This window comes from Alphaproteobacteria bacterium (genome assembly GCA_041396705.1).
Taxonomy (GTDB): domain Bacteria; phylum Pseudomonadota; class Alphaproteobacteria; order CALKHQ01; family CALKHQ01; genus CALKHQ01.
In genome coordinates this window covers 113,668-169,102 of the sequence record JAWKYB010000014.1, presented here as the reverse complement: position 1 = coordinate 169,102, position 55,435 = coordinate 113,668, and the positions used below count along the sequence as shown (strand labels likewise).

The window sequence follows — 55,435 nt, the reverse complement described above, 5'->3', positions numbered from 1 at the left end:
CAAGGTGGCGCTGGTCACCGGCGGTTCGCGCGGTATCGGCCGCGCGATCGCGCTGGCGCTTGCGGCCGCCGGCGCGAAGGTCGCGCTGACCTATCAGACGGACCCCGACGCCGCGGCCGAGGCGGTCGCCGCAATCGAGGGGGCTGGCGGCAGCGCCGCCGGCTTCCAGCTCGACGTGCGCGATCGCGGCCGCGCCGGTGCCGTGCTCAACGAGGTTGCCGAGACGCATGGCGGCCTGCACGTGCTGGTCAACAACGCCGGCATCAACAAGCCGACCGATTTCGATCAAGTCAGCGATGCCGACTGGGACGAGATCCTGGCCGTCAACCTGCGCGGGCCGTTCGTGCTTTCTCAGCTGGCGCTGCCGCTGCTGGAGCGGTCGGGCGGCGGCTCGATCGTGATGATCGGTTCGGTCAGCGGCCAGTATGGCGGGCCGCGCACGGCGCACTATGCCGCCTCCAAGGCCGGCCTGATCTCGCTGGGCCAGGTCATCGCGCGCTTCGGCGCGGCCCGCAACATCCGCTGCAACACGGTCGCGGCCGGGCTGATCGCGTCCGACATGGCCGCCAGCGGCATGGCCAACCCCGCGGTGGCGAAGGCGGCCGCGACGATCCCGCTGGGCCGGCTCGGCACGGCCGGCGAGGTGGCCGCTGCCGTCGTCTGGCTCGCCTCGGACGCCAGCAGCTATGTCACCGCGCAGACGGTGAACGTGAACGGGGGGCTCTACTTTTGACCCCGACCATCCTTTTCGTCGGCGGCGGAACCGAGATCGTTCCCGCGGTGAAGCGGGCGATGGACCTGGGCTGCCGCGTTCTGGTCGCCGACCGCGACCCGAACGCGCCGGGCTGCCGCGTGGCCGACGGCGTGCTGAAGGCCAGCGCCTATCATCCCGATGAGGTGCGCCGCGCCGCGCTGGCGCATGTTGCCGCCGGCAATGCCATCGACGCGGTGCTGGCGCTGGCGACCGACTGTCCCAACAGCGTGGCGGCGGTGGCCGAGGCGCTGGAACTGCCGGGGCCGAGCGTGGCCGTGGGCGAGCGGGCGGTCGACAAGCTGGCGATGAAGAACAAGTTCGCCGCCGACGGCGTCGCCCAGCCGTGGTTCATCGAGATCCGCGACCTGTTCGCGCTGCGCCGGCACGTGGCGGCGATGGGCTTTCCGGTGGTGCTGAAGCCGGCGGATTCGCGCGGCGCGCGCGGCGTACTGCGGCTGACCGGCGGCGAGGATCTGGCCTGGGCGTTCCGGTTCGCGATGGGCTTCTCGCCCAGCCGGCGCCTGGTGCTGGAGCGGTTCGTCGACGGGCCGCAGATCAGCACCGAGAGCCTGGTCGTCGACGGCGTCGCCCATACGCCCGGCTTCTCCGACCGCAACTACGAGCTGATCGAGGCCTATGCGCCGCACATCATCGAGAATGGCGGCGACCTGCCGAGCTTCCTGCCGGCCCCGATCCAGGACAAGGTCCGCACCCTGGTCGACCGGGCGGCCGCCAGCCTCGGCGTGCGCAACGGCGTGGTGAAGGGCGACATCGTGGTGCGCGAAGGCGAGCCGATGGTGATCGAGATGGCCGCGCGCCTGTCCGGCGGCTATTTCTGTTCGCACGAGATTCCGCTGAACACCGGCGTCGACTTCGTCGGCGCGGCGATCCGCCAGGCGCTCGGCGAGACCATCGACCCGGCGGAGCTCGCGCCCCGCTTCCAGCGCCACGTCTCCCAGCGCTATCTGTTCCCGCATCCCGGCCAGATCCTCGCCATCGACGGCGCGCGCGGCATCCCCGCATTGCCCGGCGTGTCGTTCTTCTCGCTGCGCTGCAAGGTCGGCGACGTGATCGGGCCGATCGATTGCCACCCCGCCCGCGGCGGCGTGGTGATCGCGACCGGGGCGGACCGCGAGACCGCGCAGGCCAACGCCCGGCGCGCCATCGACGCCGTGGAGATCACCACCACCGCCGTCGTCGCCGCGGAGTAGCCCTCCGGGCACCATGTCGGCACTCGAGACCTATCGCCGGATCGGCTCCGATCGCATCGCGAGCGGCGACATCGCCGGTGCGCTGGCGCCGCTGCGCATCGCCCGGCGGCTGGCGCCGACGGACGCGGCCGTCGGCCAGGTGCTGGGCCAGCTACTGTTCGTGCTGGGCGAGCAGGAGCGCGGCGCCGGCCGCCTGGAATCGGCGCGCAACTACTTCGCCGAGGGTGTCGGCCATGCGCCGGACGATGCCGCTCTGTGGAACGGGCTCGGCCAGTGCTGCGTGGCGGTCGGCGACGTGGCGGAGGGCGTCGAGTGCTATCGACGCGCCCGCCGGCTGCGCCCCGACGCGGCGATCATCCACAGCAATCTGGGTAATGCGCTGGTGCGGCTGAACCGGGACGAGGCGGCGGACGAGGCCTATGCGCGCGCGTCGCTGCTGCTGCCCGACGACCCGGAGATCCGCCACAACCGCGCGCTGCACATGCTGCGCCGTGGCCGGCTGGCGGAGGGCTGGGACGAATACCGGGCGCGCCTGCTGCGCCCGGGCTGCCGGCCGCCGCTCGACGGCCCGGAGTGGGACGGCGGCGATCCGGCCGGCCGCACCATCGCCGTATGGAGCGAGCAGGGGATCGGCGACGAGCTGATGTTCGGCACCTGCGTTCCCGATCTTGCCGCGCAGGCGGGCCATGTGGTCTGGGAATGCGCGCCCAAGCTGGCCGGCCTCCTGCAGCGGTCCCTGCCGCAGGTCAGCGTCGTCGCGCGCCCGGCGGCCGCGGCCGAGGCGCAAACGGCTGAGGAACGGTTCCCGTGGCGGCCGCAGGTGCCGGCGATCGACGGCTGGATCGGCGTAGCCGGCCTGGCGGCCGTCTACCGCCGGTCGATCGCGAATTTTCCGTCGGCCGCCGGCTTCGCCTGCGCCGACCCGAAACGGCGGGCCGATGCGGCCGCCTGGCTCGCGGCACTGCCGCAGCCGCGGGTCGGCCTGTGCTGGCGCGGGGGCGTGGTCACCCAGACCCGCAGCCTGGTCTACGCTGGCGTGACGGAGATGGCGCGGCTGGTGCGCGAGACCGGAATCACGCCGGTGTTGCTGCAGTATCGCGCCGACGACACCGAACGCGCCGCCTTGAGCGGCCTCGGTATCGACGTGCACGCGATGCCGGGCCTGGATCTGTTCGACGACATCGAGGGCGCGGCGGCGCTGATCGCGGAACTGGACCTCGTCGTCGCGGCCGGCACCTCGGTGGCAGAACTCGCCGGCGCACTCGGCGTGCCGGTCTGGCGCTTCGGGCCGCAATCGGATTTCACGCTGCTCGGCAGCGGCAGTCGGCCCTGGTTTCCGTCGATGCGGGTCTTCACCAAGCCGGATGCGGAGCGCGACTGGTCCGCGCTGTTCGAACGGATGGCGTCCGAATTAAGACTGCGTTCAGCGGGCCGGCCCTAGTCTGCGTTCAGGCGGTCTCGTCGACCAGGTTGGCCCTGGGCGGCAGGCCCTGCTTCCGTGCCCGCTCCAGCAGGTTCTCCGGCGGGATGCGGTCCATGACCTCGCCCGTGCGCGGGTTGATGATCTCGATGATGGTACGCCCCGACTTCTTGTCGAACACCATGTTGAGATTGCGACCGCGCCGCTCTTCGGCCGGGTCTTCGGGCACGCGGACGGGCCGCTTCGGCTTGTCGTCCACGGTGTTGTCGTTCTGGGCAGCACCCCGCGTCGCCCCATTGCCGCCGCGTTCGCGCGCGACGGCACCCCCGCCGCCGCCGCGGTCGCCCGGCTCGATCGGCCGGATCTGCTGCGGCGTGACGGCAAGGCTGAGGGCGCCCGGCTTCTGGCTCTCGGAGCCGACCGGGGAGACCTGCGACACTGCCAATGTCGATTCAGCTAACATGGTTCGCACCTATGGCACACGCATGCATCGAACCATGCAGCGAAGTCAATGTCAAAGACGAATATTTCGAATTTTATCTATCTATTTAGGATTTACCATGTTTCGGATTCGTCGGTTGTTCAACAATTTCAAAGAAATCGCTGGAAATCGTAGTTAATACTTTCTGAACCAGCTCCGACGCCGGCGTGTGGCGCGACGCGGCGTGGGTGGTCGTGTTGGGGTGCCAAGGGCGCCGGCCCTGCTGGCCGAGCATGGACCAGTCCACCCCGCGCACGACCCTGACAGTCGGCCGGCCGAGCGCGCCGGCGATCTCGCAGACCGACGTCGCCGCACTCACGACCGTGTCGAGCGCGGCCACCAGGGCCGCAACGTCGTCCAGCGCGTCCATCAGGTCGAGTCCCGGCGGCTGGTGCACCGGTGTGCCGAGAGCATCGGCATGAGACACCAGCGCCGGCCCGCCCGCCCCGTATTGCAGATTGACCACGGCGAAGGCCGGATCGGTGAGCAGCGGTGCCCAGTCTGCCAGCGGGACCACCAGCGAATCGCGATGGCCGCCGCCGATGCCGCTGCGCCAGCACAGGCCGACGCTGCGCGCCCGCCCGCCGTCGGTGATGCCGTCGAGCCAGTTGCGCCAATGCGCGACCCGCCCGGGATCGGCCGTGAGATAGCCGGCTTCGCGCGGGAAGTCCGCCGGGCTGCTGCGGAACCACAGCGGCAGCGTGCCGGCCGGGACGAAGGCGTCGATCGCGGTGTGGGTCAGCCAGTCGCGCCGGTTGGCGCGCCGGCGGTCAGCGGTCAGCTGGTACGGCCGGATCTCGCAGCCGGGCAGCGAGCGGGCGAACAGCGCGCCCAGGCGCGGATCGCACTCGACCACCAGCGTGGTGCGCGGCTGGGCCGCCTGGAGGTCCGAAAGGCAGGAGGCGAACATCAGCTCGTCGCCCAGCCCCTGCTCGGCGCAGACCAGCAGCCGGCCGCACGGATCGCCCGGCCCGGTCCACTCGCGTATCCCGTGCGGCGCGGCGAAGCCGTGACGCACCTGGCGCCGCGCCTCGAGCAGGCGCCACCCCTCGCTGAGGTCGCCCCGGTTCAGCAGCAGCTGGCCCAGATTGACGGCGGCCTCGGCGTTGTTCGGGTCGGCGGCGACGGCGCGTTGCAGCACCTCGATCGCCGCGTCGAGCCGCTCGTCGCTCCACAACGCGGTGCCGAGGTTGTTGAGGGCGGGTGCGAAGTGCGGGTCGATGGCGATCGCGCTGTGCCACGCCGCACAGGCGCCGTCGGGGTCGTCGATGTCCTGCAGCGCCAGGCCGAGGTTGTTCAATGCGGGCACCAGCGTCGGGTCGATCGCCAGCGCGGCGCGATAGGCGAAGACGGCACCCTGCGGGTCGCCGCATGCCGCCCGCGCCGTGCCCAGTGCGGCATGGGCCGCAGCGTCGCGCGGGTTCAGGGTGATGGCACGCGCAAGATGCTCGGCCGCCTTGGCGTGGTCGCCGGCGGCAGTGCGCAGCTCGGCCATGTTGCGATGGAACATCGCCGCGGCCGGGTTCAGCGCGATGGCGCGTTCGATGAAGGCGATTCCCGTGCTGGTGCGACCCATCTGGTGGGCGAGCACGCCGGTCAGGTGCAGCGCGTCGGCGTTGTCCGGTTCGGTCGCCAACAGGTCCTGGTAGGCGGTCAGCGCGGCGGCGTACTGGCCGGCGCGATGCAGCGCGATTGCGCGCGCGAGCGGCGCCGTCATGGCCGTGCCAGCGCGTTGCGCGCGGCGGCGACGGCTGGTGCCATCGCGGCCGGGCCGTACCACTCGCGGGCCAGCTGCACCGTGTCCATGCTGCGGCTGTAGGGGCTGTGCGTGCGGCCCAGCATCGACCAGTCGTTGCCGCGCAGCAGGCGCACGGTCGGACGGCCGATGGCCCCGGCCAGGCAGGCGACGGCGGTCGGGGCGGCGACGACGAGGTCCAGGCCGGCCATCAGCGCGGCGACGCCGTCGAGATCGTCGAACTGGTCGAGGCCCGGCGGCGCGCTCACGGTCGCGCCGGTCCCGGCCAAAGCGGGCGCCCAGCATGTGCCGCGCGGGTCGTCATATTGCAGGTTGACGAACTGCGCGTCGGGGAAGGTCTCGAACAGCGCGCGCCAGGCCTCGATCGGCGGCACGCGGCCCGCACGCTGGGCGTTGTCGATGCTGCTGCGCGCATTGATGCCGATCTTCGGGCCGCTGCCCAGACCGTCGAGCCACCGGCGCCAGTGCGCGGCCTTGGCGGCGTCGGCGACGAGATAGGGCCGGCCGTCCAGCCGGTCGAGGCGGTGGCGCGGCAGGTCCGACATCGCGGCGACCGCATCGATCGGCTCATGGGCCGAGATCCAGCCGTAGCTGGCGCGCACCATGCCCGCGGCGCCGTCCGCCACAGTATTCCGCGCCGGTTCGATGATGGCCGCAGGCCAGGCGCGGGCGAACAGGGGGGCGAGCTTGGCCGCGCATTCGACGATCAGCGCGCCGTCCGGCCCGATCTCGCGCAGCAGCGGCGGGATGCCGGCGGCGAAGATCAACTGGTCGCCGACGCCCTGCTCGGCGCACAGCAGCACACGCTTGCCGGCGCAGGCTTGACCGGCCCAGGCGCGTCGGCTGAGCGGCGCGGGCGGCAGCTCGCCGTTGACGCGCCACCGCGCTCCATAAGCCGCCCAGCCTTCGTCGAGTCGGCCGCTGCCCAGCAGAGCGAGCGCGCGCTCGGTCTCCACCGCGGCATCGGCGACGCCGGCAGCCACGGCGTCGCCGAACGCGGCGGCGGCGGTGGCGAAGCGGCCGTTCTCGAGAGCGGCCGCGCCGTGCTTGACCGCTAGGTCGCCGCGCCGGGGGGCGAGGGCGCGCGCGTGCGCGAATACCTGCTCGGCGCGCAGGAAGCGGCCGGCACGCAGGCTGGCGACCCCCAGCAGGTCGAGCAGGTCGGGCTGGCCGGGCAGGGTCGCGGCGGCCCGTTCCAGGCCGTCGGCGGCGCGGGCGGGCTCGTTCATGGCCAGCAGCAGTTCCGCCCGCGCCATCCGGGCCGTCGCCAACTGCGGTGCCGAGGCGATCGCCGCGTCGTAAGCGGCCAGCGCGGCCGGGTTGTCGCCGAGGGTGCGGCAGACGTCGCCGAGAGCGCAGTGGATGTCGGCCCGTGCCGGCGCTGAGCCTCGGGCCCGCTCCAGCTTGGCGCGGGCGGCCGCATGCCAGCCGCCGGCGCGGTCGATCGCGGCGAGCATGGTCAGCGCATTGGGTTCGTCGGGGTCGGCGGCCAGCGTCAGGCGATACAGCGCGGCGGCCGCGTCGGTGCGGCCTTCGCGGTGGTGCGCGACGGCACGGTCGAGCAGCGCACTGGCGTCCATCTGCAGGCGTGCCTCGCAGCGGAAGGTCAAAGGCCGAGATCGGCCTTGACGATCCTGGCCAGGCCGGCGATCTGCTCGGCGTGGTTCTCCTCGCGGTTCAGCTTGAACGCGCGCACGCAGGGGAACCAGGGATAGCGCTCGCAGCCGAGGGTCGACCAGTCCGCACCGACGGACACGCGCCATGCCGGCGTGCCGACGGCGCCCGCCAGCTGCGCGACGGCGGTCGGTGCCGACACAACCAGGTCGAGCGCCGCGATCAGGTTTGCGGTGCGGTCGAGATCGTTGGTCATGTCGAGATCGTCGAAGCGGTGCAGCCGAAGGCCGTGGGCCGCCTCGAGCGCGATCCGCTCGGTCGAGCTGTCGTCGTACTGCAGGTCGATAAAGGTCGCGCCGGGCAGCGACAGCAACGGGGTGTACGACATCAGCGAGGCATAGAGCCACTTGCGCTGCTCGTTGCGCACGCTGCTGCGCCAGCACAGGCCGATCTTGGGGCCGTCGCCCAGCCTGGCCAGGCGGCGGCGCCAGCCGGCGACGCTGCGGCCGTCGGAGCGGACCAGCGGCTCGTCGCGGCCCAGGGCCGCCGGCGCCTTGTGCAGCATCAGCGGCAAAGAGCCGGACGGGCAGAACACGCTCGGCTGCTGGTGATCGGGCAGTTCGTCGAGCCAGCTGTAGCTGTGCCGGCGGAAGCCCTCGTCGTCGCGCCAGGTGATGGCCGCCTCCACTGTCGCGGTCGGGAAGGCGCGACGGAACAGCGGCACCAGCTTGGGAGCGCATTCGATGACCACGTGCGCGGCCTTCGCGATCACGTCCGGGATGCAGGCGGCGAACATCAGCTCGTCGCCGATGCCCTGTTCGCAGGCGATCAGCAGGGACTGGCCGGTCAGGCTGCTGCCGTCCCACTGCGGGATCTGCAGCTGCTCGTGGATGCAGTCGAGGCCGGGCGCGCTGCGCATCCACCGGTTCTCGTACATCGGCAAGCCGTTGCGCAGATCGCCGAGGCCGAGATTGGTCAGGGCCAGGTTCCAGCCGGCATCGCCGTAATTGGGGTCCAGTTCCAGCGCGCGGCCGAGCGTGGTGGCCGCCTGCGGCAGGCGGTCGGTCTCCATCAGCAGCACGCCGAGGTTATAGAAGGTGCCGGCATTCTCCGGATCCAGGCTCAGCGCGCGATAATAGGCGCTTTCCGCCTCGTCGTTGCGGCCGAGGCGGTGCAATGTGTTGCCCAGGTTGATCAGGGCCGACGGCCATGCCGGCTGACGGTCCAGCGCCTCGCGGTAGTTGGCGACCGCGGTGGTGTATTCGCGCTGGCCGACCAGGGCATTGGCCAGGTTGTAGTAGATGGTGGGGTCGTTCGGCGACAGGTTCAGGGCCGCGCGATAGGCGACGCAGGCTTCCTCGTAGGCGCCGAGCCGGGCGAGGCAGACGCCGAGGTTGTAGTGGCTGGCGGCATGGGTCGGCTCGATCGCCAGCGCACGCCGGTAGGCGCCGAGCGCCTGCGGCTCGAACCCGCCGGCCTGCAGGGCGTTGCCGTGATAGAAGTGGAACAGCGCATTGTCGGGCCGCGAGCGGGCGGCGACGGAAAGATGGCGGATCGCAGCACCGGCTTCGCCGTTGCCGAGTTCGACCATGCCGAGCAGGAAGCGGGCGCTGGCGTTCGACAGATCCTCGGCCAGGATCGCCTTGCAGATATGCGCGGCTTCCGCCAGCCGTCCGGCGTTGAACAGCTCCAGGGCATGGCTGAGCGCGGTCTCGCTGCGCGCCGGCATTGTCTGGGTCGTGGGCATCGCCTCTGTGCCTCTTGCTCGTCGGTCCCGCGTCTACGGGCCGGTCAGATGAAATTGGCCAGCGACAGGCGCTGGACCCGCGACAGCGTCGTGTAGGACGCCTGCAGCTGCACCTCGGCGGCGTTCAGCTCGGCGATCACCTCGGCGGTGTCGATGTTCTCGATGTCGCCGATGATATTCTTGGTGAAATTGATGAACGATTCCTGGCGATCGCGGGTGTCTTCCAGCCGCTTGCTGTTCAGCGCCAGGTCGTTCTCGACCAGCTTGACCTCGTCCACCGCGGTGTTCAGCAGGCCCTGGGTGTCTTCCAGCACCTGCCGCTCGGCCGCGGTCACCGGATCGGAGAAGGTCAGGTTGGCCAGGGTGTCGAGCGCGCGGATGATCTTTTCGAAGCCGGCGTCGTCGGCGGTCACGCCGTAGCTGATCGACACGTTGGTATCGACGCGGATCTCCTGCACGACCGCATCGCCCTCGTACCAGCTGGTGTCGGCCGTCGTCGGCATCGGCGGTGCCGAGGGCGCGCTGTAGGTCCCGTTGTCGAGCTGCACCGGGCGGACGTCGATCCGGCCGCCGGCGAACAGATAGCGGGAATCGTCGCGGGTGTTCAGCAGATCGACGACCAGGTCGCGCATGTTCTCGGCCTGCCGCGGGATGGCGAGGTCGTTCTCGTAGAAACTCTTGCTGTCGCCGCTGCGCTGCGACAGCAGGCCGCGCATGTCGCGGGCGACCTCGCTGATCTGCTCGACGACCGTGTTCATAAGGGTGATGCGCTTGTCGAGCACGTCGATGTTGCGCATGTACTGCTCTGCGCGGGACAGCTGGGTTTCCACGGTCACCAGCCGGCGGGTGTCGCTGGCGATCGGCTGATAGCCGCGGCTGACCTTGCCGGTCGACAGCTGGTCCTGGCGGTCGTAGAGCGTCGCCTGGGTCTTCAGCGTCTGGGACAGGATCAGGGAGTGCTGGGCGTAGTTGCCGACGCGGATGGCCATGGCGGTTGTTCCCGGCTGGAGGGCTAGCGGCCGATGTTGGACAGAAGCTCGAGCATGTCGGAGGCGGCCTGCAGCACGCGTGCCGAGGCCTGATAGGCGTTCTCGAGCAGGATCATGTTCGACAGTTCCTCGTCGAGATTGACGCCGCTGGCCGAGGCGGCGCGCGTCACCAGCGTCTCCTGGTAGGACAGGCTGAAGGTCAGCTCGCGCTCGTTGTTGGCCGACAGGCTGACGGTGTAGGCCAGGATCGAGGCCGAATACTGCTCGAACGACATGTTGCTGGCGGGCAGGCCGCCGGCGGCGTCGAAGCTGTTGGTGCCGGCCAGCGTCTCGGCCAGCGCGGTCATCGCCGACCCGTCGCCGAGTGCGACCGCGACCGCGCCGACCGCCGCGCTCGCGCTGGTGGTCGCGCTGGCGACCAGGTTCGGGTCGGCGGCGATGTCGGAACGCACCGCGATCGAGCCCGCGACGGTCGCCGTCGAGGTCGGGCTCTTGGTGAAGAAGTCGTTCAGCCCGAAATAGTGCGAGGCGCCCCAGGTGGTGCCGCCGGAGTCGACGATGGCCGACGTGCCCTCGTTGATCGCGACCAGGTTGGAGCCGGCGGCGCTTACGGTCAGGTGGCCGTCGCTGTCGATCGCCATGGTGGCCGTCGCCGGGCTCAACGCAGTGTTGAAGGCGGAGACCATGGCCGTGACGTTGGCGTAGGTGCTGAGGTCGGCGCTGGTCCAGCTGCCGGCGACCGTGCCGGTGGAATCGACGATCTTGACGGTGAAGGTGCCGCTGGCGGAGGCGCCCAGCGTGTCGGTGCCGGCCACGGTGCGCGTGCCGGTCAGGCTGCTCGGCGGCGGCATGGCGGTGCCGGCGTTGTGCGCCGCGTTGACGGCGAAGAAGAACTCGGAGGCCAGTTCCTCGAGCTGGTTGTGGGTGTTGACCAGCGTGGTGTCGCGCAGCCGGATCAGCGCGCCGATCTTGCCGCCGGTGATCTCGCCGGTGATGTCGTTGGCTGCGATCTCCGAGCCGACATAGATGCCGTCGATGGTGCCGTTACCGGCGCTCGAGCCGCCGGATGCGTAGCTGATCGACGCCGTCATCGCGGTGACGCTGTCGTGGGTGACGCTGCGGGCGGGTCCGTCCAGCAGCGTGCGTCCGCCGGCGGTCAGGATCACCAACTCGCCGGAGCTGCGCGTGAAGGTGCGCACGTCCATCAGCTCGGCGATCTGGTCGACATAGCGGTCGCGCTCGTCGGACAGCTCGGCGCTGGAGCTGCCGAGCACGTTGTCCTTGGCGATCTGGCTGTTGAGCGACGAGACCTGCTGCAGCAGGTCGTTGAGCTGGTCGATGGCGTCGGCGATCTCGGTGTCGGCCTGCAGCCTGGCGTCCTGCACCGCGTCGTGGACGGTCTGGAAGTCGGCGGCGACGGCGCTCGCCTCGTTGACCAGGCCATAGCGCAGGTCGGCGCTTTCCGGCGACGCCGCCAGCGCCTCGGTCGCGTCGGCGAAGCGGCCGAGCGCATGGGCCAGCGAGTTGTCGTCGATCAGCGAACCGAAGCGGACCTCGATCTGCTGCAGATAGCGCTTGGTCGTCTCCAGGTCGCCGACCGTGGTGTTCTGGTCGCGCAGCTGGCTCTGGATCAGCGTGTCGACGCGCCGCTTGATGTCGGTGACATTCACGCCGACGCCGAGCCCGGCGACGGCGACCGAAGTCTGCTCGACATACTTGCGCGAATAGCCGGGTGTGTTGACGTTGGCGACGTTGTTCGACGTCACCTGCAGCCCGGCCTGGGCGGCGCCGAGGCCGGTCAGCGAGGTGCGCAACGCCAGGTAGATCGAGGACATGGCGGTCTCTCCGGTTCCTCGGCGGCCTAGAGCTGGCGATCCAGCGCGAGCGACAGGGCGCCGTTGCCGGCGGCGAACCCGCGCGTGCCATAGGCGTGGGACGCGGTGCGCTGCTCGCGCGCGGCATCGACGATGGCGGCGAGCACGCGCTCGTTGACCTGCCGGACCGCGCGGAGCGCCCGCTCGTTCTCGCTCGACGCATCGACCAGCCGCTTGCCCACCTTTTGCAGTGCCGCCCGCTCGCGGCCGGCCAGCGCGACGAACGCGGCGCCTTCGCCGGCGCTCAGTTCGCGCACGCATTTCTCGTAGGTTTCGGCCAGGGTCGCCTTCTCCACCTGCACCTCGGCGGCGCCCTTCAGGTTCATCTGCCGCAGGAAATCGGTCTCGCGCTGCAGGACGTCGGCCAGCCTCTCGGTGGTGTCGACCAACGTACCGACCAGCCCGGCGCGCATCGCGGGGGCCTGTGCGGGGGCGGCAGCCTGCCGCGACTGTACCATGGCGTTCATCGGGCATTCTCCTGGGCACGAAGTAATTCTGCGGTGACGGCGTCGGCGATGCCGAAGCCGCCGGATTCAGCGATCTGGTTGGCGTATTCGCGGCGCAGCAGCGACTGGAACATGCGCCCGCCGGTGCCGCCGCCGAACATCGGGTCCTCGTCGATCCCCTGGAACATGGTCTCGACGAACTCGCCGACGACGAAGGCCTCGAATTCCTGGGCGGACTTGCGGGCCGCCTCGACGTCGCCCGACGGCGCCTGCGGCCTCGGCGGTGCCGGCTGCAGGTTGACGAAGGACGTGGACCCGAGCGTGTCGATCATCGTTGCCTCCCTCAGCGGACCGTCAGGTCGGCCTGCAGCGCGCCGGCCGACTTGATCGCCTGCAGGATCGAGATCAGGTCGCGCGGGCCGACGCCCAGCGCGTTCAGCGAGTTGACCAGCTCCTGCAGCGACACGCCCTCGCCCAGCAGGGCCAGGCGGCGGTCGGCCCCGGTGTCGACGGCGATGTTCGTGCGCGGCACGACGACGGTCGTGCCCTCCTCGGCCAAGGGAGCCGGCTGGCTGACCTGCGGGTCCTCGGTGACGCGGATGGTCAGGTTGCCCTGCGCGATCGCCACGGTGCTGATGCGGACGTCCTGGCCGATGACGATGATGCCGGTCGCCTCGTCGACCACCACGCGCGCGGCCATGTCCGGCTCGATCAGCAGCTGCTCGATGTCGCCGATGAAGGAAACGATGTCGCCGCTGTAGCGGCCGGGCACGTCGGCGACGACGGTGCCGGGGTCGACCGCTGCGGCCAGGCCGTTGCCGGCGAAGGCGTTGATGGCGTCGGCGATGCGCAGCGCGGTGGTGAAATCCGGGTTGCGCAGCGCCATCCGCACCTCGAACACCTCGTTCATCGCGAACGCGACCTCGCGCTCGACGATGGCGCCGTTGGGGATGGCGCCGGAGGTGGGCACGCCCTGCACGATGGTTTCCGCCTGGCCGGCTGCGGCGAAGCCGCTGACCTGGATCGAACCCTGGCCGACGGCATAGACCTCGCCGTCGGCGCCCAGCAGCGGGGTGACCAGCAGCGCGCCGCCGCGCAGGCTGGAGGCATCGCCCAGAGAGCTGATCGACACGTCGATGCGGCTGCCCTGGCGGGCGAACGGCGGCAGGGTGGCGGTGACCATGACCGCCGCGATGTTGCGCGTGCGCAGATTCTCGCCGCGGACGTTGACGCCCAGCCGCTCCAGCATGCCGACCAGCGACTGCTCGGTGAAGGGCGAGTTCTGCAGCGTGTCGCCGGTGCCGTCCAGGCCGACCACGATGCCGTAGCCCACCAGCATGTTGTCGCGGACGCCCTCGAACGAGACGATGTCCTTGATCCGCACGGCGGCATGGGCGTGGTTGATGGCGGCGGCGAGGCCGGCGGCGATCAGCGTGGCCCAGGCGAGGAGGCGAATGGCTGCGAGCGGATGGAAGCGGCCGAGGGTGTGGAATAGTCTGCGTGTCATGACTGCCTGCGATTGAGCGCGTTCTGCGTGCCCGGATCGCCAGCGAACCGCGTGCCAGAGCGGAGCCTGGCGAAAAATTTCATCAAATCAGTAGGATAGGACTTTCGGCCGGTGGCGGCGGGCGCGGCGGTGGGCAAGCTTTGCCGGCCCGGTCCGGCAGGCTTTGCCGCATTAACCTCGGATAAACCATGGCCGGTGCAACTATTGCCGATGGAGAGCGTGTGAGCATGCGGGTCGAACGGACGGAAGCGCGGCGCGGCGTATCGGCGCCGAAGCGGGCCGCGGCGGCCGGCAGCGGTGCCGGCGGCGCCTTCGCCGCGGCGATCGGCCGTGCCGGCGCTTCGAGCGCGGCGGAGAGCGCGGCCGCCGTGTCGAACGTGGGCGCGCTCACCGGCATCGACGCGATGGTGGCGCTGCAGGCGGTGGACGGCGACCGTTCCGCCCGCCGGCGCGCCGTCGCCCGCGGCGAATCGATTCTCGACGAACTCGACGCCCTGCGCATCGCCCTGCTGACCGGTCAGCTGACGCTGGGCCAGATCCAGCGGCTGGTCTCGACCATCGCCGAGCAGCGCTCGCAGACCGACGATCCGCGGCTCAACGCCGTGCTCGACGAGATCGACCTGCGCGCGCAGGTCGAGCTGGCGAAGTACGATCGCAGGCCCTAGCGGCCGCCGCCTTCACGGGCAACCGATCGAGGCTTATCGAAAAAATGCCTCTAGATCAATGACCTGCCCCAGATCACCAACGTTTCCATGTGCTTGCGCCTGCCCCGACGCGTTGGTATATAGCGCGCCGTCGTCGTAGGCAGGGCGGTGAGGGAGTTGCGTCGGACATGGGCGATCGGATTCTACTCGACAGCCACTATCGTCCGTCCGAGGACGAGGACTTCATGAATGAGCGGCAGCTCGAGTATTTCCGGCAGAAGCTCCTGAAGTGGCGCCAAGAACTGCTGGAAGAATCGACCGAGACCATCCGTAGCCTGCAGCATGAGAGCCTCGCCGAGGCCGACCTGACCGACCGCGCCTCCAAGGAAACCGACCGCGCGCTCGAGCTGCGCACCCGCGACCGCCAGCGCAAGCTGATCGCCAAGATCGACGCCGCGCTGCGCCGGATCGACGACGGCAGCTACGGCTATTGCGAGATGACGCACGAGCCGATCGCGCTGCGGCGGCTGGAGGCCAGGCCGATCGCGACCATGAGCCTCGAGGCGCAGGAACTGCACGAGCGCCAGGAGCGGCTGCGCCGCGACGACTGAAAGGCGGCCAGCCCGCCTCAGTAGCCTTCCTTGCCGACCAACTCGTCGAACGGGATGCAGATGCGCGCCCGGTAGGCCGGCCGGTCGCACAGCCGCCGGTACCAGGCTTCCAGATGCGGCATCGGCGGGCGATCGATCGCCATCGCGAACCAGCGATAGAGCGTCATCCCGGCCGGAATGTCGCCCACGGTCAGGGCGTCGCCGGCGACGAAGGGGCGGTGCGCCAGGTGCCGGTCCAGCATCTCCATCCGCTCCGCCGTGGCCGCGCGCAGCCGCTCGATCAGCGCGTTGTCGCGTTTCGCCGGCGGCGTCCGCACCAGCCGCCAGAACAGCGCGATCCAGTCCGGATAGAGGCGGGCGGCGGTCCAGGCCATCCACTGGTCGGCGGCCGCCCGCGCCGCGGGGTCCTGCGGCCATAGCGTACCGGCGCCGTAGCGCGCGGCCAGGTAGCGCACGATCGCCTCGCTCTCCCATACCACCGTAGCGCCGTCGCGCAGCGTCGGGATCCTGCCGTGCGGGTTCATCGCCAGATAGGCCGGGTCGTCCAGCCCGCCGAAATCGCCGCCCGCATCGATTCGGCGATAGCACAGGCCGAGCTCTTCGAGGGCCCATATCGCCTTCTGCACGTTGCACGACGATGCGCGCCCCCACAGCACGATGGGTGGGTTGCGCGCGCCCGCCGCGGCTTCCGCCGCTTCTCGCATCGTCGTCATGGCGCCCATGATAGAGACCGGCGAGCCGGCCGGCCAGCCGATGCGGGCCGGCGCGATCCGCAGCGCGGCCGGTCGCCGGCAATGGGCCGCGACCATAGGAAAGTCGCATTGGGCGTGGTCTAATCCACGGGCATTGCGATGGACGACGGACGAGGGGAATTGGAATGAAACACATTGCCTGTTGGACGGCCGCCTGCGGCATCGTCTCCGCCGCCTCTGCGGCCCATGCCCTGACGCCGCAGGAGGTTGCACCCCTGCTGCAGCAGATTCCGCCGGAATTTCTCACCTTCGACAGCCAGACGATCGACGCGCAGGGAAGGCTGGTGCTGACCGGCATCCGCCTCAGCGTCCCCGAATTCGGCACGATCTCGGCCGACAGCCTGACGGTTGCCGACATCGACATCGACGGGCTGATGGGCGGCGAGCCGCTGGCAGTCGATATTGCCGTCGCCGGGCTGACGCTGTCGCGCAACAGCTACATCGCCGATTTCCCGTGGCCCTTCGCCGACGACGTCGTCACCGGCGACGTCGCGTTCGCCTACCGTGTCGACGACGGGCGGCCCGGTACGATCGCCGGGTCCGGTTCGATCGATTTCGGCGCCAACGGCAGCATCGTCGTCACCGTCGACCTCGCCGAGCCGGACTGGTATCCCGACCCGACCGGCGATCGCCGGCTGCCGGAGGTGGGCCAGCGCGTGCTGCCGCGCTCGGTGTCCCTGTCGGTCCGGGATTTCGTCTACCGCGGCAGCGTGTTGACGGCGCTGAGCGAGGGCCTGTGGCAGGCCGGCGACATGACGCTCGATCTCGACGCATCGTTCACGGTATCGCCCACCGACGGCGCGCTCAGGCTGGGGGTGGACCTGCAGTCGAATCTGGCGCAGGCGACGCTCGCCGCCGCAGGCGCTTTCGGCACCGAGCTGCGCGAGGCGTTCGGCCCGGACATGCGCAGCGGCGAAAGCTTCTTCGACTTCATCGAATGGTCGGCGGCATCGCTGAGCTATCGGGACGCCGGTCTTGCCGACGCCGTGCTGGCGATCGCGATGGGGCAGGCGCGCGTGCCGACCTTCGAGCTGCTGGCCGACGGGCTGGCCGAGATGGGCGATGCGGCACGCACGGTCGGCGGCAACGGCACCGCGGCCGACGCGATCGCGCAGATCCGGCGGATGATGCTCAATTTCGGCCGCTATGATGGCGACCGGGTGAGCGTTTCCGTGCAGCCCGTAGTGCCGGTGTCGTTCGCGACCCTGGGCGATGTCCGGGTCGATCCCGAGCACGGCCTGCATCCCGACGACATGATGGCCCTGCTGCGCGCCCGGCTGATCTACAGCCCGCAGTGACGCGCGGCCGAAACGAGAAGGCCCGGCGCATCGGTGCCGGGCCTCTCGCGTCGACTGTGGAACGGCGGCTCAGAAGGGCATGATGATGTCGAACAGCTGCTCGCCGTAGCGCGGCTGCTGGACGTCGGTGATCTGGCCGCGGCCGCCGTAGGAGATGCGCGCCTCGGCGATCTGGTCGTACTTGACCGTGTTGTCGGCGCGGATGTCCTCCGGCCGGATCACGCCGCTCATGATCAGCTCGCGCAGCTCGAAGTTGACCCGGACCTCCTGCCGGCCCTGGATCACCAGCGTGCCGTTGGGCAGCACCTGTGTCACCAGCGCGGCGACACGCAGCGAGATCTGCTCGCCGCGGTCCACCGTGCCGCTGCCGCTGGTGCCCGATGTCGACCCGAAGCGCGCCAGGTCGCTGGCGTCGACCGTCTCCGGGAACACGTCGTTGAGGTCGGCCTCGTAGCCGAACAGGGCGTCGAGCGTCGCGTCCTCGGCGCTGGTGCGGCTGCGCGAGCTCGAGTTGTTGATCGCCGCACTGTCGTCGATCTCGATCAGCACGGTCAGGATATCGCCGACGCGTCCGGCGCGCTGGTCGCGGAAGAAGGCGCGCGAACCGGGCCGCCACAGCGACGCCGCCTGCCGCTCGACCGGCTCCGGCGCCGGCATCGGCAGCGCCACCGGCTGGTAGCCCGGCTCCAGGGTCGGGCTGGTGATCGGCGTCATCTCGGGCGCCTGGCCGATCTCGGAGATGCGGGTGGCGGCGCCGCAACCGGCCAGCATCAGCACCAGGCCGGCGGCGCCGGCCATGCGCAGAAGGGTGCGTGCGGGGAGGTTATCGAACATGGATTTCTTTCCTTCGGGTGAGCTTTTGCGCACGGTCTGCACGCGGGGTTAGCCGTTGCTGGCCTGGATGACGGTGGCGGCGGACGGCGCCTGGACGCGCACGACGCCGGGTGCCTCGACCGTCGCATCGACGGTGCGGGACGACTGGGTGTTGACGACACGGATGGCCTCGCCGACCACGCCGTCCTCGAGCGCGCGGGCCTGTGCGGTCAGCGTCAGCGAGCCGGTTTCCAGCACCATGGTCACGATCTCGCCGCGGCGCACCGCGACCGGCGGCGTGACGTCGGCCTCGGTGATCGGCTGGTTGGGCGACAGCGCCCGGCGGGCGGTCTGCCCGACCAGACGCTCGGCATCGAGCAGCACGTTGGACGGCATCCGGTCGGCGTCGACCTCCATCCACTGCACGTCGGCGGCGCCGATGACGTCGTTGCGGGCGAGCGGTCGCACCAGCACCGGCGCCAGCACCACCGAGCGCAGCCGGCCGCTGGCCCGCAGGCTGGTCGCGTATGCGGTGCCAGGCGCGATATCGACGATCGCGCTGAAACGCTGGCTGCGCGGATCGTAGGCGACGTCGCGCGCATTCAGCTCCAGGGTGACGTCGACAGGCAGGTAGCGGGTGGCGATGCCGGAATCGAACGCGATCTGCGTGTGATCCGGGTTGAACTGCGGTCCGACCCGCGTGGCGAGCGCGGACAGCAGCACCGGCTCCAGCACGTCGAGGCCGACCGCCTGGGCGGCGCGTCGCACGATGATCCGGTCCAGGCCGTTGCCCGGCGCCCAGTCCAGGTCGAAGCCAAGCGCAACCCGATGCAGGAAGTTGGGCCCGATCTCGACCGCACGGCCCGGCTCGGGCGCATAGAACACGGCCTCGCCGGCGGCATCGCCGGCATCGATGAACAGGTCGCCGACCGTGACGATCGCGCCGGTCACCTCGACCTGGCTGCGCGGCTCGGCGGCAAGGGCCTCTGCGCCGGCGGCGGCCAGGGCGAGGGCGGCGAAGGCGAGAATGGCGCGCATGGTCATCACCGCAGCCTGTTCACGGTCGACAGCATCTCGTCCGACGCCTGGATCACCTTGGAATTCATCTCGTAGGCGCGCTGGGCGTTGATCAGGTTGGTGATCTCCTGGACCACGTTGACGTTGGAGGTCTCGAGGAAGCCCTGCACGATGGTGCCGAACCCGGCCGAGCCCGGCGACGAGGTGGTGGCGGCGCCGGATGCCGGCGTCTCGCGGAAGAAGTTGCTGCCTATCGATTCGAGCCCGGCCTCGTTGGCGAAGCGCGCCAGCTGGATCTGGCCCACATTCTGTGGGTCGACCTGGCCGTCCAGGTTGACCAGCACCTCGCCGCTGGTGTTGATCGCGATCGCGGTGGCGTCCGCCGGGATCACGATCGACGGCGACAGGCGATAGCCGTCGGCGGTGACGATCTCGCCGTCGGCGCTGAGCTGGAACGAGCCGGCGCGACTGTAGGCGGTGTCGCCGCTGGGCAGCTCGATCTGGAAATAGCCGTCGCCGGAGATCGCCAGGTCGAGCGGATTGTCGGTCACCGCCATGTTGCCCTGCTCGGAGATCCGGTAGACCGCCGCGGTGCGCACGCCGAGGCCGACCTGGACGCCGGCCGGCACGATCGTGCCGATGTCCGACGAGGTCGAGCCGACCGGCCGGTTGTTCTGGTACAACAGGTCCTGGAACTCCGCCCGGCGCTTCTTGAAGCCGGTGGTGTTCATGTTGGCGATGTTGTTCGAGATCACCTCGACGTTGAGCTGCTGGGCCAGCATGCCCGTCGCCGCGATGCTGAGGGAACGCATGATCGGGCTCTCCTTTAGGCGGACTTCGCCAGGGTGGTGATCGCCTTCTGCTGGCGCTGATGCTCGTTGTCGAGCGCCTGGGCGAGCATCTGGTAGGCGCGCGAGACCTCGATCATCGTGGACATCTCGAGGATCGGCGACACGTTGGATTCCTCGACCGTGCCCTGCGCCACCTGCGGGCTGGTCACCGGAACCGGCTGCGCGGTGGTGGCGGTGTAGAGGCCGTTGCCGGCGCGATCCATCGTCATCGGGTCTTCGAAGCGCACCACCTGCAGGCGCGCGACCACGCCGTCCGGCGTGCTGATCGTGCCGTCGCCGGCGATCGAGATGGCGCTGGCGTCGGCGATCTGGATCGGGCCGCCGCCGCTGCCGAGCACCGGCATGCCGTTGCTGGTGACCAGCGTGCCGTTGGGATCCAGCCCGAAGCGGCCGTTGCGGGTATAGGCGACGCCGTCGGCGGTCTGCACCGCGAACAGGCCTTCGCCATTGATGCCGACGTCGAGCGGGTTGCCGGTCGGGGTCAGCGTGCCGGCCGAGAAATCCACATAGGACGCATAGGGCTGCACGAACGACATCGGCCCCATGTCGTCGACCGACTGGTCGGGCACGTTCTCGACCATCTCGGTGAACACCAGGCGCTCGGCCTTGTAGCCGACGGTGTTCATGTTGGCGATGTTGTTGGCCAGGATGTCCATCTGATGGCGCAGCGCCATCTGTCCGGACAGGGCAACGAATGACGGATTCTCCATCGCGGCTTCTGCTCCTAGGGATCGGTTCGGCGCGGCCTGCCGGGCCCACGCTTCGTGCTGGCCACAGACGGTGCAGTGGGCGTGCCAGAGCAGTGAATTGCGCAATTTCAATAACTTAGACGAAAAATCGCGCGGTCGGCGGGCGGCGCGGACGGCCCACTGGGCAATGGTTGCCGGGTGATTTCTTCCGGCCCGGTCCGCGGCCGGCGCTTCAACAGGATGTTAACCCTAGCGGTCGTAGCGTCCGGCCAGGCGGCCAAGGGCCGCGCACGCAATTCCAGGAAAGTTGGCGATGGCTGAACAGACCGTGGACCAGGCCGAAGGCGCAGACGCGCCGGCCAAGAAGAAGAAGCTCAGCGGCAAGAAGATCGTGATGTTCGCAGGCCCGGTGGTGCTGCTTGTCGGCCTCTACATGTCGGGCATGCTCGATTCCGTTCTCGGCGGCGGCGAGGAGGAAGCCGGTCACGGCGAGGGCGAGGCGGCGGTCGAGGAGCACGGGCCCGAGATCTCGGGCGAGCACGGCGCCGAGATGTTCTATCTCGAGATGCCGGAGATGACGGTCAACCTGCGTTCGAACAACCAGCGCCCGACCTATCTCATGCTCGAGATCACGCTGGAGCTGTCGTCGGAAGAGGCGATCGCCGAGGTCGAGCACGTGCTGCCGCGGGTCATCGACCAGTTCCAGACCCATCTGCGCGAGCTGCACGCGGCCGACCTGGAAGGCTCTGCCGCGGTGTTCCGGCTGCGCGAGGAACTGCTGTTCCGCGTCAACGAGGCGATCGCGCCGGCGCGCGTCCACGACATCCTGTTTGAATCGATGCTGGTACAAGGCTGATCGATGGCGCCCGAAGACGAGATGACCGATGATGCCGATGCCCTCGCCGCCGAATGGGAGGCGATGGCAGGCGGTGACGACGAAGAAGACGCATTCGACGCTGCCGGAGACCCCGGCGACGAGGAATTGGCCGCCGGCGGGTCCGAACGCGTCCTCGATCAGGACGAGATCGACAGCCTGCTCGGCTTCGGCGACGAGGCCGGCAGCTCGGAGAGCTCCGGCGTCCGCGCGATCATCAACTCGGCGCTGGTCTCGTACGAGCGCTTGCCGATGCTGGAGGTGGTGTTCGACCGGCTGGTCCGGATGATGACCACCACCATGCGCAATTTCACGTCGGACAACGTCGAGGTTTCGCTGGACAACATCACCTCGATCCGGTTCGGCGACTATCTGAATTCGATCCCGCTTCCGGCGATGCTGACGGTGTTCAAGGCCGACGAGTGGGACAACTACGGCCTGCTGGTCGTCGATTCCTCGCTGATCTATTCGATCGTCGACGTGCTGCTCGGCGGCCGTCGCGGCACCGCGGCGATGGCGATCGAGGGCCGGCCCTACACCACGATCGAGCGGCGGCTGGTCGAGCGGATGGTCAATGTCGTCCTGCGCGACATGGAGGCGGCGTTCGAGCCGCTGAGCCCGGTCAAGTTCCTGTTTGACCGGCTGGAGACCAACCCGCGCTTTGCCACCATCGCGCGGCCCGCCAATGCAGCGGTGCTCGCCCGCCTGCGCGTCGACATGGAGGACCGCGGCGGCCGCATGGAGATGCTGCTGCCCTATGCCACGCTGGAGCCGGTGCGCGAGCTGCTGCTGCAGATGTTCATGGGCGAGAAGTTCGGCCGTGACTCGATCTGGGAGACGCACCTGGCCACCGAGCTGTGGCACACCGACGTCAACGTGATGGCCGTGCTCGACGAGCAGATCCTGAACCTGTCCGACGTGCTGAAGTGGCAGGTCGGCAGCCAGCTGACGCTGAACGCGTCGCCGTCCAGCGACGTCGAGCTGCGCTTCGGCGAGATCTCCATGTTCAACGGCAAGATGGGCCGTAAGGGCCGCAACATCGCGGTCAAGATCGACGAACGCATCCAGAAGGCGAGCTGAGCGATGACACTGGACCTGATCGTCAATGGCGTCGTGGCCATGCTGCTGGTCGTCACCATCGGCGTGGCGACGCTGCTCTATGTCCGGCTCGGACGGATCCGCAAGACCCGGTCCGAGATGGAGGCGCTGATCGCTCAGCTCGGTGCGGCGGGCGCCGCGGCCGAGAACAGCCTGCGCGGCTTTCGCGAGCTGGCCGACGGCGCGGGCCGCGACCTGGAGCAGCAGGTGCGCAGCGGCGTTTCCCTGCGCGAGGAACTGGCTTTCCTCATCGACCGCGCCTCGGCGATCGCGGATCGGTTGGCGAACGCGCCGGTCGCGAGCGCCGCACCCGCGCAATCTGCGCAGCCGGTGCCGAGTCCGGCAGGCCAGGCCCAGCGGGCCGCCAAGCTGGTACAGGCGATTCGCCCACGCGGACGTCCGGCAGAAGGCGCGGCACGCCCGGCCCGGGTCGGCGTCGCGCCGGACGCGGCGATCGCGCACCGCGCCGACGAGGCCGAGCAGGCCCTGATGCGTGCCCTGGAATCGGCGCGCTAGACCACGGAACACCCGGCCGCAACTGACGGCCGACCCAGCCAGGACGGTAAAATGCGCGTGCGTTTGCGGCTTCTGCCGATCGTCATCTTCTCTGCCACCTGCCTGCTGTCGATCAAGGTGATCGACATCAGCGATGGCCTGTTCAGGCACGTGCCGACGCTTGGCGTCGGCGCCACCATGGCCGCCGGCAATCCCGACGAGGACATGGCCGCAGCCGACGAGGCCCGCGCGGACGCGGGCGTGGGCGCGATGCCGCCTATGGCCGACGAGGCCGGAGCGATGCCGGCGGAGGAAGGCCCGATCCCGGGCGAGGGCGAAGCCGAGGTGACGGCCGAGTCGGGCGATGCCGACCCGGCCATGACCGATCCGTCGCTGGCGGAGACCGGGCTGGCGGAGACCGGGCTGGCGGAGCCGGTGGAGCTGGCGCCCGGACCCGGCCCCGAGTCGGTGCTGGCGCTCGGCGACGAGCAGCCCTACCAGACCCCGCCGCTGCCGATCGGCGACCGCGAATACGTCACCGGCGAATCGGAAACGCCGATCTACACCGCGGAGGAGATCGCCGTGCTGCAAGCGCTGGCGGTTCGCCGCGACCAGCTTGCCGAGCGCGAGGCCGCGGTGGAGGCACGCGAGCGCCAGCTTGCGGCGGCGGAGGCGCGAATCGACCAGAAGATCGTCGAGCTCACCGACCTGCAGGCGCGAATCGAGGCGCTGCTCAACGACTACGACGCCCAGGAAGACGAGCAGCTGATGAGCCTGGTGCGAATCTACGAGACCATGAAGCCGAAGGACGCGGCGCCGATCTTCAACGAGCTGGAGATGGACATCCTGCTCGAGATCATCGCCCGGATGAGCAACATCCGCAGCGCGCCGATCCTCGCCCGCATGGACCCCGCCCGCGCCCAGGAGGTCACCGAGGAACTCGCCCGGCGCATGCAGGAACGCCCGGATTTCATGGCCGAAGCGCCGGCCGCCAATTAATACGCTAACGCACTGGAGTTTGATTTAAGCGCAATTTAACCGGGGTAGGTCACCATAGCGTCATCTTTTGGGTGCGCGACCGCGTAATGGAGTGCGAAGACATGAGTGTCGATATCAACATGCCGATCCTGATCGTCGACGACTACAAGACGATGCTCCGGATCATCCGCAACCTGCTGAAGCAGCTCGGCTTCAACAACGTTGACGAGGCGATCGACGGCAGTTCGGCGCTGACCAAGCTGCGCCAGCGCGACTACGGTCTGGTCATCTCCGACTGGAACATGGAGCCGATGACCGGCCTGCAGCTGCTGAAGGAGGTCCGCAAGGACGCCAAGCTGAAGGAGACGCCGTTCATCATGATCACGGCCGAGAGCAAGACCGAGAACGTGATCGCGGCGAAGGAAGCCGGTGTCAGCAACTACATCGTGAAGCCGTTCAATGCGGCGACGCTGAAGACGAAGCTGACCAGCGTCCTCGGCACGTTCTGAGCGGTGCGTCCGGCGCCCCGATGCGCCGGTCGCCACCCCGACCGTGCAAGCTGTGGGAATCAAGGTCGAATGACGGCGATGGCAGAAAAGATCAGCGGCGCCAGCCCGTTGGAGGAAGGCGCACGCGCGAGGGCGCTGCGGCTGAAAAAGTCGCTCGACATGCTGAACGACCTGCGCGAGCTCGTGCAGTACATCCACAAGGCCAAGGGCGAGATCGCGGCGCTGCGGCCCGACGAGATCAAGAACCAGCACCTGTCCGTGGCCTCCGACGAGCTGGACGCGATCGTCCAGGCGACGGAAGAGGCGACGAACGAGATCATGGAGGCGGCCGAGACGATCGAGACCTTCAGCGGCCAGCTCGACGAGGCGGGCCAGGAGGCGGTCGGCGACGCGGTCACGCGCATCTTCCAGGCCTGCAGCTTCCAGGACATCACCGGCCAGCGCATCTCCAAGGTGGTCGGCGCACTCAAGCACATCGAGGCCAAGGTCGAGCACATGGTCGGCCTGCTCGGCGGCAGTGCGCTCGCGGCCAGCCTGGTTCAGGCCGGACCTGCGGAGCCAGCCGAGCCCGAGGACCCCGAGGCGAAGCTGCTGAACGGTCCGCAGCTGCCCGGCAAGGCAACGCGTCAGGACGAAATCGACGCGATGTTCGGTTAACGTCCTGGGCCAATTGCGGCCCGGGACTCATTCCCTGCTAACGATTCATCAATCAGATCGCGGCAAGACGGGGTATGATCGCCATGAAGAACTCATGGCGCCGCGGCCGCTGATGCGTCGCGCCCCGGTGCCTTCTGGCGGACCAGACCGCGCGAGGCTGAGATGAATCGACGGACGGCGCCATCTTCCGGAACATCCCGCGCCAGGGTCGCGCGCAAAGCGGGCGCCCCGGCCGGACTGCTGCTGGCTCTGGCCGCCGCGTCCGCCCTTCCCGCATCGGCGGACGAGGCGGTGCAGACCAGCGCCACCGTGACCGAAGACGGTGCGCGACTGGTCTTCGACTGGCCGTCGCCGGTGGATTTCGTCACCACGGTCAGTGCCACCCGGCTGACCATCAGCTTCGATCGGCCGCTGGCGGCGACCTTCGACCAGGTGCTCGGCACCCTGGCGGGCCAGGTGACCGACATGCGGATCGCCAACAACGGCCAGAGCGTCGTGATGACGCTGGCGGTGCCGCAGCACGTCTCGGCCTATGCCGAGGACGACAAGGTGGTGGTCGAGATGCTGCCGGTCGCGGGGGCCCGGCCCGCCGCGGTCCCGCCTGCCGCCGTCGCGACGGCCGAACCGGCCGTGCCGCCAGCGGCGCCCCCCGCAGCCGCGCAAGCGCCGTCTTCCGCTTCCCCTCCCGCACCCGAGCTCGAGCCGGCCGCCGGCCAGCCGCCCCAGACCGCGGTCGCCGTCGCCGAGGCCTCTGAGCCGGCGCCGCTGCCGCCGGCCCCGGTCATGGTCGACGGCGTGCTTTCGGTCCGCTACGGCCTGCACGACACCTATGATCGGATCGTCTTCGACTGGCCGGAGCGCGTGCCCTATGAGGTGGCGAACGACGGCGGCCTGATCACGATCCGCTTCGGTGCCGCCGCGCGCATCGACGTTGAGCGTCTGCGGGCCCGCCTGCCATCGCGGCTGCAACTGATCGACGTGGAACAGGGCGAGAGCGGGTTGCAGGTCACCATCGCCGCGCCGGCCGGCGTGAACGTCCGCGACTTCTACAACTACAGCAAGACCGTCGTGGACATCTACCGCGACCCGAACAGCAACACGCCGGTCGCCATGGCCGGCCCCGCGGCAGGCGAACCGGCGGACGCCACGCCGGAGCCGGTGACGGTCGCCGTCGCCGAGCCGCCGGCGGTGCCGGCCCTGCCGCCGCAGCTCCGCGCCGACCGGGACCCGGCGGCCGAGGCCGTCCACGAGGCTGAGGCCGCTGCCGTGCCCGCAGCGACCGCCGACGAAGGTGACGTGCCGCAGGACCACGCCGCCGCCGAACCGGCCCTGCCGGAGGAGCAGCCCGACCACGATGCAGTGGCCGCGGCGCATCCGGCGGCCGAGGAACCGGCGGGCGCCGATCACCACGAAGCTGGCGAGCCGGAGCATCCGGACACGGCGACCGGCGACGGGCATGCGACGGAACCGGACGCGGCGCACACCCAGGTCGCCAGCGCCGACCAGGCACACGAGGCGCCGGGTCCGGCAAACGAGACCACGCGCAGCGCGGTGCCGACGCACGACGGCGCCGACGCTCACGACGGCGGCGACGCTCACGATGGCGGCGACGCCGAGACGGCGGCCGCCGCGGCCGCGGTGCATGAAGGCCCGGCATTGCCCGACGAGGAGGTCGCCGATGCCGCGGCCGAGGCATCGCACGATGCGGCGGGTGTGCATGAGGAGACCGTCGCAGGCATGGCGGTCGAGGCGGAGAGCGGGCCGGCGACGGTGGAGATCGTCGTCATCGGCGGCGACAGCGACGCGCTGATGCGCATGCGCTGGTCGCAGCCGGTGCGGGCCGCCGTGGCGAAGCGCGGCGACCGCATCTGGGTCGCGTTCGACCGGCCGGCCGCCGACTTCGACTTCGGCGTGATCGAGACGGAGGCGGGTCCGGTCTATCGCGACCCGATCCTGCTGCCGACCGAGGACGCGCTGGTATTCAGCCTGCAGGTCGACGAGGCGGTCGAGCCGCGGGTTTCGGCCGCGGGCGATACCTGGTTCGTGCAGTTGCGGCCGCGCCGGTCCGAGACCGCGAGCGACGTTGCGCCGCAGCGGTTCGAGGATCCGGTGCTCGGCGCGGCGATCGCCTATCCGGCCAGCGACCCCGGGGCACCGCTGAGCATTGCCGATCCCGACATCGGCGACAGCTTCGTGCTGGTGCCGACGGCCCTGGCCGGCGAGGGGCTGCAACAGGGGTCGAACTACATCCAGTTCAGCGCGTTGCCGTCGGCGCAGGGCCTGGTGTTCGACCGGCTCAGCGACGATGTGGTGGTGCGCACCCACGACGGCAGGGTCGAGGTGGTGGCTTCCGGCGGCCTGACGCTGTCGGACGACCAGGCCTGGCTCGATGCGCGCCAGGCGCCGTCGCCAAGCGACCATGCCGCCGCCGACGACCATGGCGCGCCGGACGAACACGCCGCAGCCGGGCACGATACGCCGGCGGCTGCCGACGCTCACCTGGCGGCCGACGAAGAGGCCGGCCACGATGCCGTGCCGGAGGCCCACGCCGACGCGGCGGGTGCGGACCACCACGGCGCGCCGCAGACGGAGGCCGAGGCCCATGCGGATGTCCAGGCCGAGGCCCATGGGGATGCCGAAGCCGACGCCCACGGCAATGCCGCGCCCGACGGGCACGGTACCGTGACGGCGGACGCCCACGACACCGACGGCGGCGCGCACGACGACGGCCACGGCGCGCCGGTGTCGGTCCCGCGCGGCGGTGCGATCGGCGATTTCCGCCTGTTCGAGCCGGATGCGTGGCGGATGGAGCACGATGGCCGCTTTGCCGAGGTCAGCCGCACACTGCAGACCGCGGCGGCGAACGCGCACAACGACGCCGACCGCGCCGATGCCCGCGCCCGCTTCGCCCGTTTCCTGTTCGGCCACGGCCAGTTTCGCGACGCCGCCGGCGTGCTGCGGCTGATCGCGACCGACACGCCGCAGATCTTCGAGGACGACCCGTCGCTGCTGGCGCTGCGCGGCGCGACGGCGCTGATGAACGACGACGCGGAGGACGCGATCGGCGACCTGTCCGACCCGCGGCTGGTGCCGTCGGCCGAGGCGCAATACTGGCTGGCGGCAGCGCTGGCGGCGGCAGGCCGCCACGAGCAGGCCGAGGCGCTGTACGACAGCACGGCAACGGCGCCGGACTGGTACGACAACGACCTCGCCGTTCCGTTGGCACTGGCTTCGGTCGATACGGCGCTGGCGAACGGCAACCTGGACCGGGCGATGGCCGCTCTCGACGAACTGCCGTTCTTCGGGCTGGAGCCGACGGCTGCGGCGGAGATCGCGCTGCGCCGGGCGCAGGCGCTGTGGCGGTCGGGCGATCACGAGGCGGCGGAACACGAATGGGACGACGTCGTGGAGACCGAGCTGGACGGACCGGCCGCGCGGGCCGAATTCGACCGCACGGTCGCCAACTACGACGCCGGCCTGATCTCCGCCGCCGATGCCGCTGCGAAGCTGGACGCCATCCGCTATGACCTGCGCGGTGGCGCGTTCGAGCTCGGGCTGCTGCGCCAGCTGGCCGAGTATCATTTCGACGCGGGCGATTATCGCAGCGGCCTGCGCACGTTGCAGCACGCCCGCTCCGTGTTCGTCGACACGCCGGAGCGCGGGGCGATCGAGCGTCGGATGGCCGAGGTGTTCGCCTCGCTGTTCGGACCGCAGCCGCCCGCCAATATCTCGCCGGTGACCGCGATCGCGCTGTACAGCGAGTTCAAGCAGCTGGCACCGGAGGACGAGGCCGGCGACGCGATGCTGCGGCGTCTGGCCGGCCGGCTGGCTTCCGTCGACCTGCGTTCGGACGCGGCGGAGGTGCTGCGCACGCTGCTGCGCCCGGATCTGTCGGGCAGCGCCCGGGCCGAGCTCGGCCGCGATCTTGCGGTGCTGTACCTGGCCGACGACCAGCCTGACCAGGCGGACGAGGTGCTGCTGAACACCCGTGCCCGCAACCTGGGCCAGGACCTGCTGGCGGAACGGCGCCTGCTGCGCGCCAGCGCCGACCTCGCGCTCGAACGCTATGCCGACGCGATCGAGGAGCTTGCGCCGCTCGACAGCCGGCAGGCCGACATGCTGCGCGCCGAGGTGTTCTGGCGGATGGAGGACTGGGCCGGTGCCGCCGGCGCGTTCGGCCGGCTGGTCGAGGGCGATGCCTTCCGCTGGCCGCCGGCGGCAACGCCGCCTGCGGCCTTCGTGCCGCCGCCGACCGAAGCGGCGGATGCCGCAGGCGACACAGATATGACCGCCGACGACGGCACCGCGATGGCGGAAGACCCCGCGGCGCTGGCCGAGGCGACCGACGGCGCGGCGATGCCGATGCTGCCGTCGGCCGATGAGGCGGCCGCGCTGGATGCGCAAGCGGCGGATCCGTCGACCGCGATGGAGGGCGCCGCCGGGATGGCGCCCGCCTATGCGGCCTTCGACGGCGCACTGGACCCGTTCCAGACCGAGCAGCTGATGAACTGGGCGATGGCGTTGACCTATTCCGGCGACGACAACGGGCTGCGCTACCTGCGCCAGCGCTACGCCGATGCAATGGCGCAGACGGACTATGGCGCGATGTTCCGCCTGCTGGTCGCCGACGACATCGGCCCGATCGATTCGGTGGCCGACCTCGGCCGCATCGGACCGAGCATCAACCTGTTCCAGGATTTTCTTGCCGGCTATCGCGAGCGGGTACAGGCCGACCTGATGGCCACCGAGGATCCTGCCGGCGAGGGCGCCGCGACGCCGGAGGACCCGGCGGCCGGCGACGCGTCGCAATCGGTCGAGGGCGGCGCTGACGCGTCCGGGCCGGTGGCCAGGGGCTGACCGCCACTTTCTTCGCGCAGTACCGAACATGCAGCCGGGCCGGGCGCTCGCCCGGTCTGCCGTCCCGCATGCGTTCCCGAGGCGGCGCGGCCGCGACCGGCGCGAACCGGGCGGCCACTCTTGGCGTGGCCCGGCAACAGGGCCCTGCGACAGCCGCATCGGCCCAGCCCGGCACGGCTGCGTCCGCCAGTGGGATTCGGTCTAGGGATCGGGTGTGGTGGGCGCGTCGCGCGCGGCGCGGCCGCGATGCGGGCGTCGCTGCGGTCAGCCGAAGCTTTCGACCAGGCTGCCGGCGATCAGATACCAGCCGTCGACCAGCACGAAGAAGATCAGCTTGAACGGCAGCGCGATCATGATCGGCGGCAGCATCATCATGCCCATGGACATCAGCACCGAGGCGACGACCATGTCGATGACCAGGAACGGCAGGAAGATCAGGAAGCCGATCTCGAACGCGCGGCGCAGCTCGGAAATCATGAAGGCGGGGATCAGCGTGCTGAGCGGCGCTTGCTCCGCCGTCTCGACCTCGACCCCGGCCATGCCGACGAACAGGTCCAGGTCCTCCGGCCGCACATGGGCCAGCATGAACGCGCGCACCGGCACGATCGCGCGGTCGAAGGCGACCTCCTCGGTGATCAGCCCGTCCATCAGCGGGCGCAGGCCGACGTCGTAGACCTCCTGCAAGGTCGGGGCCATGACGAAGCCGGTCAGGAACAGGGCCAGGCTGACAATCACCGTGTTCGGCGGCGCCGACTGGGTGCCCATGGCGGTGCGCAGGAACGACAGCACCACCACGATACGGGTGAACGACGTCACCATGACCAGGATCGACGGCGCCAGCGTCAGCACCGTGATCAGGGCAATGATCTGGATGATGCGACCGGTCGAGGTCGCCCCGTCGCCCAGGTCGAGCGTCAGGTCCTGGGCGGCGGCCGGCAGGATGCCGAGCGCAACCAGCACCGCGACCCCGAGCAGCACGGTCGCTGTCAGGCGGGCGAGCGAGGCGAAAGCGGTCATGACGGCTCGCGGCTCGACTGGCGCACCAGGCGCAGGAACGACGTGGCGGGCCGGCCGTCGCCGTCGGGCGATGCCGGCGGCTGGATGGCGGACCGGACGATGCCGTCGCCGTCCATGTGGGCGGCCTCGCCGCGCCGGCGGCCGGTGCCGCGCGGTTCCGGGGCCGGCTCGGCGGCGTCGCGGTCCAGCGCGATGCCGGTCTCGACCACCGTCTCGCTCTGCTGGCCGATGATGATCAGGTGCTCGCGGTCGTCGCGCCGCACCAGCACCAGCTTGCGCCGCGTGTCCAGGGCGATGGCCTCGACCACGGCCAGGCGCCGGCGGCCGCCCGTCGTGCGCCGCGGCATCCCGCCGCCGCGGGCATAGCGCCGGAACAGCCATGCGCATACGGCGATGAGGCCGAGCACGAAGGCAAGCGCCAGAACGAAGCGGAGGTAGTCGTCGAGGGCCATCTGCGAGCGGTCCGGGGGGGTGTCTTCGGTGGCTTGGGCTGCTGCGGGTCGCGCCGAAGCGCGTGCCTCAGCCCTCGTTCCCGGCAGCGGGCGTGGGTTGTGCGGCGGCTTCCGCCTGCTCGCCCTCCATCGCCTCGCCGATCGCGGCGGACTGCTCGATCAGGAAGTTCGAGATCTGCTTCAGGTCGCGCAGCAGGATCGCCAGCTGGCTCTGGAACCCGGCGCGCTCGCCGGCCGGCAGCTCGGCGATGTTGGCGCACAGGCCGATCACCTTGCCGTCGATGCCGGTCAGGTCGACCAGTTCGCCTTCGATCAGGCGGCTGCGGACATCGACTATGAAGCTGCTCACCTCGTCCAGTCCGGCTTCGAGCGCGGCTGCCGTTGCGGTCATGGTTGGTCTCCTGTCGTGGCGCTGTTCGCCCGGTCCGCCAGTCCGGCCGGCATGCCGTTGAGGCGGTAGAGGTAGGAAAGGATCTCGGCGACCGCGACGAAGGCCTCCACCGGGATCGCGGTGCCCGGATCGACGAACGACAGCAGTTCGGCGAGGTCGCTGTCCTCGCGCACGGGAATGCCGTGCGCCTCTGCGGTGCGGATGATCTGGTCGGCGATGTGGCCCTGGCCCTTGGCGCGGACCACCGGCGCGTCGTGCTCGGCAGGCCGGTAGCCGAGGGCGACCGCCTTGCGGTCCGCCAGGGCTGGTTTGCCGGCGGCTGCGGTGTCGTTCGCAGGGTGCGGAAGTGCGGCCATGCGGATGAACGCCTCGGTTGCGAGCGCCCCGTCGGCGCCCCGTCACCACCGTTCATCAAGGATTAAGCTTAAAACTTGATTAAGCGGCCGCCCCTGCAAACCGGCCGCGCGTTAACGCTCGCGCCGTCAGCCGCCCGAGCGCGCCGCCGACACCTTGCGCGGCTCCGCCTCGCCGCCGCCGATCCCGTCGCCGACCGTCTCGTGGTGACCGGGCAGGCGCACGGTCTCCACCGGCTGGCCGGCGGCGCTGGCCTGGGCCTTCTCGTCCTGGATGCGTTCGAACAATTCGCGGCGCAGCACGCTCGCGCCTTCCGGGAAGGTGAAGCCGAGCTTGACCGACTTCCCGCGGATCGCAACCACGGTCACCTCGATGTCATCGTTGATGACGATCGACTCCCCGATCTTCCGGGTCAGGTATAACAACTGGCGCTCCTGCACACGCGAATGGTTGGCGACCCGATTTTTGCGGCAGTGTAGCGCCGTACACCCTTTCTTAACAAGGTTGCCGAAACTTTGCGCCAAATGCGGGCCGATCGTCGGCCTGCCTTGGTGAGCCGCAAAACAATGAACCTCGATCGTCTGCCTCTATTCGCCCTGATGCGCGAGGACATGCAATGGACGAGCGAGCGCATGTCGGTGCTGGCGGAGAACGTCGCCAACGCCGACACGCCGGGCTACCGGGCCCGTGATCTCGCGCGGCCCGACTTCCAGCAGATGCTGCAGAACCTGCGCAGCGCCGACGGCGGGGGCGAATTGCAGGTCGAGCAGTCCGAGCAGGCCTACGAGATCACCCTGTCGGGCAACTCGGTCGTGCTCGACGAGCAGATGATGAAGGTGGCCGACACCTCGACCCGCTATCAGCTGATCAGCGGTCTCTACAGCAAGCATATCCGCCTGTTCAAGCTCGCGCTCGGCGGCGCGCGCTAGGGCAACAGCCCCGACGCGGCCGGCCGTCGCCGGCGCGGGGGCACTTGGAGACAGCGACCATGGACCTGTTCACAGCAATGGAAGTCTCGTCCTCGGGCATGCAGGCCCAGGGGCGGCGGCTGCGCGTCATCGCCGAGAACATCGCCAACCGGGACTCGCTCGCCGACAGCCCGGGCCTGGACCCGTACCGGCGGCGGATGGTCACCTTCCGCAGCGTGCTCGACGAGGCGACCGGCGCCAGCAAGGTGGAGGTCGACCGGGTCGTGCCGGACCGCAGCGAGTTCGCCCTGCGTTTCGACCCCCAGCACCCGGCGGCCGACGAGAACGGCTACGTGAAGATCCCCAACGTCAACACGCTGGTCGAGATGATGGACATGCGCGAGGCCCAGCGCAGCTACGAGGCCAACATGAACGTGGTCGAGGCGGCGAAGACGATGCTGCGCCGCACCATCGAGCTGCTGCGCAACTAGGCCCGACGGATCGAGAGGGGATAGCAAGCCATGAGCGTGGATTTCGCTTCGGCGATCAAGGCCTATGACGCGACCCTGCGCGACCTCGGCATCGAGCGCGCCGGCGAGCAGGCGGCCGGCGCCGCCACCAAGACGAACGGTCCGAGCTTCGCGGAGATGGTCGGCGACGGCCTGCAGTCGGCGATCGATTCCAGCCGCCATGCCGAGACGATGACCATGCAGGCGATCACCGGCGAGGCCGACATCGCCGACGTGGTGTCCGCGGTGACCAACGCCGAGGTGATGCTGCAGACGGTGGTCTCGGTGCGCGACAAGGTGCTGCAGGCCTATCAGGAAGTGCTGAGGATGCCGATCTGACCGCTTCGCGGCGATCGGACACGGGCCCGGCGGAGATGCGACGTGGTTGAACAGGACATTCTCGAGGTCATGCGCGACGCGATCTGGACCATGGTCATGGTCGCGGGTCCGTTGATGCTGATCGCGCTGGCGGTCGGCATCACGGTGTCGCTGATCCAGACGCTGACCCAGATCCAGGAAATGACGCTGACCTTCGTGCCGAAGATCCTGATCGTGTTCGTGTCCCTGCTGCTGCTGCTGCCGTTCATGCTGGCGACGATGGACGGCTTCATGGTCCGTATCACCGACCGCATCTCGACCATGTCCTGAAGGCGGGCGCGTTGGCGACCGTGACGATGCCATGCTGACCGACTGGGTCGACACGCAGCTGTTCACCTTCTTCGCGGTGTTCACGCGCTTCGGCGCCGCGATGGTGTTCCTGCCCGGGATCGGCGAGAGCTTCGTCTCGGTGCGCGCGCGCCTGATGCTGGCGCTGTCGATCAGCATGGTGGCGACGCCAGTCGTGGCGGCGGCGGTGCCGGCGCTGCCGGCCGACATTCCCGGCCTGGTGCTGTTCCTGTTCGCCGAGGTGCTGGTCGGCGTGTTCATCGGGCTGCTGGCGCGGACCCTGTTCAGCGCGCTGTCGACGGCAGGCACGATCATCGCGTTCCAGAGCGGGCTGTCGGCGGCGATGCTGTTCGACCCGTCGTCGAACCAGCAGAACGCGATCAGCGGCGCGATTCTGTCGATGTGCGGCATGGCGATGCTGTTCATCACCAACCTGCACCACGCCTTCATCTCCGGCCTGGTCGACAGCTACGGGCTGTTCCCGGCCGGCGGCATTCCCGACGCGGGTGCCATGGCCGACACCTTCGCCCACATGGTCGCCCGCGCCTTCGGCCTGGCCATGCAGCTGGCGGCCCCGTTCATCCTGCTGAACATGGCGCTGAACGTCGCCGTCGGCCTGCTGGCGCGGCTGATGCCGCAGCTGCAGGTGTTCTTCCTGATGATCCCGCTGCAGATCGGTCTTTCGCTGATCGTGCTGGCACTGGCGATCGCAGGCGCGATGCTCTGGTTCTTCCAGACGTTCGACGCCCAGACCGCCGGCCTGTTCGTGCTGCCGTAGGGCGTGCCGCGATGGCCGATTCGGATGCCGAAAAGACAGAAGACCCGACAAGCAAACGCCTGTCGGACGCCCGCGACAAGGGCCAGGTCGTCAAGTCGCGCGAACTGCAGAACCTGTTCGCGCTCGCCGGCATCACGCTGGTGGTGATGCTGCTGATGCCCTCGATGATGGGCGACCTGCAGCGCGCGCTGACCGTGTTCATCGAACAGCCCCACCAGATCGCGCTGGAATCCGGCGGCCTGGTCCGCGTGCTGGTGCGCATCACGATGCAGGTCGCCGCAGTCCTGTTCCTGCCGTTCGCGCTGCTCTGCGTGCTGGCGCTGTTCTCCAGCTTCGTCCAGCACGGTTTCCTGTTCACGGCCGAGCCGCTGCGGCCCGATCTCACGCGGCTGTCGCCCGGCAAGGGCTTCAAGCGGATATTCTCGTCCACATCCCTGGTCGAGTTCGTCAAGAGCCTGGTCAAGTTCGGCGTCGTCGGCGGCATCGTCTTCGCCGTCGTCGTACCCGAACTGTCGGGCATCGAGACGCTGGTTTCGCTGCCGACCGAGGCGCTGCCTGAGCGCATCTACGATGTGACGCTGCTGGTCGTTGCCACGGTCACCGGCGTAATGGTCGTGGTTGCAGCGGCCGATTGGGCTTACCAGCGCTACAAGCACCTCCATGGGTTGCGCATGACCAAGCAGGAGGTGAAGGACGAATCGAAGTCGTCCGAGGGCGACGCCGAGGTGAAGGGCCGGATCCGGGCGATCCGGCGCGAGCGCGCGCGCCAGCGCATGATGGCGGCGGTGCCCGAGGCCGACGTGGTCATCACCAACCCGACCCACTACGCCGTTGCCCTGAAGTACGATCCGGACAAGATGTCCGCGCCGCGGCTGGTCGCCAAGGGCGTCGACGCGCTGGCCCGGCGCATCCGCGAGGTCGCGGAGGAGAACGATGTGCCGCTGGTGGAGAATCCGCCGCTGGCGCGGGCGCTGCATGCCAGCGTCGATATCGACGCCGAGATTCCGGAGACGCATTATCGCGCGGTGGCCGAGGTGATCAGCTATATCTGGCGCATCCGCGGCAAGGCTGCGCCGAAACGCTAGACTGCGTTACGATCGGGAGGCGATGAGCAGCACGGTCGAGAATTCGTTCCTCCGCGGCGATCTGGCCGGCGGCGGCAGCCGGGCGAAGGATGCGGGCGCGATCGCCCGCTCCGTCGTCGCCGGTTCCGCGCTGATCGGCTTCGGCGCGGCCGTGCTGGTCGCGTGGATCGCCCAGGCGGGTTCGGTCGGCGTGTTCGCCGCCGCCGCAATCGCCGCCGCGGTCGGGGTGGTCTGCGTCCTTGCGATCCGCCAGGTCGCCGCCCGCAACGCAGGCGCGGCCGAACCGGTCCCCGCGGTCGCGGCCGGGGCGCCGGCCGCGGTGACCGACGGCGGCGGCAACCTGATCGCGGCCAACCAGGCCTTCTGGCGCACCTTCGCGCGCAGCGCGGCCAACCGGATCGACGATCTGGCCGGGCAGGCGGTGGACGAGGCGGCGACCCGGCAGACGGTCGCGGATCTGCTCGCCCGCGCATCCGGCCGCAACGCTTCTGCGGTGATCCAGATACGCAGCGGCGATCGCGAACGCGCGTTCCGGGTGCGGGCGCGTCAGGGCGAGAGCGACAGCCGCATCGAATGGACCTTCGACGACGTGTCGGAGGACCGCGCCGCGATCCTGCGCGCCGAGGCCGAGGTGGCGCACTACCGCGCCATCCTCGACCGGCTGCCGGTTGGTGTCTGCCATCTCGACGCCGGCGGCATGCTGCGCTACGGCAACGCCCAGCTGGCGCAGATCGCCGCCGTCGATGGCGACGCCGCTGCCGCCGGACGCCTGCGCTGGGCCGATCTCGCCAAGGAGGTCGTGGCGGCGCCGGATCCGGCCCAGCCGGCCGTCGTCGAACTGCGCGGCCACGACGGTGCGCGCCGCGGCGCGGCCTTCTACGAGGCGCCGCTGCGCGACGGCGAGCCGTCGGCCGGCAGCGTCGGCGCACTGATCCCGCGCGCCGCCCGCGGCGGGCAGGGGCCGCTGGCCGCGGAGACCAGCGGCCGGTTCAGCGACGCGGTCCAGCGGGCGCCGGTCGGCATCGCGCTCCTGGATACCCGCGGCACCGTCACCTACGCCAACCCGGCCTTCGGCCGCATCGCCCTGCCGGCCGACGCCGACACCGGCGCCGAGCGCAAGCTGCGCGGCCGTGCGCTGGTCGATTTCGTCGCCGACGACGCCCGCGAGGTGGTGGAGGCGCAGCTCGGCGCCGCGGTCGGCAGCCGCCAGGCGCAGGACGCGATCGACGTCGCCTGGCGCGCCAAGCAGACCGTGATCGTCTCGATCGTGTTCACGCCGATGACCGATGCCGACGGCGCGGTCGACAGCATCCTGGCGACGGTGGTCGACATCACCACCCAGCGCCAGCTCGAGCAGCAGTTCACCCAGGCGCAGAAGATGCAGGCGGTCGGCCAGCTCGCCGGCGGCGTCGCGCACGACTTCAACAACCTGCTGACCGCGATGATCGGCTTCTGCGACCTGCTGCTGGCGCGGATGGTGCCGGGCGACCAGTCGTACGAGGACGTCGACCAGATCCTGCAGAACGCCAATCGCGCCGCCAACCTGGTCCGCCAGCTGCTCGCCTTCTCGCGCAAGCAGACGCTGACGCCGCGCGTGGTCAGCCTGACCGACACGGTCGCCGAGCTCGGCCACATGCTGCGCCGGCTGCTCGGCGAGGGCATCGAGCTGAAGATGATCTACGCCCGCGACCTGTGGCCGGTGAAGGTGGACGAAAGTCAGCTGCAGCACGTGATCATCAACCTGTCGGTCAATGCGCGCGACGCCATGTCCGGCCAGGGCATGCTGACGATCCAGACCTCGAACCTGTCGGTCGCCGGCGAGGACGACCGGGTGCACGAGGCGATGCCGACGGGCGACTACGTCTGCATCAAGGTGACCGACACCGGCGTCGGCATCCCGAAGGAGATCATCGACCGGATCTGGGAGCCGTTCTTCACCACCAAGGAGCTGGGCGAGGGCACCGGGCTCGGCCTGTCCACCTGCTACGGCATCGTCAAGCAGACCGGCGGCTTCATCTTCGCCGATTCGGTGCTGGGCCAGGGCTCGACCTTCTCGGTCTACTTGCCGCGCCACATCCCGGCCGAGGGCACGGCGCAGCCGGCCAAGGAAGGCCCGCGGGTGGCGCGCGACCTGACCGGCGCCGGCCGGGTGCTGCTGGTCGAGGACGAGGACGCGGTGCGGCTGTTCTCGACCCGTGCGCTGAAGAACAAGGGCTACGAGGTGCTGGCGGCCAACGGCGGCGAGCAGGCACTGGACCTGCTCGACGAGAACGCCGACACCATCGACCTGATGATCACCGACGTGATGATGCCTGAGATGGACGGCCCGACCCTGATCCGCCACGTCCGCGAACGCATTCCGGACATCAAGGTGATCTGCATCTCCGGCTATGCCGAGGACGCCATCCGCGAGCGGTTGGCCGACGACACCGAGATCCACTTCCTGGCCAAGCCGTTCAACCTCGAGGATCTCGCCTCGATGGTGAAGGAAGTGCTGAACGGCTGACGCCGCCGCGCGCGGCCCTGGACGAATTCCGGCAGTTGGCCCAGAGTTGCTGTGCGGGGCGGCCGCGACAGGTCGCCCGACGGTACTGGGCCATGGGCGACATCGACACCAGATCGCGCACCAGGGTGCTGCCGAAAACGCAGCGGCCGCGCCTGCACAAGGTGATCCTGCTCAATGACGACTACACGCCGCGCGAATTCGTGGTCGCGGTGCTGAAGGCCGTGTTCCGGATGAGCGAGGACCAGGCCTATCGCGTGATGATGACCGCGCATCGCCTGGGTGCCAGCGTGGTCGCGGTCTACACGCGCGAGGTGGCGGAGACCAAGGCGACCGAGGCGACCGACGCCGGCCGCGAGGCCGGCCACCCGCTGACCTTCACCACCGAGCCGGAGGAATAGCCGGCCGCAAGTATGGCGGCCGGCCCGATCTCGACTGCGGGCCGGCCGGTCCCGGGCGCCGGCGGTGCGCTATTGGCGCCGCACCTCCCAGAACAGGCCGTACACCGCGCCGTTCCAGTTATGCTCGGTGTAGAAGTCGTAGTAGATGCCGAGATGCTCGTTGGTCGGCCCGTCGGCCAGCGACCCGGCACGCGCCAGTTCCAGCGTCACGTTCGCCTCGCCCAGCGGGATCGAGTCGCCGGCCGTGTCGCGCACCGCCTGGGCTGCGGCCTCGCCGGCGAGTCCGACTGCGACGCCGCCTGCCGCACCCAGGCCGCCGGTGCCGACCGCGACCAGCGCACCGGCGATCTTGGTGGTCACGCTGGTGAAGCCGGCGACGAAGTCGCGCAGCCCCGTTTCGTACTGGTAGACGTGGGCCTGCAGCTGCACGGTCTGCTCCGGCCCGTACCAGACCCGCTGGTCGAGGCGGAACACGTCGCCGACGCGGACATTCCGCCACGGCTCGTTCTGGCCGGGGATGAAGACCGGCTGCGAAACGTTGCCGTTCTGGTCGACCATGTAGGCGATGATGTACGGGTCGTCGGCGTTGGTGCGCATCTGCACCACCTGCACGCCGGTGAGATAGACGCCGTAGTTGCCCTGGGCCGTGGCCGGTGCGGTCGGCAAGACCGTTGCGGTCGTCGCGGCGAGAGCGGCGGCGGCGATCAGCTTCTTCGTGGCCAGCATCTTCATGACAGGGGTCTCCTTCGCTTGCGTGGCGGCCGTCGGGTGGTCGGGGCCGTTCCATGGCAAGGAAGATCGCTCGCCGCCGCATCGGATCCCATGGGGTCGATGCCCCATTCTCAGCGGCGGGAGCGCTCGTGTCGACCCGGCTCAGCGCGCGCCGGGCGGAATGTCCCTGATACGGGTGATGTGGGCGGCGAGGTCGTCGGGTCCGTAAGCCAGACTTCGCCGCCGGTCCGACGGCGGCTTCTTCGCCAGCGAGACGCCGGGCCGCCATTCGCCGGCCGGGCGGATCGGCCGCGGCACGAACCCGCCGCCGCAGTTCGGGCAGACGTTGGCGAGGTGGGTCGCCACGCAGTCGGCGCAGAAGGTGCACTCGTAGCTGCAGATCATCGCATCGGCGGCGTCTGGCGGCAGGTCCTTGTCGCACCATTCGCAGTTCGGCCGGAGCTCCAGCATCGCGCGCTCCTTACCCGCTCAGGCCGCGGCCGGCGCCGCCTGCATCGCCAGCGTCCGCCCCACCGCCGGCCGCTGCTGCATCCGGGCATGGTGGTCGGCGATGGCGGGCAGGGTGGCGATGTCGACGCCGTCGCCGTCCAGCCAGCCGGCGATGGTGAACAGGTAGGGGTCGCAGATCGTGTAGTCCGCGCCCATCACCCACGGGCCGGCGAACATCTCCCGCTCGATCAGCGCGAAGCAGGCGGCCATGTTCTCCGTCACCTTGCGGCCCATCGCCGCCTGTGCCACCGGTTCGTCCGCCCAGCGGCCGGCCCGGCGCTTGTGGGCGTGGGCGACATGGACGGTGGCGCACAGATAGGCGTTGAAGGCCTGCACGCGGGCGAAGGCGAACGGGTCGTCGAGCGGGGCCAATCGGGCCGCCGGGAAGCTCTGCGCGACATAGGCGAGGATCGCCGGCGTCTCGGTCAGGATGCCGCGGTCGGTGGCCAGCGCCGGCACCCGGCCCTTGGGGTTGACCGCCAGATAGTCGGGCTCGCGCTGCTCGCCACGGGCGAAGTCCAGCGCCACCGTCTCGTAGTCGGCGCCGGCCTCCTCCAACGCGATGTGCGAGGCAAGTGCGCAGGTCCGCGGTGCATAGAACAGTTTCAGCATGGTCCGGCTCCCGGTTCTCGGTCTGATTTAACGCATCTGCCGCCGTCGGGAAATCGTCCGCGCGGGCGGCGCAGGCCCGCACTACTCCTTTTGCGCTGCGAACCCGGCCGGCTCTCACACCTTTGGCCGATTGCGGCCGCTTGGGCGGCATCGTAGCTGTCATGGGCGACGGTGGCGGCGGCGGGGTAGCCAGATGCACGTGGACGTTATCGACAGCGCCGATGGTCTCGCGGCCCTGCAGCGCGACTGGACTGCCGTCTACGAAGCCGATCCCGAGGCCCAGTATTTCCTGTCGTGGACGTGGATGTCGAACTGGCTGGGCGGCGTTGTCCAGGATGGCATCGTGCTCGCCGCCCGTACCGACGACGATCCGCAGGGGCGCTATTGCGCCTTCCTGCCGCTGCGCCTGCAGACCATCGGCGCCAAGGGCGGCGGCCTGTTCACGGTCGTCGCCATGGCCGGTCTGCCGGTCGCGGACTACACCGGCATGCTGTGCCGGCCTGAGCATGAACGCGCGGCGGCGGCGGCCTTCGCCGCCACCCTGCGGACCATTCGCTGGCGCGAAATCGTGTTCGGCGCGTTCCATGCGTCCGAGCGCCGGATGCGCGCCATCGTCGATGCCTTCCCGCAGGCCGATTTCGCACAGCGCGACTTCGAGGTCGTCTATGCGGACGGCACGGACCACAGCCTGTTCCCGCGCATCGCGCTGCCGGGCGACTGGGAAAGCTACCTGGAAGACAGGCTCAGCAAGGAAACCCGCCGCAAGGTGCGCCGGTTCCTGCGGCAGGTGGACGAGTCCGACGATCTGCGCGTGACCGTGACCGATGCCGACACGCTGGAGCGGGACCTCGAGATCATGTTCCGCTTCTGGAACCTGCGCTGGGGCTCGGCCGCGAACCGGTCCTATGTCGAGCGCCATGTCGAGATGTTCCGCCGCTGCTGCGGTGCCGGAACGCTGTACATGACGATGATGTGGCAGGGGGACCGGCCGCTGGGCGCGCTGGCGAACCTGCTCGACGACGCCAAGAAGGCGATGCTGTTCAAGATCTTCAGCCGCGACGAATCGTTCGGCAACCCCTCGCCCGGACTGGTCCTTTACGCCCTGGCGATCCGCCACGCGATCGAGCGGGGCTACGCGGTCTGCGACCTGCTGCAGGGCAACCACAGCTTCAAATACTCATTCGGGGCGGAAAACGCGCGGGTGTTCCAGAAGGCGGTTCGCTGGCGGGTTGAGACCTCCCTGGACCGCGAGCTGGACCCGCGCTGCCTGCCGGCGGCGCTGCGTCACACCCAGAGCCTGTGCGCGGCGGGCCGGCTGCACGAAGCGGAGACCAACTATCGCCAGATCCTGCGGATCGAGCCGCAATCGCGCGACGCCAAGCAGGGCCTGCAGGCAGTGGCCGCGGCGGCGCAGCACGCGACCGCGCCGTCGTCCGCCGTGGCGAGCCGGCTCGAACTGGCCCGCCAGCTGGCGCGGGCCGGCGACCTGGTCGAAGCGACGCGGGTGCTCAACGCGGTACTGCGGCTGGAGCCGGAGAATTTCCAGGCGCGGCACATGTTGGGCCTGGCGGCGCTGCAGCGGCGCCAGTTCAAGACCGCCGAGCGGGAACTCGCCCATGCCGCGCGGCTCGGCCCGCAGTCCGCGATTGTCCACAACCAGCTCGGCCAGGCCCAGGTCGGCCTCGGCCGTGCCGCCGAGGCGCTGGCCAGCTTCGATCGCGCCATCGCCCTCAAGCCCGATCTCGCCGATGCCCACAGCAACCGCGCGGGCGCGTTGCGGATGCTGCGCGCGAACGGCGGCACGGCGCCGGGTCTGCGCAGAACCGGCTGACCGGCCGCACCGCTGTGCCGCTTGCAAGGCGAGCGGTCTTGCCGCAACGGGTTGCGAGGCCTGCGTCGATCCCTATGCTCGCAAGGAGTCCCGGGGGAGAGCGGCAGCGCGATGCAGATCGAGGTCATCGATACGACCGACCGGCTGACCGCGTGCGAGCGCGACTGGAACGCCGTCTACGACGCCGACCCCGAGGCGCAGGTGTTCCTGTCCTGGACCTGGATGGCCAACTGGCTGGCGATACAGACGCGCCAATGGCTGGTGCTGGCGGCCCGGCCGGCACCGGATGCGCCGCGCGTCGCCTTTCTGCCGCTGCAGCTGTGGTCGGAAATGCGCGACCAGGGCGGGTTCTACAACACCATCCGCATGGGCGGCACGCCCTTCGCCGGCTACACCGGCATCCTCTGCGACCCGCGCTTCGAGACGCAAGCGGTGCCGGCTTTCGCCGAGGCGGTCGCGGGGCTGAACTGGGCCGAGCTCTATCTCGACACCATCGCCAACGCGCCGCGCCGGGTCGCGCTGTTCACCGACCGCTTCCCGGTGCCCGAGTTCGAGCGGCTGCATTTCCACCGCAGCATGGCCGGCGAGGACACCGACTACTCGGTCTATCCGATCGTGCGGGTACCCGCCGACTTCGAAGACTATCTGATGACGCGGCTGAAGCCGAAGGTGCGCCGCAACGTCCGCGCCGCGCTGCGCGGGGTGGAGCAGGGCCTCCTGCGCATCACCGATGCCGACGCCGACAGCTTCGAGCGCGACCTGGCCATCCTGATGCGGCTGTGGGAGGCGCGGTGGGCGCCGGTCAAGCCGAAGCCGCAACTGGACGCCGAGGCCGACAACCACCGGGTCATGCTGCGTGCCTGCTTCGCCGCCGGCATTGCCGGCCTCAGCCTGGCGTGGCGCGGCGACACGCCGGTGGCGGCGGACGGCTGGCTGGTCGACGCGAAGAACCGCAGCCTGGTCGGGCTGGTCTCCGCCCGCGACATGCGGCCCGGCAACCCGTCGCCCGGCCTGGTGCTGCACCTGCATTGCCTGCGCATGGCGATGGAGCGCGGGCTCGCCACCTACGACCTGCAGCTCGGCAACCATGGCTACAAGTACATGTTCGACCCGGACGAGCGGGTGCTCGACTGCCAGATGATCGTCACCGCCAGCCGCCGCAACCTGCGCGACCGGCTGGAGCCGCGCGCGGTGCCGGTGGTGTTCGGCCATGCCGAGACCATGCACAAGGCCGGGCAGGCCGCGCTCAGCGCCAGCGCCTGCCGCCAGATCCTGGAAGTCGATCCGGACCACGCCGGCGCGCGCGACCTGCTGCAGCGGTCGGGCACGGCCGGCGACCCGGCGCGGCTGGCGGAGATCGGCCGGGCGCGCGCACTCGCCCGCGAGGGCAAGCCTGCGGAAGCGGGCCGCGTCCTCGCCGCCGTACTGAAGACCCAGCCGAACAGCTTCGATGCCCGCGACATGCTGGGCCTGCTGGCGCTGCAGCAGCGCCGCTTCAAGGACGCCGAGCGCGAGCTGAAGCTGGCCGCGCGGCTGGCGCCGGAGATCGCGGCGGTCCACACCCACTGGGGAATTGCGCTGAGCGCGCTCGGGCGGCACGCGCCGGCGCTGAAGGCCTTCGAACGCGCGGCCGCCATCGATCCGGACGATCCCGCCGCCCACCGCAACCGCGGCAACGCGCTGAAGGCGCTGGGCCGCTTCGACGAGGCGATGCAGGCGTTCGCGCGCGCCGGCGGCTGAGACGCGCGGGCTTGCGCCGCGCCGGTGCCTGAGATGCGCGGGCTTGCGCCGCGCCGGCGTTCGGGCCAAGGCTGGCCGCGAGGAAACGCCGCATGCTCCGAGCCCTGGTCCCGGTCGCGGCCCTGCTGTCCAGCGTCGCCCTGCTGCTGGTCGGCAACGGCCTGCAGACGACGCTGCTGCCGCTGCGCGGTCAGGCGGCCGGATTCGATTCGCTGGCGCTCGGCATCCTGGGGTCGTCCTACTTCCTGGGCTTTCTCGCCGGTTGCCTGTTCGGGCCGCGGGTGGTGGCCCGCGCCGGCCACATCCGCACCTTCGCGGCGATGGTCTCGATCGCCTCGTGCATCGCGCTGGCCCACGCGCTGCTGGTGCTGCCGCTGACCTGGTGGCTGCTGCGCGCAGGCACCGGCATGTGCTTCGCGGTGCTCTACATGGTCATCGAGAGCTGGCTGAACGACAAGGCCAGCAACGAAACCCGCGGGGTGGTCTTTTCGGTCTATGTCGTGATCAACCTGACCATGATCACGGCGGGCCAGCTGCTGCTGCTGCTCGACCGCGGCGGCACCATCGCCCTCTACCTGATCGCCTCGATCCTGGTCTCGCTCGCCGCGGTTCCGGTGGCGCTGACCCGGTCGGATGCGCCGGCGCCGATGCCGGCGGCGCGGCTCGACCTCGGCCGGCTGCTGCGCACGTCGCCGGTCGGCGTGGTCGGCTGCTTCGCGGTCGGGCTCACCAACGGTGCCTTCTGGGCATACGGCCCGGTGTTCGCCGAGGCGCTGGCGCCCGTGGCGGCCGACACGGCGGACGCGGGCAAGGCGGCGGCGGACTATGCTGCGCTGTTCATGAGCGCCTCGGTTCTCGGCGGGGCGATCGGCCAGTTCCCGCTGGGCTGGCTGTCCGACCGCGTCGACCGCCGTCTGGTCATCATCGGCGGCGCCGTCTGCGGCGCGCTGGCCGGCGTCGGCGTGGCAACGACCGCGATCGCCTTGCCCGACCTGATGCTGCCGGCCGGTTTCGCGCTCGGCCTGTTCGCCTTCTCGCTCTATGCCATCGCGGTGGCGCACGTGAACGACGTCGTCCCGCGCGAGGAGTTCGTGCAGGTCGCCGGCGGCCTGCTGCTGATCTGGTCGATCGGTGCGGTGACCGGCCCGCTGGCGGCTTCGGCGGCGATTGCGGCGTTCGGGCCGCCGGCGCTGTTCGCCTACACCGCGGCGGTCTACGTCGGGCTGGCCGGCTTCGCGCTCTATCGCCTGCCGCGCCGGGCGGCGCCGTCGCCGGAGGAGAAGACCGAGTTCCGCGAAGCCGCCATCGTCGGCCAGACCGTCGCCGCCATCGACGTGCTGCCGCCGGCGGAGGAAGGCGCCAAGGCCGATGCCTAGGCCGGTCGGCCACGCCGGCTGGGGCCGCACGGCGCTGGCCGGCCTCGTCACCGCGGCCTACTGCCTGCCGCTGGTCGCCATCGTCGGCTATGCCTTCAAGACCCGCAACCAGGTGCTGGCCGAGGCCGACGGCTTCGGCGCGTTCCTGCTCGACCTGGTCTGGTTCCGGCCGACCCTGGACAATTTCACCCGCATCTTCGTGCAACCGGCGATGGTCGGTGCCTCGATCCGCGACACCGAGTTCTACTGGTACTTCGTCAACTCCTTCGCCATCGTCGGCGCCGCGGTCGCCGCCGCGCTGCTGATCGGCACGCCGGCGGCCTACGGCTTCTCCCGCTTTCCGCCGCGCGGCAGCGGCGGGCTGCTGATCGCGATCCTGGCGACGCGGATGCTGCCGCCGATCGTGCTGGCGATGCCGCTGTTCCTGCTGGCCGGCCTGGCCGGGGTGATCGGCAGCTACGGTGCCATCGTCGCGGTCTATGTAGCGTTCAACCTGGCCTTCACCATCTGGATGATGAAGAGCTTCTTCGACGAGCTGCCGCGCGACATCGCGGATGCGGCCCGGCTCGACGGCAGCGCGGAGGCGGCGGTGTTCTTCCGCATCGTCCTGCCCAACGTGCGCGGCGGGCTCGCCGCCACCGCCGTGTTCGCGCTGGTGCTGACCTGGAACGAGCTGCTCTACGCCATGCTGCTGACCGACGGCGACAGCCGCACCGTGCCGGCGGCGATGGTCATCTTCATGGGTCCGTCGGGCAGCGCCGACTACGGCATGATGGCGGCGGTGGTGACGCTGTTCCTGATCCCGGTGGTCGCCGTCACCTACGTGCTGCAGGGCCAGCTGTTGCGCGGGGTGACCTTCGGCACCCTGCGCGCCGGCTGACGGCGCGGGTCAGCGGCACCAGGCGACCGCCGGCGCGTCCCAGGCGCGGGCGAGGTCTTCCGCGACCAGCATCGCACCCAGCGAGCGGCCGTCGCGGCTGACCAGCCGGAGCGCGCGGCCGTGGTCGTCGCGGTCGGGTCCCTCGGCCGGCGACAGCAGGAAGCCGCCGGCGTTCAGCAGCGCCTGCAGCCGGTAGGTCGCGCGCGTCGCTGCCGCCGCCTCGTCCAGGCAGCCGGGCTCGTCGGCCTCCGGCGCGTCGATGTCGGCGATGCGGATGGTGTCGCCGTTCAGCCGGAAGCTGTCGCCGCCGACGACGCAGTCGGCATGCGGCGACAGCCGGCACAGCACGAAATGGACGCCGGCGACCGCGACCGGTTCCGCGCCGGTGCCGGGGTCCGCGGTCTCCGCCGGGGCGGCGGCGGGCCCGTCGGCGCGGCCGCGCACCACGGCGACGCCCGGATCGACGCCCGGCATGGCGCCGTCGGCCGGCGGCACGTCGATGCGCACCGGCCCGCCCTTCGCGTCCACCGCAGCCAGGATCGCGCGAATGCGGTCGAGCGCTTCCGCGTCGGCGTCCGCCGCGGCATCGACGGGGTCGGCGTGTTGCGGTACGGCGTCGGTCGCCATGGATCCGACCGCCGCGGGGCCGGCGGGGGGTGCCGGCTCGCCCGCCGCGCCGCCACGCAGCAGCGTCGGGGCGGGCGCCGCCTCGTCGGAACCGGCCAGCCAGTCCGGCACGCCGCCGACCAGCGCGGCGCCGATGCCGCCGGCCAGCAGGAACGGCGCCGCCCACAGCAGCCGGTTGGCCGGACGCGCGGGGCGTTCGCGCCGCGCCGGTACGTGGTCGTCCAGGCTCGAGATCTGCGCCATCGTGCGTCCCGCTGCAGCGTCGGTCGCAACCACGGCTACCACCTCGGCCTCAACGCAGCGTTAAGGATGGCCGCCGGCGCCCCGTGCGGGCTCGGCGGGCCGGCGGCGGCACGCAATGGGCTATCCTGTTGCCACAATATCCTGCCGCGACGGCGACATCCGGCGCGGACTATCGCATTATGTTCCGCTTCGACACGCCTGTCTTGCTCCATGTTCCGCTTGTGTTCAGGAACAAAACGCGTATAGTGCCCACATTGCGTGGCATGACGGCCTGTGCGACAAGGAGGGACGACGTGGCGACTCAGACTCATCTGCGAGTGGTGGAACAGGGCGGCATGGACAAGCAGAAGGCGCTGGAGGCGGCGCTGACGCAGATCGACCGGGCCTTCGGCAAGGGCTCGGTGATGCGGCTCGGCTCCAAGGAAGGCGTGGTCGAGATCGACGTGGTCTCGACCGGCTCGCTCGGCCTCGACATCGCGCTCGGCATCGGCGGCCTGCCGCGCGGCCGGGTGATCGAGATCTACGGGCCGGAGAGCTCCGGCAAGACCACGCTGGCGCTGCACGTGATCGCCGAGGCGCAGAAGAAGGGCGGCACCTGCGCCTTCATCGACGCCGAACACGCGCTCGACCCGTCCTATGCCCGCAAGCTCGGCGTCGATCTCGACGACCTGCTGATCTCGCAGCCCGACGCCGGCGAGCAGGCGCTGGAGATCGCCGACACGCTGGTGCGCTCCGGCGCGATCGACGTGCTGGTGGTGGACTCGGTCGCGGCCCTGGTGCCGCGGGCCGAGCTCGAGGGCGAGATGGGCGACGTGCAGCCCGGCATGCAGGCGCGGCTGATGAGCCAGGCGCTGCGCAAGCTGACCGGCTCGATCGCGCGCTCCAACTGCATGGTCATCTTCATCAACCAGATCCGGCTGAAGATCGGCGTGATGTTCGGCAACCCGGAGACCACCTCGGGCGGCAACGCGCTGAAGTTCTACGCCTCGGTCCGGCTCGACATCCGCCGCATCGGCGCGATCAAGGACAAGGACGAGGTCGTCGGCAACCAGACCCGGGTCAAGGTGGTGAAGAACAAGGTCGCGCCGCCGTTCAAGGTGGTCGAGTTCGACATCATGTATGGCGAGGGCATCTCCAAGACCGGCGAGCTGCTCGACCTCGGCGTCAAGGCCGGCGTGGTCGAGAAGTCGGGCGCCTGGTTCTCCGCCAATGGCGAGCGCATCGGCCAGGGCCGCGAGAACGCCAAGCAGTTCCTGCGCGACAACCCGGACGTCGCCGACGCGATCGAGCGGGCGGTGCGCCAGCACGCCGGCATCATTGCCGAGGACATGATGACCGGCGGCGGCGAGGACGACGCTCCCGGCGCCGACGGCCTGTTCGCCGACGACTGACGGCCGGGTGCGGCGCGCGCCGCGCCGGCCTCCGCCTGCGGATCGATGCATCGGGCCCGGCCGAAGCGGCGCGGGCCCGATCGCATGCAGCGGCGCCCCTTGTCGCGATACCGGTCTTTTCCTGTGCCGGGACGTGCCGCAAGCGGAGCATGGCGATACCGGGCCCGACGGTGCCGGTGGCTGCGCCGTCGTGAGGTTGCGCCGCGGGTCGACCCGGGCACGGCCGCGGCGACCGGACGCGGTGCATCGGTCCCTGCATGAACGGGGCGAACGCCTCGACGAACCGGGGTGCCGTGCCGCGTGCCCGGACGGCATGGCGGGCGGCGCCGGGGCGACCGACCGGGGCCGGCCAGGGCGTCGGCTTGCGCGTCGGTTTACGCCAGCGTCCGGCGGCCGACCGCGTCCGGCGACTCGGCCCGGCTTGGCGTGCCTGCCGAACGACGCTACATATCCTGCTCGCCGCCACCGGGGCGGCCCAGAGCAGCGCGAAGAGCCACATGCCGACGACCAGCGACATCCGCACTACCTTCCTCGACTATTTCGGCCGGCACGGGCACGAGATCGTGCCGTCGTCGCCGTTGGTGCCGCGCAACGACCCGACGCTGATGTTCGTCAACGCCGGCATGGTCCAGTTCAAGAACGTCTTCACCGGCGCGGAGAAGCGCGACTATGTGCGCGCCACCACCGCGCAGAAGTGCGTGCGCGCCGGCGGCAAGCACAACGACCTGGAGAATGTCGGCTACACCGCGCGCCACCACACCTTCTTCGAGATGCTCGGCAATTTCTCCTTCGGCGACTATTTCAAGGACGTGGCGATCGAGCACGCCTGGAACCTGGTCACCAAGGAATACGGCCTGCCGGCCGACCGGCTGCTGACCACGGTCTATGCCGAGGACGACGAGGCCTACGATCTGTGGCGCAAGATCGCCGGGCTGCCCGAGGACCGCATCATCCGCATCGCCACGTCCGACAACTTCTGGGCGATGGGCGACACCGGCCCTTGCGGCCCGTGCTCAGAGATCTTCTTCGACCACGGCCCCGGCATCCCGGGCGGTCCGCCGGGCAGCGCCGACCAGGACGGCGACCGCTTCATCGAGATCTGGAACCTGGTGTTCATGCAGTTCGAGCAGGTCACGCCGGACGAACGGGTCGCCCTGCCGCGCCCGTCGATCGATACCGGCATGGGGCTGGAGCGCATCGCCGCGGTGCTGCAGGGCAAGCACGACAACTACGACATCGACCTGATGCGCGGGCTGATCGAGGCGTCGGCCGATGCCTCCCGCACCGACCCCGACGGACCGGGGCGGATCAGTCACCGGGTGATCGCCGACCACCTGCGCGCCGGCGCCTTCCTGATTGCCGACGGCGTGCTGCCGTCCAACGACGGCCGCGGCTACGTCCTGCGCCGGATCATGCGCCGGGCCATGCGTCACGCCCACATGCTGGGTTGTGCCGAGCCGCTGATGCACCGGCTGGTGCCGGCGCTGAGCCGGGCGATGGGGCAGGCCTATCCCGAGCTGGTCCGCGCCGAGCCTCTGATCGTCGAAACCTTCAAGCTGGAGGAGGAGCGGTTCAAGCAGACGCTGGGCCGCGGCCTCGGCCTGCTGGAAGAGGAGACCGCCCGGCTCGGCGCCGGCCAGCCGCTGCCGGGCGCGGTCGCGTTCAAGCTATACGACACCTTCGGCTTCCCGCTCGACCTGACCCAGGACATCCTGCGCGGCCAGGGCCGCACCGTCGACCAGTCCGGGTTCGACGCGGCGATGGAGCAGCAGCGCGCGCTGGCCCGCAAGTCGTGGGCCGGCTCCGGCGAGGCGGCGACCGAGGGCGTCTGGTTCGAGATCCGCCAGGCCGAGGGCGCCACCGAGTTTCTCGGCTACGACACGGTGCAGGCCGAGGGCGTGGTCCGCGCCGTCGTCGTCGACGGCAAGCGGGTCGACCGGGCCGAGCCGGGCAGCACCGCCCAGGTGGTGGTCAACCAGACCCCGTTCTATGCCGAGTCCGGCGGCCAGATGGGCGATGTCGGCACCCTGGTCACGCCCGACGGCGCCACGCTGGCGGTGGAGACCACGCTGAAGAAGGCCGGCGACCTGCACGTGCACGTCGGCACCGTGGCGGGCGGCGCGCTGTCGGTCGGCGACCCCGTGGCGCTGGAGGTCGACGCCGGCCATCGCGACCGGCTGCGCGCCAACCATTCCGCCACCCACCTGCTGCACGAGGCGCTGCGCCGCCGGCTCGGCGCGCATGTCACCCAGAAGGGCAGCCTGGTCGCCGCCGACCGGCTGCGCTTCGACATCAGCCATCCGAAGCCGATCGCGGCCGACGAGATCGCCGACGTCGAGGCCGAGGTCAACGCCCGCATCCGCGCCAACGGCGAGGCCCGCACCCGGCTGATGACGCCGGACGAGGCGATCAAGGCCGGTGCGCTGGCGCTGTTCGGCGAGAAATACGGCGACGAGGTGCGGGTGATCTCGATGGGCGACGACCCGTCCGGTCAGAAGGCCTATTACTCCACCGAGCTGTGCGGCGGCACCCACGTGCGCCACACCGGCGACATCGCCCTGTTCAAGATCGTCTCGGAAGGCGCGCTCGCCGCCGGCGTGCGCCGCATCGAGGCGCTGACCGGCGAGGCGGCGCGCGACTATCTCACCCGCGAGGAACGCCTGCTGCTGGAGGCGGCGGCCAGCCTGAAGGCACCGCCGGCAGAGGTGCCGGCGCGCATCGCCGTGCTGGTCGAGGAACGCCGCAAGCTTGAGCGCGAGCTGGCCCAGGCGCGCCAGCAGATCGCGCTCGGCAATGTCGGCGGCGGCTCCGGCGCGACCGACGGCGCCACCAAGGATGTCGGCGGCATCGCCTTCGCCGGCCGCGCGCTGGCCGACGTGCCGGCGAAGGAGCTGAAGGGCATGGCCGACGCGCTGAAGAAGCAGATCGGCTCCGGCGTCGTCGCCATCGTCGCCAGCGCCGAGGGCAAGGCCTCGCTGGTGGTCGCCGTCACCGACGATCTCACCGGCCGGCTCAGCGCGGTCGACCTGGTCCGTGCCGGCTCGGCCGCCATCGGCGGCAAGGGCGGCGGCGGCCGCCCCGACATGGCCCAGGCCGGCGGTTCCGCCGAAGCCGACCTCAACGCCGCCCTCGCCGCGATCGAGGCCGAGCTCGGCACGGCGGCCTAGCCGGACAGGTGCGGCCCGCTTGCCGCGGGCGACCGCGCAGGCCCGTCAAACGGCGCGGAGCGTGGGAGGCTGTTGCGCGATGTCGAGCATGGGCTACATGAGACCCGCGTCGCCACGGGCGATCCGGACCGCTGCGTCTGCACTGCTGCTGGCCGGTCTCGGTGCCGGTCCGGCCGCCGAGGCGGCCGACGGCGACGGCGACTTCGTCATTGCGCCGCCCTACGCCCCGGCACCGCAGGTCGTGCCGGACTATGAGGTCCCGCAAGGCACGATCTATGAGTTCGCCATGGATTCGGCGGACAGCGCGATCTTCCCGGTCGACGTCCTGACCGGCGAGACGTTCCTGCGCGCCGTCGCGGTCTATGTCCCGGCCCAGTACCAGCCCGGGTCCGCCGCCCCGTTCATGGTGGTCCAGGACGGCGTCTCGTTCTACCAGGGCACGATGGTGCCGGTGCTCGACAACATGATCGCGGCCGGGACGCTGCCGGCGCTGGTGGCGATCTTCGTCGAGCCCGGACCCAATGGCGGCGCGACCGAGGGCCAGCGCAGCTTCGAGTATGACAGCGTGTCCGAGGCTTACGTCACCTTCGTCGAGACCGAGTTGCTGCCGCGGGTGGAACGCGAGACCGGCGCGACCCTGACCGACGATCCGGAGGGCCGGGCGGCGATGGGCGGCAGCTCCGGCGGCGCGGCGGCCTTCACCATGGGCTGGTTCCGGCCCGACGGCTTTCGCCGCATCCTGACCTATTCCGGCTCGTTCGTCGCGCTGCAGTCCAATGCGGCATATCCGGACGGGGCCTGGACTTACCATGCCCGGCTGATCGGCGAGAGCCCGGCGAAACCGCTGCACGTCGCGCTGGCGGCGAGCGAGTACGACTTCGACATGAACGACGAAGGCGAGCGGCGGCGCAACTGGGTGGAGGCCAACGCGGCGATGGCGGCGGCGCTCGCCGCCCAGGGCTATCGCTACCGCTACGTCTTTGCCCGGGGCGCCGACCATGTCGACTGGGCGGTGATGGAGCAAACGTTGCCGGAGACCCTGGCCTGGCTCTGGCAGGGCTATCCGAGGCCGTAGCGGCCGACCCGACCCGACCCCGCCCGGTCGGTCGGGTCCCTGCCGGCACGGCCGCCAGCGAGGCCGAACCCGGACAAGGACGCCCGAGCGGCCCCGCGCGCTGTCGGCAACCGCGCACGACGTTTCACGTGAAACATAACACGAACGTCGGCGGCTGCAAAGCCGCCGGGTGCCGGTCAACCGGCGCCGAGGCTCCCGCGCTCCAGCGCCCCCAGCTCCGCCAGCAGGTGCACGTTGGCGGCGACCGCCTTCTCGAACAGGCCGAGGTGCATGGATTCATTCGGGCCGTGGATCGCGCTCTCGGGGTCGAGCACGCCGTTGAGGATCAGCGGCAGGTGGCCGTAGCGGCGGCCGAACAGGGCGACGAACGGGATCGAGCCGCCGATGCCGACCGGCACCAGCCGGTGGCCCCAGGCCTTGGCATAGGCGCGGTCGGCGGCGGGGAAGGCGGGGCCGGCGGGCTCGTACAGCCAGGAATCGGCGCCGGCCGCGCGCTCGCTCACGCCGATGCGGGTGCCGCCGGGCGGGTCGGCGGTCAGCGCGGCGGTCACCGCGGCCTTCAGTTCGGCCCGGCTCTGGCCCGGCGCGACGCGCAGCGACAGCCGTACCGCGGCGCTGGCGCGGATCGCGTTCTTCTCGCTGCCCGGTGCGGGAAAGGTGGTCGACAGAACGGTCACCGCCGGCTGGCGCCAGGCCCATTCGGCCAGGGTGCGGCCGCGTTCCGGCAGCGGTGCGACGCCCGCCACCGGCCGGGCGCCCTTGCGCACCGTATCGGCGTCCAGCGGCACCGCGCTGGCGGCCTCGCGCCAGGCCGCCGGCACCTCGACCCGGCCGACGCACAGACGCCCGTCGTCGTCGACGATGCGGGCGAGCGCCCGGATCAGGCAGGTCGCCGGGTCGGGGGCGATGTTGCCCCACAGGCCGGAATGGACGTCGGCCTCGATCGCGTCGCAGGTGACGTCGAGCTCGAGCAGCCCGCGCAGCGACACGGTCAGCCCGGGCAGGTCGACCGACGGGTTCTCGCAGTCGGTCAGCACCATCACGTCGGCGGCGAACGCCTCCGGATATGCGTCCATGAACCGCTCCAGGTTGGGCGAGCCGATCTCCTCCTCGCCCTCGATCAGCAGCTTGACGTTGCAGGGCAGCCGGCCGGCGACGGCGAGCCAGGCCTCGATCGCGGCGAGGTGACCGACCCAGCCGCCCATGTCGTCGCCGGAGCCGCGGGCGTAGAGCCGGCCGTCGATCTCGGTCGCCTCGTGCGGCGGCGTGCGCCAGGGCTCGCCCTTCACCGGCTGCAGGTCGAGATGGCCGTAGATCAGCACGCAGGGCCTGTCCGGCCCGGCGCCGTCGTAGCGGGCGGCGACGCAGGGCAGCGCGCCCTCGAGCTCCAGCACCCGGGCATCGGCGAGGCCGAGCGCGGCCAGGTCGTCGCGGATGCGCGCGGCCAGCCGGCGCACGTCGCCATGGCGGTCGGGGTCGCAGGAGATCGCCGGGATGCGCAGGTAGCCGGCCAGCCGGGCGACGGTGTCGGCCATGCGGCCGCGGGCATGAGCGGCCACGGCATCGGCGACAGCGGGATCGGTGGCGGACATCGGGGCGCTCCGTCGGCGGAATCGTCGCTGCCACGGTGGCGCGGGGCGCGGCCGTTGTCCAGCCGCGGCTTGACCGCGCGGGCATGGCCGGTCAGGCTTGACCGCTGCGGCCGCGGGGGCGGCGCGACGGGAAGGGGGATGCGATGTCCGGCGAGAATCGGCGCAACGTGATGACGGTCAGTGCGCTGGCGATCGCGGTGGCGATCGGACTGATGTTCTGGGCGGTCGGCAATGCGCCGGCCGGGGCGCAGAGCGGCATGTCGGCCGAACAGGCGGAGTGCCTGCTGGAGAATCTGGACCAGGTCGGCTCCGACACCGCGGCCAGCCTGATCGCGCAGGCCTGCTCCGTGCTGCACGACTGAGCCGGTCCGACCGCGATGCCGATCCGGCTCGAGGGCCGCTGCGACTGCGGCGCCGTCCGCTTCGCCATGGACAGCCACACGCCGCAGCCGTTCATGCGCTGCTATTGCGGCATCTGCCGGCGCACGGCCGGCGGCGGCGGCTATGCGATCAACCTGGGCGCGCTCAGCGCCAGCCTGTCGGTCAGCGGGCGCGAGGCGCTGTCGGTCTACCGGGCGGAAATCGCCGACGCCGACGGCCGCTGCCGCACCAGCAGCGGCCAGCGCAACTTCTGCCGCCACTGCGCCAGCGCGCTATGGCTCTACGACCCGACC

General features: G+C 70.5%; 54 protein-coding genes (2 of these 54 running past the window's edge). 30 read left to right on the top strand and 24 right to left on the bottom strand.

Translation table 11 applies throughout. The features are described from left to right. The 3 genes in view from R3F55_19700 to R3F55_19690 are tightly spaced (at most 13 nt apart) and all read left to right on the top strand, a layout consistent with a single transcriptional unit that may run on beyond the window. A protein-coding gene (locus tag R3F55_19700; GenBank protein ID MEZ5669620.1) for an SDR family oxidoreductase crosses the window boundary here: on the top strand, positions 1 to 733 show its 3' portion. Its footprint begins 17 nt before the window's first position; 733 of the gene's 750 nt are visible here — the last part of the coding sequence; the start codon falls outside the window, past its left edge; its stop codon occupies positions 731 to 733. Further along, a complete protein-coding gene (locus tag R3F55_19695) occupies positions 730 to 1,965 on the top strand; it encodes an ATP-grasp domain-containing protein (GenBank protein ID MEZ5669619.1) in 1,236 nt (411 codons plus the stop codon). Before R3F55_19700 ends, R3F55_19695 begins: the two co-directional genes overlap by 4 nt. Before the next feature lie 13 nt (positions 1,966 to 1,978). Further along, on the top strand, positions 1,979 to 3,406 hold the full coding sequence (locus tag R3F55_19690) for a hypothetical protein (protein ID MEZ5669618.1): 1,428 nt from the start codon (positions 1,979 to 1,981) through the stop codon (positions 3,404 to 3,406). Positions 3,407 to 3,413: 7 nt separating this feature from the next. Here R3F55_19690 and R3F55_19685 read toward each other — a convergent pair whose 3' ends face one another. The 9 genes from R3F55_19685 to R3F55_19645 form a co-directional block, all read right to left on the bottom strand. Continuing rightward, entirely contained in the window at positions 3,414 to 3,824 is a 411-nt protein-coding gene (locus tag R3F55_19685; protein ID MEZ5669617.1) for a flagellar protein FlaG, read from the bottom strand. 109 nt (positions 3,825 to 3,933) lie between these two features. After that, positions 3,934 to 5,583, bottom strand: coding sequence for a tetratricopeptide repeat protein (locus R3F55_19680; GenBank protein ID MEZ5669616.1), 1,650 nt, complete (start codon positions 5,581 to 5,583; stop codon positions 3,934 to 3,936). Further along, a complete protein-coding gene (locus R3F55_19675) occupies positions 5,580 to 7,202 on the bottom strand; it encodes a tetratricopeptide repeat protein (GenBank protein MEZ5669615.1) in 1,623 nt (540 codons plus the stop codon). The genes R3F55_19680 and R3F55_19675 overlap by 4 nt, the downstream gene beginning before the upstream one ends. Before the next feature lie 26 nt (positions 7,203 to 7,228). Further along, positions 7,229 to 8,983: a tetratricopeptide repeat-containing glycosyltransferase family protein gene (locus R3F55_19670; GenBank protein MEZ5669614.1), complete on the bottom strand. Its 1,755-nt coding sequence runs from the start codon at positions 8,981 to 8,983 to the stop codon at positions 7,229 to 7,231. Positions 8,984 to 9,027: 44 nt separating this feature from the next. Further along, complete coding sequence (locus R3F55_19665) at positions 9,028 to 9,972, bottom strand: flagellin (GenBank protein ID MEZ5669613.1); 945 nt, start codon at positions 9,970 to 9,972, stop codon at positions 9,028 to 9,030. Positions 9,973 to 9,995: 23 nt separating this feature from the next. Beyond that, entirely contained in the window at positions 9,996 to 11,807 is a 1,812-nt protein-coding gene (gene flgK / locus R3F55_19660; GenBank protein ID MEZ5669612.1) for a flagellar hook-associated protein FlgK, read from the bottom strand. Positions 11,808 to 11,833: 26 nt separating this feature from the next. Next, a complete protein-coding gene (locus tag R3F55_19655; protein ID MEZ5669611.1) occupies positions 11,834 to 12,259 on the bottom strand; it encodes a hypothetical protein in 426 nt (141 codons plus the stop codon). 50 nt (positions 12,260 to 12,309) lie between these two features. Next, on the bottom strand, positions 12,310 to 12,624 hold the full coding sequence (locus tag R3F55_19650) for a rod-binding protein (GenBank protein ID MEZ5669610.1): 315 nt from the start codon (positions 12,622 to 12,624) through the stop codon (positions 12,310 to 12,312). Positions 12,625 to 12,635: 11 nt separating this feature from the next. Continuing rightward, positions 12,636 to 13,799: a flagellar basal body P-ring protein FlgI gene (locus R3F55_19645; GenBank protein ID MEZ5669609.1), complete on the bottom strand. Its 1,164-nt coding sequence runs from the start codon at positions 13,797 to 13,799 to the stop codon at positions 12,636 to 12,638. Positions 13,800 to 14,026: 227 nt separating this feature from the next. Here R3F55_19645 and R3F55_19640 point away from each other — a divergent pair, with 227 nt between their 5' ends. After that, complete coding sequence (locus R3F55_19640; protein MEZ5669608.1) at positions 14,027 to 14,464, top strand: flagellar assembly protein FliX; 438 nt, start codon at positions 14,027 to 14,029, stop codon at positions 14,462 to 14,464. Positions 14,465 to 14,631: 167 nt separating this feature from the next. Continuing rightward, the gene (gene dksA / locus R3F55_19635) at positions 14,632 to 15,054 is read left to right on the top strand and encodes an RNA polymerase-binding protein DksA (protein MEZ5669607.1); all 423 of its coding nucleotides are present in this window, start codon (positions 14,632 to 14,634) and stop codon (positions 15,052 to 15,054) included. 17 nt (positions 15,055 to 15,071) lie between these two features. Here the strand turns inward: dksA and R3F55_19630 are convergent, their stop codons facing one another. Beyond that, positions 15,072 to 15,767: a glutathione S-transferase gene (locus R3F55_19630; protein ID MEZ5669606.1), complete on the bottom strand. Its 696-nt coding sequence runs from the start codon at positions 15,765 to 15,767 to the stop codon at positions 15,072 to 15,074. Between the two features lie 164 nt (positions 15,768 to 15,931). Between R3F55_19630 and R3F55_19625 the strand changes: the two genes are divergently transcribed. Further along, a complete protein-coding gene (locus R3F55_19625) occupies positions 15,932 to 17,104 on the top strand; it encodes a hypothetical protein (protein MEZ5669605.1) in 1,173 nt (390 codons plus the stop codon). Positions 17,105 to 17,173: 69 nt separating this feature from the next. Here R3F55_19625 and flgH read toward each other — a convergent pair whose 3' ends face one another. From flgH to flgF, 4 genes are read right to left on the bottom strand one after another with little or no spacing between them, the layout of a single operon-like run. Continuing rightward, positions 17,174 to 17,938 (bottom strand): flagellar basal body L-ring protein FlgH, encoded by a 765-nt coding sequence (gene flgH / locus R3F55_19620; GenBank protein ID MEZ5669604.1) that lies wholly within the window; start codon positions 17,936 to 17,938, stop codon positions 17,174 to 17,176. A 48-nt stretch (positions 17,939 to 17,986) separates the two neighbouring features. Further along, entirely contained in the window at positions 17,987 to 18,961 is a 975-nt protein-coding gene (gene flgA, locus R3F55_19615; protein MEZ5669603.1) for a flagellar basal body P-ring formation chaperone FlgA, read from the bottom strand. Beyond that, the gene (gene flgG / locus R3F55_19610) at positions 18,961 to 19,746 is read right to left on the bottom strand and encodes a flagellar basal-body rod protein FlgG (GenBank protein ID MEZ5669602.1); all 786 of its coding nucleotides are present in this window, start codon (positions 19,744 to 19,746) and stop codon (positions 18,961 to 18,963) included. Before flgG ends, flgA begins: the two co-directional genes overlap by 1 nt. A gap of 14 nt (positions 19,747 to 19,760) precedes the next feature. Next, on the bottom strand, positions 19,761 to 20,495 hold the full coding sequence (gene flgF / locus R3F55_19605; protein MEZ5669601.1) for a flagellar basal-body rod protein FlgF: 735 nt from the start codon (positions 20,493 to 20,495) through the stop codon (positions 19,761 to 19,763). A gap of 292 nt (positions 20,496 to 20,787) precedes the next feature. On the opposite strand from flgF, the gene R3F55_19600 reads away from it, so the two are divergent. From R3F55_19600 to R3F55_19570, 7 genes are all read left to right on the top strand, one after another. Beyond that, the gene (locus tag R3F55_19600; protein ID MEZ5669600.1) at positions 20,788 to 21,330 is read left to right on the top strand and encodes a flagellar basal body-associated FliL family protein; all 543 of its coding nucleotides are present in this window, start codon (positions 20,788 to 20,790) and stop codon (positions 21,328 to 21,330) included. A gap of 21 nt (positions 21,331 to 21,351) precedes the next feature. Further along, positions 21,352 to 22,428: a flagellar motor switch protein FliM gene (gene fliM, locus R3F55_19595; protein ID MEZ5669599.1), complete on the top strand. Its 1,077-nt coding sequence runs from the start codon at positions 21,352 to 21,354 to the stop codon at positions 22,426 to 22,428. A 3-nt stretch (positions 22,429 to 22,431) separates the two neighbouring features. After that, positions 22,432 to 22,962 (top strand): DUF6468 domain-containing protein, encoded by a 531-nt coding sequence (locus tag R3F55_19590; protein ID MEZ5669598.1) that lies wholly within the window; start codon positions 22,432 to 22,434, stop codon positions 22,960 to 22,962. A 51-nt stretch (positions 22,963 to 23,013) separates the two neighbouring features. Then, positions 23,014 to 23,940: a hypothetical protein gene (locus R3F55_19585; protein MEZ5669597.1), complete on the top strand. Its 927-nt coding sequence runs from the start codon at positions 23,014 to 23,016 to the stop codon at positions 23,938 to 23,940. 101 nt (positions 23,941 to 24,041) lie between these two features. Continuing rightward, positions 24,042 to 24,428 carry a response regulator gene (locus tag R3F55_19580; protein ID MEZ5669596.1) on the top strand — a complete coding sequence of 129 codons (387 nt, stop codon included), beginning with the start codon at positions 24,042 to 24,044 and terminating at the stop codon, positions 24,426 to 24,428. Positions 24,429 to 24,497: 69 nt separating this feature from the next. Beyond that, positions 24,498 to 25,085, top strand: coding sequence for a protein phosphatase CheZ (locus R3F55_19575; protein ID MEZ5669595.1), 588 nt, complete (start codon positions 24,498 to 24,500; stop codon positions 25,083 to 25,085). Between the two features lie 291 nt (positions 25,086 to 25,376). Beyond that, a complete protein-coding gene (locus tag R3F55_19570; GenBank protein MEZ5669594.1) occupies positions 25,377 to 29,942 on the top strand; it encodes a hypothetical protein in 4,566 nt (1,521 codons plus the stop codon). A 264-nt stretch (positions 29,943 to 30,206) separates the two neighbouring features. On the opposite strand, the gene fliP is transcribed toward R3F55_19570, so the two are convergent. The 5 genes from fliP to csrA all read right to left on the bottom strand — a co-directional run bounded on the left by fliP (position 30,207) and on the right by csrA (position 32,596). Next, positions 30,207 to 30,959 carry a flagellar type III secretion system pore protein FliP gene (fliP, locus tag R3F55_19565; GenBank protein ID MEZ5669593.1) on the bottom strand — a complete coding sequence of 251 codons (753 nt, stop codon included), beginning with the start codon at positions 30,957 to 30,959 and terminating at the stop codon, positions 30,207 to 30,209. After that, positions 30,956 to 31,411, bottom strand: a complete 456-nt coding sequence (locus tag R3F55_19560) for a flagellar biosynthetic protein FliO (protein ID MEZ5669592.1) — start codon at positions 31,409 to 31,411, stop codon at positions 30,956 to 30,958. Before R3F55_19560 ends, fliP begins: the two co-directional genes overlap by 4 nt. 67 nt (positions 31,412 to 31,478) lie before the next feature. Then, entirely contained in the window at positions 31,479 to 31,802 is a 324-nt protein-coding gene (locus R3F55_19555; protein ID MEZ5669591.1) for a hypothetical protein, read from the bottom strand. Further along, the gene (locus tag R3F55_19550; GenBank protein MEZ5669590.1) at positions 31,799 to 32,158 is read right to left on the bottom strand and encodes an EscU/YscU/HrcU family type III secretion system export apparatus switch protein; all 360 of its coding nucleotides are present in this window, start codon (positions 32,156 to 32,158) and stop codon (positions 31,799 to 31,801) included. The genes R3F55_19555 and R3F55_19550 overlap by 4 nt, the downstream gene beginning before the upstream one ends. 126 nt (positions 32,159 to 32,284) lie before the next feature. Further along, complete coding sequence (gene csrA / locus R3F55_19545; protein MEZ5669589.1) at positions 32,285 to 32,596, bottom strand: carbon storage regulator CsrA; 312 nt, start codon at positions 32,594 to 32,596, stop codon at positions 32,285 to 32,287. Positions 32,597 to 32,722: 126 nt separating this feature from the next. Here csrA and R3F55_19540 point away from each other — a divergent pair, with 126 nt between their 5' ends. The 8 genes from R3F55_19540 to clpS all read left to right on the top strand — a co-directional run bounded on the left by R3F55_19540 (position 32,723) and on the right by clpS (position 39,006). Then, positions 32,723 to 33,085: a flagellar basal body protein gene (locus tag R3F55_19540; GenBank protein ID MEZ5669588.1), complete on the top strand. Its 363-nt coding sequence runs from the start codon at positions 32,723 to 32,725 to the stop codon at positions 33,083 to 33,085. 59 nt (positions 33,086 to 33,144) lie between these two features. Further along, complete coding sequence (gene flgC / locus R3F55_19535; GenBank protein MEZ5669587.1) at positions 33,145 to 33,555, top strand: flagellar basal body rod protein FlgC; 411 nt, start codon at positions 33,145 to 33,147, stop codon at positions 33,553 to 33,555. Between the two features lie 30 nt (positions 33,556 to 33,585). Then, complete coding sequence (gene fliE, locus R3F55_19530) at positions 33,586 to 33,912, top strand: flagellar hook-basal body complex protein FliE (protein ID MEZ5669586.1); 327 nt, start codon at positions 33,586 to 33,588, stop codon at positions 33,910 to 33,912. Between the two features lie 42 nt (positions 33,913 to 33,954). Continuing rightward, the gene (gene fliQ, locus R3F55_19525; GenBank protein ID MEZ5669585.1) at positions 33,955 to 34,221 is read left to right on the top strand and encodes a flagellar biosynthesis protein FliQ; all 267 of its coding nucleotides are present in this window, start codon (positions 33,955 to 33,957) and stop codon (positions 34,219 to 34,221) included. A 31-nt stretch (positions 34,222 to 34,252) separates the two neighbouring features. Further along, entirely contained in the window at positions 34,253 to 35,017 is a 765-nt protein-coding gene (gene fliR, locus R3F55_19520; GenBank protein MEZ5669584.1) for a flagellar biosynthetic protein FliR, read from the top strand. 11 nt (positions 35,018 to 35,028) lie between these two features. After that, entirely contained in the window at positions 35,029 to 36,102 is a 1,074-nt protein-coding gene (flhB, locus tag R3F55_19515) for a flagellar biosynthesis protein FlhB (protein ID MEZ5669583.1), read from the top strand. Positions 36,103 to 36,124: 22 nt separating this feature from the next. After that, a complete protein-coding gene (locus R3F55_19510; protein ID MEZ5669582.1) occupies positions 36,125 to 38,608 on the top strand; it encodes a response regulator in 2,484 nt (827 codons plus the stop codon). Between the two features lie 92 nt (positions 38,609 to 38,700). Then, positions 38,701 to 39,006, top strand: a complete 306-nt coding sequence (gene clpS / locus R3F55_19505; GenBank protein MEZ5669581.1) for an ATP-dependent Clp protease adapter ClpS — start codon at positions 38,701 to 38,703, stop codon at positions 39,004 to 39,006. Positions 39,007 to 39,075: 69 nt separating this feature from the next. On the opposite strand, the gene R3F55_19500 is transcribed toward clpS, so the two are convergent. From R3F55_19500 to R3F55_19490, 3 genes are all read right to left on the bottom strand, one after another. Next, a complete protein-coding gene (locus R3F55_19500) occupies positions 39,076 to 39,738 on the bottom strand; it encodes a hypothetical protein (protein ID MEZ5669580.1) in 663 nt (220 codons plus the stop codon). Positions 39,739 to 39,879: 141 nt separating this feature from the next. After that, a complete protein-coding gene (locus R3F55_19495; GenBank protein MEZ5669579.1) occupies positions 39,880 to 40,188 on the bottom strand; it encodes a DUF1272 domain-containing protein in 309 nt (102 codons plus the stop codon). 18 nt (positions 40,189 to 40,206) lie between these two features. Beyond that, positions 40,207 to 40,839, bottom strand: a complete 633-nt coding sequence (locus R3F55_19490) for a glutathione S-transferase N-terminal domain-containing protein (protein ID MEZ5669578.1) — start codon at positions 40,837 to 40,839, stop codon at positions 40,207 to 40,209. Positions 40,840 to 41,032: 193 nt separating this feature from the next. Here R3F55_19490 and R3F55_19485 point away from each other — a divergent pair, with 193 nt between their 5' ends. From R3F55_19485 to R3F55_19470, 4 genes are all read left to right on the top strand, one after another. Then, a complete protein-coding gene (locus R3F55_19485) occupies positions 41,033 to 42,670 on the top strand; it encodes a GNAT family N-acetyltransferase (GenBank protein MEZ5669577.1) in 1,638 nt (545 codons plus the stop codon). Between the two features lie 111 nt (positions 42,671 to 42,781). Continuing rightward, positions 42,782 to 44,410 (top strand): GNAT family N-acetyltransferase, encoded by a 1,629-nt coding sequence (locus R3F55_19480; protein MEZ5669576.1) that lies wholly within the window; start codon positions 42,782 to 42,784, stop codon positions 44,408 to 44,410. Between the two features lie 92 nt (positions 44,411 to 44,502). Next, positions 44,503 to 45,786 carry an MFS transporter gene (locus R3F55_19475; protein ID MEZ5669575.1) on the top strand — a complete coding sequence of 428 codons (1,284 nt, stop codon included), beginning with the start codon at positions 44,503 to 44,505 and terminating at the stop codon, positions 45,784 to 45,786. After that, positions 45,779 to 46,666, top strand: coding sequence for a carbohydrate ABC transporter permease (locus tag R3F55_19470; GenBank protein MEZ5669574.1), 888 nt, complete (start codon positions 45,779 to 45,781; stop codon positions 46,664 to 46,666). Before R3F55_19475 ends, R3F55_19470 begins: the two co-directional genes overlap by 8 nt. Before the next feature lie 9 nt (positions 46,667 to 46,675). Here the strand turns inward: R3F55_19470 and R3F55_19465 are convergent, their stop codons facing one another. Beyond that, the gene (locus R3F55_19465; protein ID MEZ5669573.1) at positions 46,676 to 47,536 is read right to left on the bottom strand and encodes a hypothetical protein; all 861 of its coding nucleotides are present in this window, start codon (positions 47,534 to 47,536) and stop codon (positions 46,676 to 46,678) included. A 335-nt stretch (positions 47,537 to 47,871) separates the two neighbouring features. On the opposite strand from R3F55_19465, the gene recA reads away from it, so the two are divergent. The 3 genes from recA (at position 47,872) to R3F55_19450 (ending at position 53,169) form a co-directional block, all read left to right on the top strand. Further along, positions 47,872 to 48,927, top strand: coding sequence for a recombinase RecA (recA, locus tag R3F55_19460; GenBank protein MEZ5669572.1), 1,056 nt, complete (start codon positions 47,872 to 47,874; stop codon positions 48,925 to 48,927). Between the two features lie 497 nt (positions 48,928 to 49,424). Then, a complete protein-coding gene (alaS, locus tag R3F55_19455; protein ID MEZ5669571.1) occupies positions 49,425 to 52,094 on the top strand; it encodes an alanine--tRNA ligase in 2,670 nt (889 codons plus the stop codon). A gap of 88 nt (positions 52,095 to 52,182) precedes the next feature. Next, positions 52,183 to 53,169 (top strand): alpha/beta hydrolase-fold protein, encoded by a 987-nt coding sequence (locus R3F55_19450; GenBank protein ID MEZ5669570.1) that lies wholly within the window; start codon positions 52,183 to 52,185, stop codon positions 53,167 to 53,169. A gap of 176 nt (positions 53,170 to 53,345) precedes the next feature. Here the strand turns inward: R3F55_19450 and R3F55_19445 are convergent, their stop codons facing one another. Further along, a complete protein-coding gene (locus R3F55_19445) occupies positions 53,346 to 54,761 on the bottom strand; it encodes a M20/M25/M40 family metallo-hydrolase (protein ID MEZ5669569.1) in 1,416 nt (471 codons plus the stop codon). 143 nt (positions 54,762 to 54,904) lie between these two features. On the opposite strand from R3F55_19445, the gene R3F55_19440 reads away from it, so the two are divergent. Together R3F55_19440 and R3F55_19435 are read left to right on the top strand one after the other, a co-directional pair. After that, on the top strand, positions 54,905 to 55,123 hold the full coding sequence (locus R3F55_19440; protein MEZ5669568.1) for a hypothetical protein: 219 nt from the start codon (positions 54,905 to 54,907) through the stop codon (positions 55,121 to 55,123). Positions 55,124 to 55,138: 15 nt separating this feature from the next. Further along, positions 55,139 to 55,435: the 5' portion of a GFA family protein gene (locus tag R3F55_19435; protein ID MEZ5669567.1), read on the top strand. The gene runs 198 nt beyond the window's last position; the window shows 297 of its 495 coding nt (coding positions 1-297); the start codon lies at positions 55,139 to 55,141; the stop codon falls past the right edge of the window.

What these genes read in the sequence shown, in the direction of transcription:
- R3F55_19690 (MEZ5669618.1), top strand. Translation starts at nt 1,979, where the DNA reads ATGTCGGCACTCGAGACCTATCGCCGGATCGGCTCCGATCGCATCGCG.
- R3F55_19680 (MEZ5669616.1), bottom strand. Translation starts at nt 5,583, where the DNA reads ATGACGGCGCCGCTCGCGCGCGCAATCGCGCTGCATCGCGCCGGCCAG.
- R3F55_19675 (MEZ5669615.1), bottom strand. Translation starts at nt 7,202, where the DNA reads ATGGACGCCAGTGCGCTGCTCGACCGTGCCGTCGCGCACCACCGCGAA.
- R3F55_19670 (MEZ5669614.1), bottom strand. Translation starts at nt 8,983, where the DNA reads ATGCCCACGACCCAGACAATGCCGGCGCGCAGCGAGACCGCGCTCAGC.
- R3F55_19665 (MEZ5669613.1), bottom strand. Translation starts at nt 9,972, where the DNA reads ATGGCCATCCGCGTCGGCAACTACGCCCAGCACTCCCTGATCCTGTCC.
- flgK (MEZ5669612.1), bottom strand. Translation starts at nt 11,807, where the DNA reads ATGTCCTCGATCTACCTGGCGTTGCGCACCTCGCTGACCGGCCTCGGC.
- R3F55_19655 (MEZ5669611.1), bottom strand. Translation starts at nt 12,259, where the DNA reads ATGCGCGCCGGGCTGGTCGGTACGTTGGTCGACACCACCGAGAGGCTG.
- R3F55_19650 (MEZ5669610.1), bottom strand. Translation starts at nt 12,624, where the DNA reads ATGATCGACACGCTCGGGTCCACGTCCTTCGTCAACCTGCAGCCGGCA.
- R3F55_19645 (MEZ5669609.1), bottom strand. Translation starts at nt 13,799, where the DNA reads ATGACACGCAGACTATTCCACACCCTCGGCCGCTTCCATCCGCTCGCA.
- R3F55_19640 (MEZ5669608.1), top strand. Translation starts at nt 14,027, where the DNA reads ATGCGGGTCGAACGGACGGAAGCGCGGCGCGGCGTATCGGCGCCGAAG.
- dksA (MEZ5669607.1), top strand. Translation starts at nt 14,632, where the DNA reads ATGGGCGATCGGATTCTACTCGACAGCCACTATCGTCCGTCCGAGGAC.
- R3F55_19630 (MEZ5669606.1), bottom strand. Translation starts at nt 15,767, where the DNA reads ATGACGACGATGCGAGAAGCGGCGGAAGCCGCGGCGGGCGCGCGCAAC.
- R3F55_19625 (MEZ5669605.1), top strand. Translation starts at nt 15,932, where the DNA reads ATGAAACACATTGCCTGTTGGACGGCCGCCTGCGGCATCGTCTCCGCC.
- flgH (MEZ5669604.1), bottom strand. Translation starts at nt 17,938, where the DNA reads ATGTTCGATAACCTCCCCGCACGCACCCTTCTGCGCATGGCCGGCGCC.
- flgA (MEZ5669603.1), bottom strand. Translation starts at nt 18,961, where the DNA reads ATGACCATGCGCGCCATTCTCGCCTTCGCCGCCCTCGCCCTGGCCGCC.
- flgG (MEZ5669602.1), bottom strand. Translation starts at nt 19,746, where the DNA reads ATGCGTTCCCTCAGCATCGCGGCGACGGGCATGCTGGCCCAGCAGCTC.
- flgF (MEZ5669601.1), bottom strand. Translation starts at nt 20,495, where the DNA reads ATGGAGAATCCGTCATTCGTTGCCCTGTCCGGACAGATGGCGCTGCGC.
- R3F55_19600 (MEZ5669600.1), top strand. Translation starts at nt 20,788, where the DNA reads ATGGCTGAACAGACCGTGGACCAGGCCGAAGGCGCAGACGCGCCGGCC.
- fliM (MEZ5669599.1), top strand. Translation starts at nt 21,352, where the DNA reads ATGACCGATGATGCCGATGCCCTCGCCGCCGAATGGGAGGCGATGGCA.
- R3F55_19590 (MEZ5669598.1), top strand. Translation starts at nt 22,432, where the DNA reads ATGACACTGGACCTGATCGTCAATGGCGTCGTGGCCATGCTGCTGGTC.
- R3F55_19585 (MEZ5669597.1), top strand. Translation starts at nt 23,014, where the DNA reads ATGCGCGTGCGTTTGCGGCTTCTGCCGATCGTCATCTTCTCTGCCACC.
- R3F55_19580 (MEZ5669596.1), top strand. Translation starts at nt 24,042, where the DNA reads ATGAGTGTCGATATCAACATGCCGATCCTGATCGTCGACGACTACAAG.
- R3F55_19575 (MEZ5669595.1), top strand. Translation starts at nt 24,498, where the DNA reads ATGACGGCGATGGCAGAAAAGATCAGCGGCGCCAGCCCGTTGGAGGAA.
- fliP (MEZ5669593.1), bottom strand. Translation starts at nt 30,959, where the DNA reads ATGACCGCTTTCGCCTCGCTCGCCCGCCTGACAGCGACCGTGCTGCTC.
- R3F55_19560 (MEZ5669592.1), bottom strand. Translation starts at nt 31,411, where the DNA reads ATGGCCCTCGACGACTACCTCCGCTTCGTTCTGGCGCTTGCCTTCGTG.
- R3F55_19555 (MEZ5669591.1), bottom strand. Translation starts at nt 31,802, where the DNA reads ATGACCGCAACGGCAGCCGCGCTCGAAGCCGGACTGGACGAGGTGAGC.
- R3F55_19550 (MEZ5669590.1), bottom strand. Translation starts at nt 32,158, where the DNA reads ATGGCCGCACTTCCGCACCCTGCGAACGACACCGCAGCCGCCGGCAAA.
- R3F55_19540 (MEZ5669588.1), top strand. Translation starts at nt 32,723, where the DNA reads ATGAACCTCGATCGTCTGCCTCTATTCGCCCTGATGCGCGAGGACATG.
- flgC (MEZ5669587.1), top strand. Translation starts at nt 33,145, where the DNA reads ATGGACCTGTTCACAGCAATGGAAGTCTCGTCCTCGGGCATGCAGGCC.
- fliE (MEZ5669586.1), top strand. Translation starts at nt 33,586, where the DNA reads ATGAGCGTGGATTTCGCTTCGGCGATCAAGGCCTATGACGCGACCCTG.
- fliR (MEZ5669584.1), top strand. Translation starts at nt 34,253, where the DNA reads ATGCTGACCGACTGGGTCGACACGCAGCTGTTCACCTTCTTCGCGGTG.
- flhB (MEZ5669583.1), top strand. Translation starts at nt 35,029, where the DNA reads ATGGCCGATTCGGATGCCGAAAAGACAGAAGACCCGACAAGCAAACGC.
- R3F55_19510 (MEZ5669582.1), top strand. Translation starts at nt 36,125, where the DNA reads ATGAGCAGCACGGTCGAGAATTCGTTCCTCCGCGGCGATCTGGCCGGC.
- clpS (MEZ5669581.1), top strand. Translation starts at nt 38,701, where the DNA reads ATGGGCGACATCGACACCAGATCGCGCACCAGGGTGCTGCCGAAAACG.
- R3F55_19500 (MEZ5669580.1), bottom strand. Translation starts at nt 39,738, where the DNA reads ATGAAGATGCTGGCCACGAAGAAGCTGATCGCCGCCGCCGCTCTCGCC.
- R3F55_19495 (MEZ5669579.1), bottom strand. Translation starts at nt 40,188, where the DNA reads ATGCTGGAGCTCCGGCCGAACTGCGAATGGTGCGACAAGGACCTGCCG.
- R3F55_19490 (MEZ5669578.1), bottom strand. Translation starts at nt 40,839, where the DNA reads ATGCTGAAACTGTTCTATGCACCGCGGACCTGCGCACTTGCCTCGCAC.
- R3F55_19485 (MEZ5669577.1), top strand. Translation starts at nt 41,033, where the DNA reads ATGCACGTGGACGTTATCGACAGCGCCGATGGTCTCGCGGCCCTGCAG.
- R3F55_19480 (MEZ5669576.1), top strand. Translation starts at nt 42,782, where the DNA reads ATGCAGATCGAGGTCATCGATACGACCGACCGGCTGACCGCGTGCGAG.
- R3F55_19475 (MEZ5669575.1), top strand. Translation starts at nt 44,503, where the DNA reads ATGCTCCGAGCCCTGGTCCCGGTCGCGGCCCTGCTGTCCAGCGTCGCC.
- R3F55_19470 (MEZ5669574.1), top strand. Translation starts at nt 45,779, where the DNA reads ATGCCTAGGCCGGTCGGCCACGCCGGCTGGGGCCGCACGGCGCTGGCC.
- R3F55_19465 (MEZ5669573.1), bottom strand. Translation starts at nt 47,536, where the DNA reads ATGGCGCAGATCTCGAGCCTGGACGACCACGTACCGGCGCGGCGCGAA.
- recA (MEZ5669572.1), top strand. Translation starts at nt 47,872, where the DNA reads ATGGACAAGCAGAAGGCGCTGGAGGCGGCGCTGACGCAGATCGACCGG.
- alaS (MEZ5669571.1), top strand. Translation starts at nt 49,425, where the DNA reads ATGCCGACGACCAGCGACATCCGCACTACCTTCCTCGACTATTTCGGC.
- R3F55_19450 (MEZ5669570.1), top strand. Translation starts at nt 52,183, where the DNA reads ATGGGCTACATGAGACCCGCGTCGCCACGGGCGATCCGGACCGCTGCG.
- R3F55_19445 (MEZ5669569.1), bottom strand. Translation starts at nt 54,761, where the DNA reads ATGTCCGCCACCGATCCCGCTGTCGCCGATGCCGTGGCCGCTCATGCC.
- R3F55_19440 (MEZ5669568.1), top strand. Translation starts at nt 54,905, where the DNA reads ATGTCCGGCGAGAATCGGCGCAACGTGATGACGGTCAGTGCGCTGGCG.